43 protein-coding genes and 5 pseudogenes (1 of these 48 running past the window's edge) are annotated in these 45,814 nt (G+C 73.1%); 23 read left to right on the forward strand and 25 right to left on the reverse strand.

Annotated features, from left to right (window positions below; translation table 11 throughout):
* Positions 1-760 (forward strand): annotated as a pseudogene (locus ACFZAU_RS35050) (FadD3 family acyl-CoA ligase) (it extends 802 nt beyond the left edge of the window).
* A 64-nt stretch (positions 761-824) separates the two neighbouring features.
* Here the strand turns inward: ACFZAU_RS35050 and ACFZAU_RS35055 are convergent.
* From ACFZAU_RS35055 to afsR, 3 genes are all read right to left on the reverse strand, one after another.
* Positions 825-968 carry a hypothetical protein gene (locus ACFZAU_RS35055; RefSeq protein ID WP_500461035.1) on the reverse strand — a complete coding sequence of 48 codons (144 nt, stop codon included), beginning with the start codon at positions 966-968 and terminating at the stop codon, positions 825-827.
* 395 nt (positions 969-1,363) lie between these two features.
* Positions 1,364-1,498 carry a hypothetical protein gene (locus ACFZAU_RS35060; protein WP_265737386.1) on the reverse strand — a complete coding sequence of 45 codons (135 nt, stop codon included), beginning with the start codon at positions 1,496-1,498 and terminating at the stop codon, positions 1,364-1,366.
* A 175-nt stretch (positions 1,499-1,673) separates the two neighbouring features.
* Complete coding sequence (gene afsR, locus ACFZAU_RS35065; RefSeq protein ID WP_500555522.1) at positions 1,674-4,610, reverse strand: SARP-family global regulator AfsR; 2,937 nt, start codon at positions 4,608-4,610, stop codon at positions 1,674-1,676.
* Positions 4,611-4,913: 303 nt separating this feature from the next.
* Between afsR and ACFZAU_RS35070 the strand changes: the two genes are divergently transcribed.
* The 8 genes and pseudogenes from ACFZAU_RS35070 to ACFZAU_RS35105 all read left to right on the forward strand — a co-directional run bounded on the left by ACFZAU_RS35070 (position 4,914) and on the right by ACFZAU_RS35105 (position 14,360).
* Positions 4,914-5,627, forward strand: coding sequence for an AMP-binding protein (locus ACFZAU_RS35070; RefSeq protein ID WP_500555523.1), 714 nt, complete (start codon positions 4,914-4,916; stop codon positions 5,625-5,627).
* Between the two features lie 1,261 nt (positions 5,628-6,888).
* A pseudogene (locus tag ACFZAU_RS35075) lies at positions 6,889-8,124 on the forward strand (amidohydrolase family protein).
* A gap of 90 nt (positions 8,125-8,214) precedes the next feature.
* Positions 8,215-8,631, forward strand: coding sequence for a hypothetical protein (locus tag ACFZAU_RS35080; RefSeq protein WP_500555524.1), 417 nt, complete (start codon positions 8,215-8,217; stop codon positions 8,629-8,631).
* Between the two features lie 38 nt (positions 8,632-8,669).
* Entirely contained in the window at positions 8,670-9,542 is an 873-nt protein-coding gene (locus ACFZAU_RS35085; protein WP_500555525.1) for a TIGR03619 family F420-dependent LLM class oxidoreductase, read from the forward strand.
* Positions 9,543-9,554: 12 nt separating this feature from the next.
* Positions 9,555-10,314: pseudogene (locus ACFZAU_RS35090) on the forward strand (SDR family NAD(P)-dependent oxidoreductase).
* Positions 10,315-10,408: 94 nt separating this feature from the next.
* Positions 10,409-11,530: an LLM class flavin-dependent oxidoreductase gene (locus ACFZAU_RS35095; RefSeq protein ID WP_500555526.1), complete on the forward strand. Its 1,122-nt coding sequence runs from the start codon at positions 10,409-10,411 to the stop codon at positions 11,528-11,530.
* A 160-nt stretch (positions 11,531-11,690) separates the two neighbouring features.
* Positions 11,691-13,430 carry an N-acyl-D-amino-acid deacylase family protein gene (locus tag ACFZAU_RS35100; RefSeq protein ID WP_500555527.1) on the forward strand — a complete coding sequence of 580 codons (1,740 nt, stop codon included), beginning with the start codon at positions 11,691-11,693 and terminating at the stop codon, positions 13,428-13,430.
* Positions 13,431-13,529: 99 nt separating this feature from the next.
* Positions 13,530-14,360 (forward strand): annotated as a pseudogene (locus tag ACFZAU_RS35105) (LLM class F420-dependent oxidoreductase).
* A gap of 30 nt (positions 14,361-14,390) precedes the next feature.
* Here ACFZAU_RS35105 and ACFZAU_RS35110 read toward each other — a convergent pair.
* The 4 genes from ACFZAU_RS35110 to ACFZAU_RS35125 form a co-directional block, all read right to left on the reverse strand.
* The gene (locus ACFZAU_RS35110) at positions 14,391-15,497 is read right to left on the reverse strand and encodes an ADP-ribosylglycohydrolase family protein (protein WP_500555528.1); all 1,107 of its coding nucleotides are present in this window, start codon (positions 15,495-15,497) and stop codon (positions 14,391-14,393) included.
* Positions 15,498-15,641: 144 nt separating this feature from the next.
* Positions 15,642-16,127: a hypothetical protein gene (locus ACFZAU_RS35115; RefSeq protein ID WP_500555529.1), complete on the reverse strand. Its 486-nt coding sequence runs from the start codon at positions 16,125-16,127 to the stop codon at positions 15,642-15,644.
* A 17-nt stretch (positions 16,128-16,144) separates the two neighbouring features.
* On the reverse strand, positions 16,145-16,897 hold the full coding sequence (locus ACFZAU_RS35120) for an SCO2400 family protein (RefSeq protein ID WP_500555530.1): 753 nt from the start codon (positions 16,895-16,897) through the stop codon (positions 16,145-16,147).
* A 203-nt stretch (positions 16,898-17,100) separates the two neighbouring features.
* Positions 17,101-19,674, reverse strand: a complete 2,574-nt coding sequence (locus tag ACFZAU_RS35125; RefSeq protein WP_500555531.1) for a bifunctional FO biosynthesis protein CofGH — start codon at positions 19,672-19,674, stop codon at positions 17,101-17,103.
* Positions 19,675-19,796: 122 nt separating this feature from the next.
* Between ACFZAU_RS35125 and ACFZAU_RS35130 the strand changes: the two genes are divergently transcribed.
* Entirely contained in the window at positions 19,797-20,216 is a 420-nt protein-coding gene (locus tag ACFZAU_RS35130; RefSeq protein ID WP_500555532.1) for a MerR family transcriptional regulator, read from the forward strand.
* Positions 20,213-20,551: a thioredoxin gene (gene trxA, locus ACFZAU_RS35135; protein WP_500555533.1), complete on the forward strand. Its 339-nt coding sequence runs from the start codon at positions 20,213-20,215 to the stop codon at positions 20,549-20,551. The genes ACFZAU_RS35130 and trxA overlap by 4 nt, the downstream gene beginning before the upstream one ends.
* A 97-nt stretch (positions 20,552-20,648) precedes the next feature.
* On the opposite strand, the gene ACFZAU_RS35140 is transcribed toward trxA, so the two are convergent.
* From ACFZAU_RS35140 to ACFZAU_RS35150, 3 genes are all read right to left on the reverse strand, one after another.
* Positions 20,649-22,181, reverse strand: a complete 1,533-nt coding sequence (locus tag ACFZAU_RS35140; RefSeq protein ID WP_500555534.1) for a sodium:solute symporter family protein — start codon at positions 22,179-22,181, stop codon at positions 20,649-20,651.
* A 279-nt stretch (positions 22,182-22,460) separates the two neighbouring features.
* Positions 22,461-23,246, reverse strand: a complete 786-nt coding sequence (locus ACFZAU_RS35145) for an SDR family oxidoreductase (RefSeq protein WP_500555535.1) — start codon at positions 23,244-23,246, stop codon at positions 22,461-22,463.
* 51 nt (positions 23,247-23,297) lie between these two features.
* Positions 23,298-24,491: an aminotransferase-like domain-containing protein gene (locus tag ACFZAU_RS35150; protein ID WP_500555536.1), complete on the reverse strand. Its 1,194-nt coding sequence runs from the start codon at positions 24,489-24,491 to the stop codon at positions 23,298-23,300.
* A gap of 106 nt (positions 24,492-24,597) precedes the next feature.
* Between ACFZAU_RS35150 and ACFZAU_RS35155 the strand changes: the two genes are divergently transcribed.
* The gene (locus ACFZAU_RS35155) at positions 24,598-25,440 is read left to right on the forward strand and encodes a hypothetical protein (protein WP_500555537.1); all 843 of its coding nucleotides are present in this window, start codon (positions 24,598-24,600) and stop codon (positions 25,438-25,440) included.
* Positions 25,441-25,534: 94 nt separating this feature from the next.
* Here the strand turns inward: ACFZAU_RS35155 and ACFZAU_RS35160 are convergent, their stop codons facing one another.
* The 3 genes from ACFZAU_RS35160 to ACFZAU_RS35170 form a co-directional block, all read right to left on the reverse strand.
* Positions 25,535-25,744, reverse strand: a complete 210-nt coding sequence (locus ACFZAU_RS35160; protein ID WP_500555538.1) for a DUF397 domain-containing protein — start codon at positions 25,742-25,744, stop codon at positions 25,535-25,537.
* A gap of 160 nt (positions 25,745-25,904) precedes the next feature.
* On the reverse strand, positions 25,905-26,762 hold the full coding sequence (locus ACFZAU_RS35165; protein WP_499600006.1) for a helix-turn-helix domain-containing protein: 858 nt from the start codon (positions 26,760-26,762) through the stop codon (positions 25,905-25,907).
* A gap of 246 nt (positions 26,763-27,008) precedes the next feature.
* Entirely contained in the window at positions 27,009-27,719 is a 711-nt protein-coding gene (locus tag ACFZAU_RS35170; protein WP_500461011.1) for a GOLPH3/VPS74 family protein, read from the reverse strand.
* Between the two features lie 252 nt (positions 27,720-27,971).
* Here ACFZAU_RS35170 and ACFZAU_RS35175 point away from each other — a divergent pair, with 252 nt between their 5' ends.
* Positions 27,972-30,479: a D-alanyl-D-alanine carboxypeptidase gene (locus ACFZAU_RS35175; RefSeq protein WP_500555539.1), complete on the forward strand. Its 2,508-nt coding sequence runs from the start codon at positions 27,972-27,974 to the stop codon at positions 30,477-30,479.
* Positions 30,480-30,537: 58 nt separating this feature from the next.
* Here the strand turns inward: ACFZAU_RS35175 and ACFZAU_RS35180 are convergent, their stop codons facing one another.
* Positions 30,538-30,726, reverse strand: coding sequence for a hypothetical protein (locus tag ACFZAU_RS35180; RefSeq protein ID WP_500555540.1), 189 nt, complete (start codon positions 30,724-30,726; stop codon positions 30,538-30,540).
* Between the two features lie 74 nt (positions 30,727-30,800).
* Positions 30,801-31,991 (reverse strand): annotated as a pseudogene (locus ACFZAU_RS35185) (winged helix DNA-binding domain-containing protein).
* 157 nt (positions 31,992-32,148) lie between these two features.
* On the opposite strand from ACFZAU_RS35185, the gene ACFZAU_RS35190 reads away from it, so the two are divergent.
* Positions 32,149-32,568 carry an SsgA family sporulation/cell division regulator gene (locus tag ACFZAU_RS35190; RefSeq protein ID WP_500555541.1) on the forward strand — a complete coding sequence of 140 codons (420 nt, stop codon included), beginning with the start codon at positions 32,149-32,151 and terminating at the stop codon, positions 32,566-32,568.
* Positions 32,569-32,601: 33 nt separating this feature from the next.
* On the opposite strand, the gene ACFZAU_RS35195 is transcribed toward ACFZAU_RS35190, so the two are convergent.
* The 3 genes from ACFZAU_RS35195 to ACFZAU_RS35205 all read right to left on the reverse strand — a co-directional run bounded on the left by ACFZAU_RS35195 (position 32,602) and on the right by ACFZAU_RS35205 (position 36,276).
* The gene (locus tag ACFZAU_RS35195; protein WP_500555542.1) at positions 32,602-34,899 is read right to left on the reverse strand and encodes a heavy metal translocating P-type ATPase; all 2,298 of its coding nucleotides are present in this window, start codon (positions 34,897-34,899) and stop codon (positions 32,602-32,604) included.
* The gene (locus tag ACFZAU_RS35200) at positions 34,896-35,105 is read right to left on the reverse strand and encodes a heavy-metal-associated domain-containing protein (protein WP_018559941.1); all 210 of its coding nucleotides are present in this window, start codon (positions 35,103-35,105) and stop codon (positions 34,896-34,898) included. Before ACFZAU_RS35200 ends, ACFZAU_RS35195 begins: the two co-directional genes overlap by 4 nt.
* Before the next feature lie 775 nt (positions 35,106-35,880).
* On the reverse strand, positions 35,881-36,276 hold the full coding sequence (locus ACFZAU_RS35205) for a nuclear transport factor 2 family protein (RefSeq protein WP_499600279.1): 396 nt from the start codon (positions 36,274-36,276) through the stop codon (positions 35,881-35,883).
* A gap of 274 nt (positions 36,277-36,550) precedes the next feature.
* On the opposite strand from ACFZAU_RS35205, the gene ACFZAU_RS35210 reads away from it, so the two are divergent.
* Both ACFZAU_RS35210 and ACFZAU_RS35215 read left to right on the forward strand, forming a co-directional pair.
* Positions 36,551-37,909: a transaminase gene (locus ACFZAU_RS35210; RefSeq protein ID WP_500555543.1), complete on the forward strand. Its 1,359-nt coding sequence runs from the start codon at positions 36,551-36,553 to the stop codon at positions 37,907-37,909.
* Positions 37,910-37,913: 4 nt separating this feature from the next.
* Entirely contained in the window at positions 37,914-38,354 is a 441-nt protein-coding gene (locus ACFZAU_RS35215; RefSeq protein WP_499600018.1) for an Lrp/AsnC family transcriptional regulator, read from the forward strand.
* A 13-nt stretch (positions 38,355-38,367) separates the two neighbouring features.
* Here the strand turns inward: ACFZAU_RS35215 and ACFZAU_RS35220 are convergent, their stop codons facing one another.
* The gene (locus ACFZAU_RS35220) at positions 38,368-38,589 is read right to left on the reverse strand and encodes a cold shock domain-containing protein (RefSeq protein ID WP_500461002.1); all 222 of its coding nucleotides are present in this window, start codon (positions 38,587-38,589) and stop codon (positions 38,368-38,370) included.
* A gap of 206 nt (positions 38,590-38,795) precedes the next feature.
* On the opposite strand from ACFZAU_RS35220, the gene ACFZAU_RS35225 reads away from it, so the two are divergent.
* The 3 genes from ACFZAU_RS35225 (at position 38,796) to ACFZAU_RS35235 (ending at position 40,605) form a co-directional block, all read left to right on the forward strand.
* On the forward strand, positions 38,796-39,146 hold the full coding sequence (locus ACFZAU_RS35225; protein WP_499600021.1) for a hypothetical protein: 351 nt from the start codon (positions 38,796-38,798) through the stop codon (positions 39,144-39,146).
* A 62-nt stretch (positions 39,147-39,208) separates the two neighbouring features.
* Positions 39,209-39,793 (forward strand): RNA polymerase sigma factor, encoded by a 585-nt coding sequence (locus ACFZAU_RS35230; protein ID WP_500555544.1) that lies wholly within the window; start codon positions 39,209-39,211, stop codon positions 39,791-39,793.
* An 11-nt stretch (positions 39,794-39,804) separates the two neighbouring features.
* A complete protein-coding gene (locus ACFZAU_RS35235) occupies positions 39,805-40,605 on the forward strand; it encodes a hypothetical protein (protein WP_500555545.1) in 801 nt (266 codons plus the stop codon).
* A gap of 21 nt (positions 40,606-40,626) precedes the next feature.
* On the opposite strand, the gene ACFZAU_RS35240 is transcribed toward ACFZAU_RS35235, so the two are convergent.
* A complete protein-coding gene (locus ACFZAU_RS35240) occupies positions 40,627-40,926 on the reverse strand; it encodes a hypothetical protein (RefSeq protein WP_500555546.1) in 300 nt (99 codons plus the stop codon).
* A 6-nt stretch (positions 40,927-40,932) separates the two neighbouring features.
* On the opposite strand from ACFZAU_RS35240, the gene ACFZAU_RS35245 reads away from it, so the two are divergent.
* Both ACFZAU_RS35245 and ACFZAU_RS35250 read left to right on the forward strand, forming a co-directional pair.
* Positions 40,933-41,055 (forward strand): hypothetical protein, encoded by a 123-nt coding sequence (locus ACFZAU_RS35245; protein WP_499600024.1) that lies wholly within the window; start codon positions 40,933-40,935, stop codon positions 41,053-41,055.
* Between the two features lie 365 nt (positions 41,056-41,420).
* Positions 41,421-41,789 (forward strand): hypothetical protein, encoded by a 369-nt coding sequence (locus ACFZAU_RS35250; RefSeq protein WP_500555547.1) that lies wholly within the window; start codon positions 41,421-41,423, stop codon positions 41,787-41,789.
* A 25-nt stretch (positions 41,790-41,814) separates the two neighbouring features.
* Here the strand turns inward: ACFZAU_RS35250 and ACFZAU_RS35255 are convergent, their stop codons facing one another.
* The gene (locus ACFZAU_RS35255) at positions 41,815-42,111 is read right to left on the reverse strand and encodes a GYD domain-containing protein (protein WP_500555548.1); all 297 of its coding nucleotides are present in this window, start codon (positions 42,109-42,111) and stop codon (positions 41,815-41,817) included.
* A gap of 84 nt (positions 42,112-42,195) precedes the next feature.
* On the opposite strand from ACFZAU_RS35255, the gene ACFZAU_RS35260 reads away from it, so the two are divergent.
* Positions 42,196-42,537 (forward strand): hypothetical protein, encoded by a 342-nt coding sequence (locus ACFZAU_RS35260; RefSeq protein ID WP_500555549.1) that lies wholly within the window; start codon positions 42,196-42,198, stop codon positions 42,535-42,537.
* A gap of 426 nt (positions 42,538-42,963) precedes the next feature.
* On the opposite strand, the gene ACFZAU_RS35265 is transcribed toward ACFZAU_RS35260, so the two are convergent.
* From ACFZAU_RS35265 to ACFZAU_RS35275, 3 genes are all read right to left on the reverse strand, one after another.
* Entirely contained in the window at positions 42,964-43,242 is a 279-nt protein-coding gene (locus ACFZAU_RS35265) for a hypothetical protein (protein WP_500555550.1), read from the reverse strand.
* A gap of 164 nt (positions 43,243-43,406) precedes the next feature.
* Complete coding sequence (locus tag ACFZAU_RS35270) at positions 43,407-44,153, reverse strand: hypothetical protein (protein WP_500555551.1); 747 nt, start codon at positions 44,151-44,153, stop codon at positions 43,407-43,409.
* 336 nt (positions 44,154-44,489) lie between these two features.
* Positions 44,490-44,960 (reverse strand): hypothetical protein, encoded by a 471-nt coding sequence (locus ACFZAU_RS35275; protein ID WP_500555552.1) that lies wholly within the window; start codon positions 44,958-44,960, stop codon positions 44,490-44,492.
* Positions 44,961-45,020: 60 nt separating this feature from the next.
* On the opposite strand from ACFZAU_RS35275, the gene ACFZAU_RS35280 reads away from it, so the two are divergent.
* Entirely contained in the window at positions 45,021-45,182 is a 162-nt protein-coding gene (locus tag ACFZAU_RS35280) for a hypothetical protein (protein ID WP_500555553.1), read from the forward strand.
* A gap of 320 nt (positions 45,183-45,502) precedes the next feature.
* Here the strand turns inward: ACFZAU_RS35280 and ACFZAU_RS35285 are convergent.
* Positions 45,503-45,814, reverse strand: a 312-nt coding sequence (locus ACFZAU_RS35285) for a transposase (RefSeq protein WP_500552644.1), incomplete at its 5' end; no start/stop codon positions are given.

Genomic DNA, 45,814 nt, shown 5'->3' on the forward strand with positions numbered 1-45,814 from the left:
CACCGTGCTGCCCGGCCCGCCCACCCTCCACCAGTCGGTCCTCGACCACCCCGAACGCGGCCGGCACGACCTGAGTTCACTGCGGCTGGTCGTGACGGGCGCGTCCGTGATCCCGCTGCAGCTGGTGGAACGGCTGCGTAGCGAGCTGAAGATCGCCACGGTGCTGACCGCGTACGGGCTGACGGAGGCGAGCGGCACCGTGACGATGTGCCGGCGCGGCGACCACGCGGAGGTGGTGGCCGCGACCTCCGGGCGGCCCATCCCCGACACGGAGGTGCGGGTGCTCTCGGAGGGCCCGGGGCGGCCCGGCGAGGTCCTCGTGCGCGGCTACCACGTCATGTCCGGCTACTGGGAGGACCCCGCGGCCACGGCCGAGGCCGTCGACGCGGACGGCTGGCTGCACACGGGGGACGTGGGCGTGACGGACGCCGACGGCAACCTGCGCATCACCGACCGCATCAAGGACATGTTCATCGTCGGCGGGTTCAACGCGTACCCGGCGGAGATCGAGCAGGCGCTCACCCGCCACCCGGACGGGGTGGAGGCGGCGGTGGTGGGCGTCCCCGACCCGCGGCTCGGCGAGGTCGGCCGCGCGTACGTCGTACGCCGGGCAGGCGCCGTGGTCACCGCCGACGACCTGATCGCCTGGTCCCGGCGGGAGATGGCCAACTACAAGGTGCCCCGCGAGGTGGAGTTCCTGGCCGAACTGCCGCGCAACGCGAGCGGGAAGGTGCTCAAGACGGCCCTGCGGGCGCGGTGAGGGACGTGCCGGGTCCCTCCCGCCGAGGACGGTGAGGGACCCGGTCGAATCCGTGCTCCCGGTGTCAGGGGGTGTGGAAGTTGTCGGGCGAGACGACCGTCTGGTGCCAGTTGTCCGGGCTGTCCGCGGCGGCGGCCGGGAGCGCGGCGGAGAGGAGTCCGGCCGCGACGGCGGCGAGGACGACGGCGGCCTTGCGTACGAACTTCATGACGCCTCCGGAGGAGAGGCCGGGTGCGGGCACCCGGCGGCAGCATGCGTACAGGTCGTGCCCGTGAGGCGGCCCGGACCGCGGGTGCGCGTGCGGCCGACTCGGCTGTGGAACATACCGCGTCGGTCCCCCCGGCACGCAAGTGCCGTACGGCGCCGGTGCCCGACGGCCGGCACACGTGAAGAAGGACCGGCTGCGGCGCCCCCTCCGCGCCGCAGTCGGTCCGTGGTTCCTTCGTGCTGTTCCCCCCGGAAGCACTCCCCCCTTGGTGCGCTCCTCAGGCCGTGCCGTCCCCCGTGGTGGTGCTGTCCCCCGTCGTACGGTCCCCCGTCGTTCTCTCCCCCGTGCCCCCCCGTGCCCCCCCCGGGCCGGTCGTCCCCCGTGTCAGAAGACGGTCAGGGGGTGTGCCAGTTGTCGGGCTTGACCGTGGTGTCGTCGCCCTTGACCTTGGGCTCCTCGACCTCCTCGGTGGTGACGACCTCCGGCTCTTCCTCGACGGTGGAGCCGGACTCGGGTGCCGTCTCGCTCATGGTGCCTCCCCTGGTGGGTGGAACTGGGCCGATGGAAAGCCCGCCTGGCAACGACCCCCGTGCGCTACCAGGCGGGCAGCTCTTGCAGTGATGGAATCGTGGCAGGCGTCGATAATCAACCGATAAACGGAACTGTTGATGTCCTGTGCCGATGGTGTTGCGCAGGCGGAACGGACTACACGGCGACGGCCGGAGCGGCGGGACCGTGCAGCAGGCGCCGCACCTCGTCGGCGTCGGGGGAGCCCAGTGCGACGAAGGCCGCCAGGGCGTCCCGCCAGCAGGCGCGGGCACGGTCCACCTGGCCGGCCTGGTCGAGGGCGCGGCCGAGGACGGTGAGCACCTTCGCGCGGTAGAGCTCGCCCCCGAGGTCGCGCAGCGCGTTCAGCGACTGCTCGGCCAGCGCCGCCGATTGACGGTGGGCGCCGGAGGACAGGTGCACTTCCGCCATGCGGAAGAGGGACATGGCCTCCCAGAAGTGCTGCCGCGCCGCTCTGAAGACGGGCAACGCCTCGGAGAGCGACGCCAGGGCCTCCTCGCGGCGACCGGCCGCCGTCAGCGCGATGGCCAGCGCGTACAGACCGTTGCCCAGGCGGAACCCGGCCCGCAGCTCACGGTAGATCGACAGGGCCCGCTCCGCCGAGGCCACGGCGGCGGAGACGTCCCCGAGCTCGATCTGGGCGCGGGACAGGTTGCTCAGCGCGGCGGCGCCGCCGTGCCGGTTGCCGTCGGCCATGAAGGCTTCCAGGGCCTGGGAGTGGTGGGCGGCGCAGTCCTGGAAGCGCCGTCCCGGCAAGGCCACCATCCCGCGCAGGTTGGGGGCGTAACTGCTGGTCAGAGGGTCACCGACGGCCTGCCCCAGCACGAGGCTGCGTTCGGCCTCCCGGTCCGCTTCTTCCAGGCGTCCGGCCAGGCTGTACTGCTGGCCCAGCAGCACGCGGGCCCGGCCCTCCACGAGCGGCTCGCCGCAGGCGCCGGCCGTGGCGACGATGGCGCGCGTGGCCTGCTCGTACGGGCGCGCGTAGATCCCGGACTCCATCAGGTCCTGGCTGACCAGCAGCAGGTCGACGGCGCGCCGCATCGGCCCCTCGCAGCCGTCGCCCGCGGCCTGCCGGACGGCGGCGAGGAGGCTGGGCGCCTCGGTGAACAGCCAGTCCAGGCCGTCCTCGCGGGACCCGAAGGGCAGACCGGGACGGCCGACCGGGGCGAGGTGCGCGAGCAGTCGGTCACCGGGGTTCTCCAGCTCGTACGCGCACATCGCGGACGAAAGGTAGAAGTCCAGCAGCCGGGAGAGGCTCGCGCAGCGGGCGTCGTCGCCCTCGTGGCGCTCGGCGCAGTCGCGGGCGTACAGGCGGACCAGGTCGTGGTAGCGGTAGCGGGCGGGCGCGGCGGACTCGATGAGGCTGATGTCGACCAGCGTCTCGAGCAGTTCCTCGGCGTCGTGGACGTCCAGGTCGAGGACGGCCGCGGCCGCCTCCAGGGAGATGTCCGGGCCGTCGGCGAGGGCCAGCAGCCGGAAGGCCCGGGCCTGTTGCGGGGTGAGCTGGCCGTAGCCGAGCTCGAAGGTGGCCTTGACGGCGAGGTCGCCGGCCTTGAGCTCGTCCAGGCGGCGGCGTTCGTCGCTGAGCTTGCGGGCGAGGAAGGACACCGTCCACGTGCGGCGGGTGGCCAGGCGGGAGGCGGCGATGCGGATGGCGAGCGGGAGGAAGCCGCAGGCGGCGACGACGTCGAGGGCGGCCTGGCGTTCGGCGGCGACGCGTTCCTCCCCGACGATGCGGGTGAAGAGCAGCAGGGCCTCTTCCGGGCTCATGACGTCGAGGTCGACCAGGTGGGCCCCGGCCAGGTCGACCATGCGGGTCCGGCTGGTGATCAGCGCGGCGCAACCGGGCGTGCCCGGCAGGAGGTGGCGGACCTGGGCGGCGTCGTGGGCGTTGTCCAGCAGGGCCAGGACGCGGCGGCCCGCGAGGGTCGACCGGTAGAGCGCGGCGCGGTCGGCGAGGGACTCGGGTATCGCGGAGTCGGTGACGCCGAGGGAGCGCAGGAAGGAGGCGAGCACCGTCTCGGGTTCGGCGGGCCGGGCGGCGGTGCCCTGCAGGTCGACGTAGAGCTGCCCGTCGGGGAAGGTGCCCGCGACGGCGTGGGCGACGTGGACGGCGAGGGTCGTCTTGCCGACGCCCCCGATGCCGGCGACGGCGGAGACCGACATGACGCCGCCCTCCGCGGAGGATCCGGCCAGGCGCTCGCCGAGTTCGCGGACGAAGGCGTCGCGGCCCGTGAAGTCGGCGACGGTGGCGGGCAGCTGGGCGGGCCGCACCGGCTCGGCGACGGCCTCCGCCTGCGGGACGGGCGGCGGCAGCAGCGAGGGGTCGGCCTTCAGCACGCGCTGGTGGAGTTCGGCGAGCTCGGCGCCCGGGTCGACGCCCAGCTCGTCGTCGAGGAGGCGGCGGGTGTCGGCGTAGACCCCGAGCGCCTCGGCCTGCCGCCCGCTGCGGTAGAGGGCGAGCATCAGCAGGGCGCGGGGGCGCTCGCGCAGCGGGTGCTCGGCGGACAGCACGGTGAGCTCGGAGACCACCTCGGCGTGGCAGCCGGCCTGCAGGTCCAGGTCGAGGCAGGTCTCGGTGAGCTGCAGCCGCCACTCCTGCAGGCGGGTGCGCTGGGTCTCGGCGTACGGGCCGGGGAGGCCGGCCAGCGGCTCGCCGTCGAAGAGGGCGAGGGCACCGCGCAGTTCCTCGCGGGCCGCGGCCAGGTCGCCGGCCGCGCGGGCCTTCTCGGCCGCGGCCTGGTGCCGTTCGGCGAGGAAGAGGTCGAAGCCGTCGCCAGGGTGCAGCACGTAGCCGCCGTCGACGGTGGCCAGCGCCTCGGCGCCGAGGGCCTTGCGCAGCCGGAAGGCGTAACTGCGCAGCGCCGCCAGCGCGGTGGGCGGCGGCTCCTCGCCCCAGACGGCGTCCAGCAGTTCCTGCGCGGTGGCCGTGCGGCCGCCGCGCAGCAGCAGCGCGCCCAGCAGCGCCTTCTGCTGTGGCGACCCGGCGGAGATCGGTTCCGTGCCGCGCCAGGCCCGCACCGGGCCGAGGACCGCGAAGCGCAGCGCTCCGTCCTGGTCCTTACCGCTTGCCATGCCTGCCCCCTGGTGCCGCCGAACCCTTCACGACGAGCGCGTATATCGATCGTTCATCACGAGCCGGAACAGTCTTCACGGACGGCGGGACCATCCCGATCGGTTCCGCCGCCTGTGCCAGTTTGCCGCCTCAACCTGTATGCGGTCACCTATGGGTGGCTTTCGGGAGGGGCGTTCCAGGGAGTAGCGGGGAATGTTCGGTCCAGTTTCATGTGAAGTGCGAGCATATTCCGTCGGCCCGGCCGGTGTCCGGTCGGAGGAGGTGGAGGGCCGCCCATGTGCTCGCGTTGTGTGCCGCAGGCCGTGAGCGGACCGCGCAGCCGCAGCGGGGGAGGGCCGGCGCCGTCCGTCTACCGCCTGCCCGGTCCCGCCCTGCGCCGCCGGGCCGTACGGCATCCGGAGGGGCGCCCGTACGAGCCGTACGACTGCGACTTCGCCGCCCTGGACCGCCGGGCGCGCGCGGTGGCCGCCCGGCTGGGGCGGCTGCTGCCGCCGGGCAGCCGGGTGCTGCTCGCCTACCAGCAGGGCGCGGACCTGGCCGGGGCTTTCTACGGCTGCCTGTACGCCGGGATGGCGGCCGTGCCGCTGGTCGGCGGCGGGCCTGACAGCGCGGGGACGGTCGCGGAGGCCGTCGAGCGCTGCCGTCCCGCGGCGGTGCTCACCGGGGCCGACGCGTGGACCGCGCTCGCGGTGGACCGCTCGCGCACGCAGGTCGTGGAGGCCGACGGGCGACGGGTCGGCGGCGAGCCGGTCGAACGGCTGGCTGAGGAGTGGCGCCCGGTCGGCGTCCTGCGCACGGCGCCCGGCTACGAGCGGTACGTCGCCGACGGGCTCGGTGGGGGCCGCATGGAGCCCGCGCTGCGGCACGGGGACCTGGCGGACGCGGCCGGGGAGCTGGCGGTCGCGGTGGGACGCGGGACGCGGGCGGAGGGGCTGGGGTGGATCGCCTCCGTGCACGGGTTGGAGGACGCGGTGTGGCGCATGCTCCTGCTCGCGCCCGGCGGCGGAGCCGCCTGACCCGGGGTCGTCTGCTTGCGGCCCGTTGTCGTGTGCGGCGCCGCTGTGGTTTCTGTTGGGTCTCTCCCCCACCCTCCCGCCCGATTGCCCGGCGCGATTGGTGCGGGGCTCGCACCTCGTTGTTGGGTCGGCGCCGCGCCGGCGCACGTCCTCAACGCTCGCGGTTTACCCCCACATCATTCGGCACCACACTTAACCGCTCGTCGTTTCCGGGCGCACCCCGACACACCCCCTCCCGAGGAATGGGCGCACAACGGCCGGTGGGGGGTATGGGGGCAGCGGGGTTGCCGCACGTGCGTTGCTGAACCCCCACGGCCCCGCGGTGCAAGCCCCGCATCATTCGGCACCGGGTCTGCCGCTCGTTTCCCACCGGCCTTTGGCCAGGGGGAACACCCCGACGCACGCTCTTCGGCCTGTAGGGGCGCACGACGGTCGGTGTGGGGTGATGGCGTGAGTCCCCTCCGCCCCACCTGACGCACCCCCACATCGGCAACCAATTTCGCCCCCGATGAGCTCACCTGAACTGGGCGGAGGGCCCATCGATCCTGACGCGGGCCCTGGCTGACGCTTCTCTCGACTCCGCGATCAGGTGACCCGAGGGCGCCTTCGATGCCGACTCCACCGCGTCCGGAGTGGGGCGAGGTAAGACAACGCGGGTCACCCCTGGTCCTCCCGTCGCTCGTGCCCGTACTCCACGAACTACGGTGCGGCCAGCCGCCTTCTGCCCACCCACCGGCCGTTGTGCACCCACACCCGCCGAAGGGGGCGTGTCGGGGTGCTCCCCTCGCCGAAGGCCGGGACAGACGAGCCGGACCCGGCGCCGAACGATGCGGGGCTTGCACCGTGGGGCCGCGGGGTCAGAGCACGGTTCGGGGCGCCCCGGATTGCCTTCTGCCCACCCACCGGCCGTGTGCGCCCATACCTCGGGAGGGGGTGTGTCGGGGTGCGCCCGGAAACGACGAGCGGTTAAGTGCGGTGCCGAATGATGTGGGCGTAAACCGCGAGCGTTGAGGACGTGCGCCGGCGCGGCCCCGACCCCACAACAACGTGCGAGACCCGCACCAATCGCGCCGGGCAATCGGGAGGGAGGGTGGGAGACAGCCCGCCGCAGGCGCAATGGACCCGCACACAACAACCGGGCAGCCCGGCGCAGCCGACCGCAGGCGCAAACAACCCGCACCCAACAACCGGCCGCAACCACAGACACCCGGCCGCACACAAACTTGCTGACGGACCGTCAGATTCGCGCTACCGTGCCCCCATGGAGACCTTCCCGAGGATCATTTCGGTGGACGACCACACGGTCGAGCCCCCCGGCGTCTGGCGGGACCGCCTCCCGTCGGCGTACCGGGACAGGGCGCCGCACGTCGTGCGGGCCCCCCTGAAGTCGATGACCTTCGTCGGCGGCCGGTTCGCCCCGCGCATGGGCGAGCCCGGCGACGACGGGCCCCTCGCCGACTGGTGGGTGTACGAGGACCTGCGGCGCCCGCTGACCCGCCTGGACACCGCCGTCGGCTACAGCAGGGACGAGGTGCGGCTGGAGGCGATCACCTACGAGCAGATGCGCCCCGGCTCCCACAGCGTCCCCGAGCGGCTGGCGGACATGGACGTCAACCACGTGCAGTCCGCCCTGTGCTTCCCCACGTTCCCCCGTTTCTGCGGCCAGACCTTCACCGAGGCGAAGGACCGGGAGCTGGGGCTGCTGTGCGTGCGCGCGTACAACGACTGGATGGTCGAGGAGTGGTGCGGGCCGCAGGCCGGCGGCCGGCTGATCCCGCTCACGCTCGTACCGCTGTGGGACGCGGAACTGGCCGCCGCCGAGGTGCGCCGCAACGCCGCGCGCGGGGTGCGGGCCGTCTGCTTCTCCGAGATCCCGCCGCACCTGGGGCTGCCGTCCGTGCACACCGACGCGTAGGACCCGTTCCTGCGCGCCTGCGACGAGACCGGGACCGTCGTCGCGATGCACATCGGTTCCTCCTCGCGCATGCCGTCCACCTCCGCGGACGCGCCGCCCGCGGTCGGCTCCACGATCACCTTCGCCAACTGCTGCTTCTCGATGGTCGACTGGCTGATGTCGGGGATCTTCGACCGCTTCCCCTCCCTGCGGATCATGTACGCGGAGGGGCAGATCGGCTGGATCCCGTACGTCCTGGAGCGTGCCGACGTCGTCTGGGAGGAGAACCGCGGCTGGGGCGGTGTGGCCGACAAGGTGCTGCGGCCGCCCTCGGAGCTGTTCCGGGAGCACGTGTACGGGTGCTTCTTCGACGACGCCGTGGGCCTGCGCAACATCGACGCCATCGGCGTCGGCAACGTCCTGTACGAGACCGACTACCCGCACTCCGACTCGACCTGGCCCAAGTCCCGTGAGGTGGGCGAGGCGCAGATGGGTCACCTCGCTCCGGAGGTCGTCGAGCGGATCGTGCGGGGGAACGCCGTCGAGTTGCTGGGGCTGACCCCGGAGGGCCTGTGGCCGGGGCCGGGCGGGGCCGCCGGTTGAGACGAGTTCGCCCGCCGTTGGCGGCCGTGTCGCGTGCCGTGCGCGGCCGATTGATGGGCTTCTCCCGGCAGGACGGGAGAAGGGCGGGCGATGGGTCTGATCGCCGAGTTGTGGCTGTCGGGCCGGGTCCCGGCCCGGGACGGCCTGTACCGGGTGGACGACACGGCGCTGCACGTGCACGTCGACGGCCCCCGGTTGTCGGTGTTCGACGTCGTCGCCGGGCTCGCCGAGGACCCGGAGTGCGTCACCACGGCCGATTCCCGTCCGCGGGGCGTCGTCGAGCTCCGCGACGGCACCGGGTACGTGTGCTGCGGTGACGGCGCGCACGGCTCGGAGGGCTTCTTCGCCCGGCTGGACTCCGACGGCCGCCTCCTGTGGGTGGTGGCGCTCCAGGACTCCAACCCCTTCGAGCTCGCCGAGGTCGAGGGGCGGTACGCCACCTTCACCAACAACTTGGGCCACTCGCTGACCGTGGATCTGACCGCCCCGGAGTTCACGGTGCGCTGACCCTTGTCTGACGGTCCGTCAGGTCCGACCGTGTCGGCATGACCGAGACCGCGTACGGCATGCAGTTGCCGGTGCAATCCCTGAGCACCCTCTACGCGGAGCCGTGGGAGGCCGCGGCGCCGCCGGGCGACCTGGTGGACGTCGCACGGGCGGCGGACCGGCTGGGCTTCGCGTACATCGGGTGCTGCGACCACGTGGCCGTCCCGCCCCGGCTCGCCACCGCGATGAGCCCCACCTGGTACGACCCCGTCGCCACGCTCGCCTTCCTGGCGGCCGTGACGACGCGGGTGCGGCTGCTGAGCCACGTGGCCGTGATCGGGCTGCGGCATCCGCTGCTCACCGCCAAGCAGTACGCGACCCTGGACCACCTCTCCGGGGGCCGGCTCGTCCTCGGGGTCGGCGCCGGGCACGTACGGGAGGAGTTCGAGGCCCTCGGGCTCGACTTCGAGCGGCGCGGCGCGCTGCTGGACCGGGCGATCGACGCCGTGCGGGCGCACTTCGCGGCCGGGGAGCAGAAGCCGGGGCCCGTGCAGCGGCCGGTCCCGGTGTGGGTCGGCGGATCGTCGCCCGCGGCGGTGCGGCGCGCGGCGCTCAAGGGCGACGGCTGGCTGCCGCAGGGCGACTCCCGGGAGGCCATGCCCGGGCAGATCGCCCGGCTGCGCCGGCTGCGCGGCGGGACGCCGATCACCGTCGGCGTCATCGCGGAGCCGCTGTACGTCGGCGAGCCGGGGTGGCCGGTGGGGCGGCGCACGCTGACCGGCAAGCCGGAGGCGCTGGCCGAGTCGCTGCGGGAGTACGGCGCGATGGGGGTGGACCAGATCCAGGTGCGGTTCCGCAGTCGTGGCGCGGCGGAACTGCTCGACCAGATGGAGGCGTTCGCCGACGGCGTGGCGCCGCACCTCGACGCGTAGGGAGTGACGGACATGGGGAAGCTGGACGGCCGGGTCGTGCTGATCACCGGCGCGGCGCGCGGGCAGGGCGAGCAGGAGGCGCTGCTCTTCGCGGCGGAGGGCGCGCGGGTCGTCCTCGGGGACGTGCTCGACGAGCGGGGCGCTGCCGTGGCGGAGGGCATCGGCGCCGACCGGGCGTGCTACGTCCACCTGGACGTCACGAGCGAGGCGGACTGGCGGCCCTGGACGCGGCCACGGAGCCTTCGGCCGGCTGGACGGGCTGGTCAACAACGCCGGCATCCTGCGCTTCAACGCGCTGGTCGACACCCCGCTCGCGGAGTTCCAGGAGGTCGTCCAGGTCAACCAGGTCGGTGCCTTCCTCGGGATGCGCACCGTGGCCCCGCTGCTCGCGGCGGCCGGCGGCGGCACCATCGTGAACACCGCCTCCTATGTGGCGCTGACCGGCATGGCCGGGGTGGTCTCCTACGCCGCTACCAAGGCGGCCGTCGTCGGGATGACGCGGGTGGCCGCCATGGAGCTGGCGCCCAAGGGCATCCGGGTCAACGCGATGTGCCCGGGCGCGATCGACACTCCCATGTCCAACCCCGGCGAGTCCGTGCCCGCGGAGGCCCTGGACCGGCTGTACGGCAAGCTCGTGCCGCTCGCGAGGATCGGGCGCCCGGAGGAGGTCGCGCGGCTCGCGCTCTTCCTGACCGGTGACGACTCCTCGTACGTCACCGGGCAGCCCTTCGTCGTGGACGGCGGCTGGCTGGCCGGCGTCCAGCTCTTCTGACGAACCGTCGGGTATTGACCTCCCCCGTCGCCGGTGGAAGAGTCGGAGCCGGAAATCTGACGATCCGTCAGAAAAGCTAGGGACGGTGAACCCCTTGGAATTCGGGATCTTCGTACAGGGATATGTGCCCAAGTTCCGCTCGGAGGTCGACCCGCAGGCCGAGCACCACGCGCTGATGGAGGAGGCCGAGTACGTCGTCCAGGCGGACCGGTCCGGCTTCAAGTACGCGTGGTTCAGCGAGCACCACTTCCTCGAGGAGTACTCGCACCTGTCCGCCAACGACGTCTACATCGGCTACCTCACCCACGCCACCGAGCGGATCCACCTCGGGTCGGGCATCTTCAACCCCCTCCCGCAGGTCAACCACCCGGTCAAGGTGGCCGAGAAGGTCGCCATGCTCGACCACCTCTCCGACGGGCGCTTCGAGTTCGGCACCGGCCGCGGCGCCGGCAGCCACGAGATCCTCGGCTTCCTCCCCGGCGTCACGGACATGAACGCCACCAAGGAGATCTGGGAGGAGACCGTCGGCGAGTTCCCCAAGATGTGGCTCAACGAGGAGTACCCGGGCTTCCAGGGCAAGCACTGGTCCCTGCCGCCCCGCAAGGTGTTCCCCAAGCCGTACGGGAAGTCGCACCCCGCGATGTGGTACGCCGCCGGGTCGCCGCCCTCCTACGCCATGGCCGCCCGCAAGGGCCTGGGCGTGCTGGGCTTCAGCGTCCAGAAGGTCTCCGACATGGAGTGGGTGCTGGAGAAGTACAAGACCGCCGTGCGCGACGCCGAGCCCATCGGCGACTTCGTCAACGACAACGTCATGGTGACCACCACCGCGATCGTCGCCGAGACCCGCAAGGAGGCGATCCGCGTCGCCGCGAGCAGCAACCTCAACTACCTGCAGTCGCTGGTCTTCCGCTACCACGACACCTTCCCGCGCCCGGAGTACATCCCGCAGTGGCCCGAGCTGCTGCCGACGTACACCGAGGAGCTGATCGAGATGCTCCTCGACGAGGAACTGATGATCTGCGGCGACCCCGACGACGCGCTCAAGCAGTGCAAGCGCTGGGAGTCCGCGGGGGCCGACCAGCTGTCGTTCGGGCTGCCGGTGGGCGTCCCCTTCGAGGACACCATGCGCACGATCAAGCTGGTCGGGGAGCACGTCATCCCCAAGATCGACACGGACCCGGTGCACCGGACCACCCGCTTCCGCCGGGCGGCGTGACGCCCGCGGGCCACCGACGGGGCGGCGTCTTCCCGGACCGCCGCCCGGCCCCCGGACCGGAGCGGCACCGCGGCGGCGGCCCGCCGCGCCCGCGGCCGGCCGGGGGCCACACCGCGCGGCGGGGCGCCCGCCCGCGGCCCAGCAGGAGGAGGGACCACCCATGCTCGACCACCTGATCCGCGGGGCGACGCTCGCCGACGGCACCGGTGCCCCGGCCCGCACCGCCGACGTGGGCCTGCGGGACGGCCGCGTCGTCACGGTCGCACCGCCCGGCCGGACCGAGGAGCCCGCACGGACCACCGAGGACGCGACCGGGCTGGCCCTCGCCCCCGGCTTCGTCGACCCGCACACCCACTACGACGCCCAGCTGTTCTGGGACCCCTTCGCGGTCCCCTCCATGAACCACGGCGTCACCACCGTCGCCGGCGGCAACTGCGGCTTCACCCTGGCACCGCTGAGGCCCCAGGACGCCGACTACACCCGCCGGATGATGTCCAAGGTCGAGGGCATGTCGCTCACGGCCCTGGAGTCCGGCGTCGACTGGGGCTGGCAGGGGTTCGGCGACTACCTCGACGCCCTGGAGGGCCGGATCGCCGTCAACGCCGGCTTCATGGTGGGCCACTGCGCGCTGCGCCGCTACGTCATGGGGCCCGACGCCGTCGGCGGACAGCCCACGCCGGACCAGCTCGACGCGATGCTGCGGCTCTTCCACGAGTCCATGGACGCCGGCGGCTGGGGCCTGTCCACGACCCAGTCGTCCACCCACTCCGACGGCGACTGGCACCCGGTGGCCTCGCGGCACGCCCGGCCGGACGAACTGCTCGCGCTCTCGCGGGCCGTCGGGGAGCACGAGGGCACGCAGATCGAGGCGATCGTCGCGGGCTGCCTGGACACCTTCTCCGACGACGAGATCGACCTCCTCGTCGACATGACCGCCGCCGCCGGCCGCCCGCTCAACTGGAACGTGCTGACCGTCGACTCGGCCGTCCCGGAGCGGGTGCCCCGCCAGTTGCAGGCCTCCGAGCGGGCGCGCAAGGCGGGCGGCCGCGTCGTGGCGCTGACGATGCCGATCCTGACGCCGATGAACATGTCGCTCGGCACCTTCTGCGCCCTCAACCTCATCCCCGGCTGGGGCGAGGTCCTCTCCCTGCCCGTCCCCGAGCGCATCGCCCGGCTGCGCGACCCGGAGGTCCGCGCCGCGATGCTCCGCCGTGCCGTCAGCCCCGAGGCGGGCGTCTTCCGCCGGCTGGCCGACTTCGGACGGTACGTCATCGGGGACACGTACTGCGAGGAGAACCGGCGGGCCGGGGTCAGCGGCCGGGTGGTGCGCGACATCGCCGCGGAACGCGGGCAGGACCCCTTCCGCACCCTCGTGGAGATCTGCGCGGCCGACGACCTGCGGACGGTGCTGTGGCCCATGCCCACCGACAATGACCCGGACAGCTGGGAGCTGCGCCGTACCACCTGGGAGCACGAGGACGTGCTGCTCGGCGGCTCGGACGCGGGCGCGCACCTGGACCGCATGTGCGGTGCGCCGTACACCACCCGGTTCCTCGGCGACTGCCTGCGCGGCCGCCGGCTGGTCCCGCTGGAGAGGGCGGTGCGGATGCTCACCGACGACCCGGCGCGGCTGTTCGGGCTCCGCGGGCGCGGCCGGGTCGCCGCGGGGTACCACGCGGACCTGGTGCTCTTCGACCCCGAACGGATCGACGCGGGCACCGCGACGCTCGTGCACGACCTGCCGGGCGACAGCCCGCGCCTGGACTCCAGGGCCCGGGGCGTGGTGAGCGTGCGGGTGGGCGGCGTCGAGACGATCCGCGACGACCGGATCACCGGGGCGGTCCCCGGCCGGGTCCTGCGTTCCGGACGGGACACCCGCACGGTCGCCACGGGCGGGTGACCCCGGCCCGCCCCCGCGGCGGGACCCCGTGCCGGGGGTGTACGCGCCCGCCGGCACGGGCGTACGGTCGGCCCACACCACGGGAGGTGCGACGACACCATGCGGATCGCCACGACGATCTTCCTGACCGACCACTCCGTACCCGTCGTCCGGCTCGCCGCGGAACTGGAGGAGCGCGGTTTTGACGGCCTCTACCTCCCGGAGCACACGCACATCCCGGTCAGCCGCCGTACCCCCGCCCCGATGGGCGGTCCGCTGCCGCCGGAGTAAGGCCGTACGCTCGACCCCTTCGTGGGCCTGTCCGCGGCCGCCGCCGTCACCCGACGGCTGCGGCTCGGGACCGGCGTCACGCTGGTCGCGCAGCACGATCCGATCGTGCTGGCCAAGCAGGTCGCGAGCCTGGACTTCCTTTCCGGCGGCCGGTTCACGCTCGGCGTCGGCTTCGGCTGGAACGTGGAGGAGGCCGCCGACCACGGGGTCGACTGGCCGCGCCGCCGGGCCCTGGTGCGGGAGCGGATGGCCCTCATGGGCGCCTTGTGGGCGCCGGAACCGACCGCGTACAAGGGTGAGTCCTGCCGGGTCGAGGCCAGTCACGCCTGGCCCAAGCCCGTTGCGGGCGGGCGGCCCCGCATCCTGTGCGGCGGCGCGGGGGGCCCCGTGCTGTTCGCGCACATCGCCGCGTACGCCGACGGCTGGATGCCGATCGGCGGCGCCGGGCTGGCGGAGAGCGTCCCCCGCCTGCGCCGCGTGTGGGCGGACGCCGGACGCGACCCGGAGGCGCTGCGGGTCGTGCCGTACGCGGTGCGCCCGAACCCGGGGAAGCTGGCTCACTACCGGGACCAGGGCCTGGAGGAGGTCGTGCTCCAACTGCCGTCCGCGGGGACGGCGGACGTGCTGCGCACCCTCGACGACTACGCGCGCTACCTCTGAGGCGCCCGGCCGCCGGCCTCGCGGCGGCGGTCAGTCGCCCGGGTAACGCTCCAGCCAGGCCGCGGAGGCGCCGCCGGGCCCGTGCAGCGCCGGACCCTGCGTCATCTCCATGGCGAAGTCGTCGGCGAGCTGGAGGATGGTGCCCCGGCCCTCCAGCTCCGCGGTCCACGCCGGGGGCAGGGCCGTCTCGCCGTGCTGAACGCCCAGCAGGTTGCCGCAGATCGAGCCGGTGGAGTCGCTGTCCCCGGAGTGGTTGACCGCGAGCAGCAGCCCGTGCCGGACGTCCTCGGCGACCAGGGCGCAGTAGACGCCGACGGCGAGGGCCTCCCCGGCCGTCCGGCCCGCGCCCAGGGACTCCACCCGTTCCGCGCCGGGCATTCCCTGGCGCACGGCGCCGAGGGCCGCCTGCAGGGCCGCGGAGGTCTCCTCGTGCCCGGGGCGCGCCGCGATCAGGGCCAGCGTGTGCTGCACGGCGCCGTCCAGGGCCTCGCCGCGGGCCAGTCCGTGGACGATGACGGCGAACGCCCCGGCGGCCAGGACGCCGGTGGGATGACCGTGCGTCTGCGCGGCGCACTCGACGGCGAGCTGGAACACCAACTGCGGCTCCCAGCCGACCAGCAGGCCGAAGGGCGCGGACCGTACGACCGCGCCGCAGCCTTTGGCGTCCGGGTTCTTGGGGGTGCCGAGGGTGCCCATCCGCTCGTCGCCGAGCCCGGTCAGGCAGGCCGTGCCGGGGGTGCGGCGCGCGTACAGCCACTCCTCGCGGGCCAGCCAGCCGGTGTCCTTGCGGCGCTCGTCCGGCCCCCAGTCGTTCTGCGTGGCCGCCCAGCGCAGGTAGGCGCGGTGCACGTCGGTCGGCGGGTGCCAGGCCCCCGCGTCCCGGCGCACCTGGGCGCGTATCAGGCCCTCGGCGGTGAACAGCGTCATCTGGGTGTCGTCGGTGACGGCGCCCCGCCGCCCGTACGCCGGGACGTAGTCGGTGACCCCGGCCTCCCCGTGCGCCTGCCGTATCGCGGCCAGCGCGTCGGACTCCACGCCGGCGCCGAGTGCGTCGCCGATCGCGCCGCCGAGCAGACAACCGCGCACCCGGCTGCGGAAGTCCTGCTGCTCGGTGCGCCCCCATACGGCACCGCTCATGACCAACGCCTCCCTGCTCGACCCGACCAAGCACTGTAATCGACCCAGATCGGTCGGCTTCCGGTCACGAACGGATTGTGGCCAGTCACGCACGGAGGAAGGCCCCCGCTGCCGGAGCAGCGGGGGCCTTCGGGGCTCGGCGGGCTACCAGCCCCGGCCGCCCTGCCACGCGGGCCGGGGGGACTGGCCGGCGCGGGTCAGCGCCCAGCGGGCCGCGCTCGCGAGCAGGGAGGTGACGATCAGCCCGATGAACAGGTTCACCACGCAGGCGGCGAGCATCTCGTTCGAGCGGTGCACGGCCAGCGGGACCACCACGGCGAAGAAGGTCAGGGCGGTCATGATCCAGCCGAAGAACAGCATGGCACGCGGCGTCGCGGCGAGCAGGACGCGCAGCAGCAGCGTCGCGGCGAGCGCGACGAGCGCCGCCCCGAGGACGTAGGCGGTGGCGGCGGCGTCGCGCCACAGTCCGTAGCCCTCGGGGGCGAAGAGCGGCAGCAGCAGGAATCTCTGCGCGACCGTGATGCCGGTCTTGGCCAGCAGGCCGGCGAGCACCGCGGTCGCGGCACCGACGCCCCACAACCGCCAGGCGTGGAGGCGGCGGTGGGCGTGGTCGGCGTAGCTGCTTGACACGTGTGGTTCCTTTCCGGTCAGCCGACGCAGAGCACCAGGAGGCACAGCTGCATCGGTGACTTCGTTGCCGACGGCGTGGGGGCCGCCGTCGTCGTGGGGGGTGTGGCCGGGACGTCCGCGGGGGAGTGGGGGGCGGACGAGGGCGCGGTGGTGTGCGGGGCGGTGTCCGCGGGCGCGGGGACGGCCGTGACCGTCCGGACCCGGGAGCCGGTCCCGCCCTGCGGGGCGGTGTGCTCCGGCGAGGTGGTGCCCGCGGTGGTGCGCGCCGCGGACGGTGCGGCGCCGGGTGCGTCGCCGCGCGGCGCGGCGGTGGTGGGGTTCGCGTGCCGACCGGGGCGGTGCGTGGCGTCGCCGCCGGGCTGCGCGGGGATCGAGGAGAGCGGCAGGGTGCGGGCGGTGGCCGGCGTCAGCGGCTCCGCGGCCGCGGCCGTGTCGGCCCGGCCCCGGGAGCCGCCGTGCGGCATCGCCGCGACGGTGAGGCCGCCGCCGACGAGCGCCACGGCCGTGGCGGCCGCGGCGCGCCGCCGGTTCTTCTTCCAGCGTTCCAGTTGTCTGCGCCGGGCGGCACGGCCCTTCAGGGACGGGTCGGCGTCGTCCTGTCCGGTGCCGTCGGGGTCGTCCGGGGCGTCCGCGTCGCGGAGCCTCTCCCATTCGGCTGCCGAGTCCGGGCCCTGCCACATGGGCGGGGCGATGTCGGGTGCGTAGGCACCGCACCCCGGACACACGAGAGCCCCGTTGAGATGCCGACGGCAGGAGGAGCAGTAGTCCATGTCCGAGTCTTTCTCTGCTGACAACGCCGCCGGGGGACGTCGGCGGCACGTCCGCGCGCACGTTCCCCGTGCAGGGCGGGACGGCCAGCAACGCTAACGACACCTCCCGCAGGAGGTGCGCAGCCTGTGTGACGCTTTTGGAGAGTTGCTCGGACTCTTTTGCACAGGTCGCCGGAGGGCGCGGCCCGGGGCCGCGCCCCGGCTCAGTCCTCCAGCACCGGCAGCAGCTCCGGCAGGTGCCCGTCGGAGGCCAGACCTGCGGCGATGCGTTCCGCGGGCACCTGGCCGTAGGTGGTGGTGCGCTGACGGGCGGGCCGGCCGGCGGCGTCGGCGATGGCGACCAGGTCGCGGATGGAGCGGTAGGAGCCGTAACCGGAGCCGGCCATCCGGGAGATGGTCTCCTCCATCAGGGTGCCGCCGAGGTCGTTGGCGCCGGAGCGCAGCATCTCGGCGGCGCCCTCGGTCCCCAGCTTGACCCAGCTGGTCTGGATGTTGCGGATGTGCGGGTGGAGGAGGAGACGGGCCATCGCGGTGACCGCGCGGTTGTCGCGCATGGTCGGGCCGGGGCGGGCGATGCCGGCGAGGTAGACGGGCGCGTTGGTGTGGATGAAGGGCAGGGTCACGAACTCGGTGAAGCCGCCCGTGCGCTGCTGGATCCCGGCGAGCAGGCGCAGGTGGGCCAGCCAGTGGTGGGGCTGGTCGACGTGGCCGTACATCATCGTGGAGGAGGAGGGCAGGCCCAGTTCGTGGGCGGTGGTGACGACCTCCACCCAGGTGGCCGCGGGCAGTTTGCCCTTCGTGAGGACCCAGCGCACCTCGTCGTCGAGGATCTCGGCGGCGGTGCCCGGCACGGAGTCCAGGCCGGCCTCCTTGGCGGCGGTGAGCCATTCGCGCAGGGACAGGCCCGTGCGGGTGGCCCCGTTGACGACCTCCATGGGGGAGAAGGCGTGCACGTGCATGCCGGGTACGCGCTCCTTCACCGCCCGCGCGATGTCGAAGTAGGCGGTGCCGGGCAGGTCCGGGTGGATGCCGCCCTGCATGCACACCTCGGTCGCGCCGACCTGCCAGGCCTGCTCGGCCCGGTCGGCGACCTGGGACAGCGACAGGGTGTAGGCGTCGGCGTCGGTGCGGCGCTGGGCGAAGGCGCAGAACCGGCAGCCGGTGTAGCAGACGTTGGTGAAGTTGATGTTCCGGGTGACGACGTAGGTGACCTCGTCGCCGACCGCGTCACGCCGGACGTCGTCGGCGATCCGGCACAGCGCGTCCAGCGCCGCGCCGTCGGCGTGCAGCAGCGCGAGCGCCTCGGCGTCGGTCAGCTTCGTGGGGTCGTCGGCGGCCACGGACAGCGCGGTGCGCACGTCGGCCTCGATGCGGTCCGGGACGAGGCCGGGCGCGGCCTGTTCGCGCAGCGCCTCCCAGTCCCCGTACACCTCGTCGAAGTCCTCCCGGCGGTCACCGCTGCGGCCGTCGGTGTCGATGGTGCGGTGCAGGTCGGTGCGGCCCGCGGCGGTGAAGACCTCCTCGGGCTCCTGCCACGGACGGCCGGTCACCTCGGCGTCCTCACGCGCGAGCCCCGTGGCGGGGTCCGCCAGCGCGGTCACGTGCGGCAGCAGCCGCGGGTCCAGCCACGGCTCGCCGCGCAGGACGAACTCCGGGTAGACGCACAGCCGTTCGCGCAGGGAGAAGCCGGCCTCCGCCGAGCGCTCGGCCAGCTCCTCGATCTGCGGCCAGGGCCGCTCGGGGTTGACGTGGTCCGGGGTCAGCGGGGAGACGCCGCCCCAGTCGTCGATGCCGGCCCCGATCAGCCTGGCGTACTCCGCGTCCACCAGGTTCGGCGGTGCCTGCAGGCAGGCCGACGGCCCCATGATGTGCCGGGCGACGGCCACCGTCGCCACCAGGTCGTCCAGTTCCGCGTCCGGCATGCCGCGCATAGCGGTGTCCGGCTTGGCGCGGAAGTTCTGGATGATCAGTTCCTGGATGCCGTGGTACGACCGGGCCACGCGGCGCAGCGCGAACAGCGAGTCGGCGCGCTCCTCGTACGTCTCCCCGATGCCGATGAGCAGCCCGCTGGTGAACGGCACGGAACTGCGCCCCGCGTCCTCCAGCACCCGCAGCCGCACGGCGGGTTCCTTGTCGGGGGAGCCGTAGTGGGGGCCGCCGGGCTCGCTCCACAGCCGGGTCGCCGTCGTCTCCAGCATCATGCCCATCGAGGGCGCGACCGGCTTCAGCCGCTGGAAGTCCGTCCAGCTCATCACCCCGGGGTTGAGGTGCGGCAGCAGCCCCGTTTCCTCCAGGATGCGGACGGACATCGCCCGGACGTAGGCGATGGTGTCGTCGTAGCCGTGGGCGTCCAGCCACTCGCGCGCCTCGGGCCAGCGGTCCTCCGGCTTGTCCCCGAGCGTGATCAGGGCTTCCTTGCAGCCGAGTTCGGCACCGCGCCGGGCGATCTCCAGCACCTCGTCCGGGGACATGAACATCCCGTACCCGGCCCGCCGCAGCTTGCCGGGGACGGTCACGAAGGTGCAGTAGTGGCACTTGTCCCGGCACAGGCGGGTGAGCGGGATGAAGACGCTCTTGGAGTACGTGATGACCCCCGGCCGTCCCGCCGCCTCGAGACCGGCGTCGCGCACCCGGGCCGCGCTCTCCGTCAGGGCGGCGAGGTCCTCCCCCCGCGCCTGGAGCAGCACCGCGGCCTCCGCGGTGTCGAGCGCGACGCCGTCACGGGCACGCCTGAGGGCACGGCGCATGCTGTTGGCGGTGGGCGGAGTCTGGGTCATCCTCCGAGGATAGGTGCGGTGTACGTCAGTCGGCTGTGTCGGGAGGATCACCGGGCCGCGATGCCCCGGCCGGGAATATCCGCGCTGGCCTTGACGCCCACGTCAAGGTCTACCGTCGGGGCATGCGGATCGGAGAACTCGCCGAACGGGCCGGGACCACCACCCGCGCCCTGCGCCACTACGAATCGATCGGCCTGCTGCACGCCCGGCGCGCGGGCAACGGCTACCGGGCCTACGACGAGCAGGACCTGCGGCTGCTCCGGCAGATCCAGGCGCTGCGCGCCTTCGGCTTCGAACTGGAGGACACCCGCCCGTTCGTGGACTGCCTGCGGGCGGGCCACCCGGAGGGGGACTCCTGCGACGCCTCGCTCGAGGTCTACCGGCGCAAGCTGGCCGAGCTGGACGAGTGCATCGCCCGCCTGAGCGAGGTCCGCGAGCGGCTCGGCTCGCAGCTCGCCCACGCGGAGCTGGCCTCGGCCGGGGGCGGGTCCGCTCCGCGCTGCGAGTTCGGTTGCGAGGCGAGTGAGGGGAGTACGCGATGACGACGCACGTCGAGGGGCTGACCGAGGTGACCGACGCGACGTTCGCCGAGGAGGTGCTGGGGGCGCGGGGGCCGGTGCTGGTGGAGTTCACCGCCGATTGGTGCCCGCCCTGCCGTCAGATCGCCCCGGTCCTGGCGGAGGTCGCCCGCGAGGAGGCGGGCCGGCTGAAGGTCGTCTGCATCGACGTGGACCACAACCCGCGGACCACGGCGGCCTACGGGGTCCTGTCGATGCCGACCCTCATGGTCTTCCGGTCGGGGGAGCCGGTGAAGTCCCTCGTGGGCGCCCGGCCCAAGCGGCGGCTGCTGCAGGAGCTCGCCGACGTCCTGCCGTGAGCGCCGTGAGCGCCGTGAGCGCCGTGGGGGCCGGCCGGGCCGACGTCGGCGCGGTCTCCCCGGGGCGGGTGACGGCCCGCCCCGGGGACACCGGGCGTCAGGCCTTCGCGGGCTCCTCGGGCAGGGTCGCCGCGACGGCCGCGTCGTCCCCGTCCCCGTCGGAGTTGATCTGCGCCAGGACCGCGTCGCGCTCCGGGGTGTCCTCGGGCTTGACGAAGCCGATGAGCACGTACAGCACGAGGCTGACCGCCAGCGGCGTCACGATCTGGATCTGCAGCTGGACCCCGTCCAGGCCGTAGTTGGTGAGCCAGAAGGCGAACAGGCCCGCCGCCCACGAGACCAGCGCCGCCGTGGGGCCGGACTTCCGGAACGTCCGCAGCAGCCCGAGCATGAACGGGATCGCGATCGGGCCCATCAGGCCGGCCACCCACTTGATGACGACCGTGATGATGTCCTTGAAGGTCGGCGAGTTGACCTGGGTGGCCACCGCCATCGACAGGGCGAGGAAGGCCACGGTGGTGAGCCGCGCCGCGAGCAGTCCGGCCCGCGCGTTCCAGCCGCGCGCCGCCTTGGACAGCACCGGGGCGATGTCCCGGGTGAAGACGGCGGCGATGGCGTTGGCGTCGGAGGAGCACATGGCCATGGTGTGCGAGAAGAAGCCGACGACCACCAGGCCCAGCAGGCCGTGCGGCAGCAGCTGCTCGGTCAGCAAGGCGTACGAGTCGGAGGCGTCCGGCTTCTGCGCCTTCACCAGCAGCGGGGCGACCCACATCGGGAAGAAGAGGATCAGCGGCCAGACGAACCACAGCACGGAGGACAGCCGCGCCGAGCGCGTGGCCTCGCGGGCGTTGCTCGTGGCCATGTAGCGCTGGGCCTGGTTCCACATGCCGCCGTTGTACTCGAAGGTCTTGATGAACAGGTACGCCAGCAGGAAGGTCAGGGTGTACGGGCCGGCCGTCGGCGCGGTGTGGTTGTCGGGCAGCTTGTCCCAGACCGTCCACAGCCCGCTGACGCCGCCGATCTCGCCGAGCACGGCGACCAGCATCGCCAGGCCCGCGAGCAGCTGGATGACGAACTGCCCGAGCTCGGTGAGCGCGTCCGCCCAGAGCCCGCCGACGGTGCAGTAGACGGCGGTGACCGCGCCGGTGATGAGGATGCCCTGGTTGAGGGAGACCCCGGTGAAGACCGACAGCAGGGTGGCGATGGCCGCCCACTTGGCGCCCACGTCCACGATCTTGAGCAGCACGCCGGAGACGGCGAGGGCCTGCTGGGTCGGGACGTTGTAGCGGTTCTTCAGGTACTCCAGCGGCGAGGCCACGTGCAGCCGGGAGCGCAGCCGGTTGAGCCGGGGCGCGAAGAGGTTGGCGCCGATGGCGATGCCGATGGCGATGGGGAAGGACCAGGTGACGTACGAGGTGACGCCGTAGGTGTACGCGATGCCGGCGTAACCGGTGAACATCACCGCGCTGTAGCCGGACATGTGGTGCGAGATGCCGGACAGCCACCAGGGCATGCGACCGCCCGCGGTGAAGAAGTCGCTGACGTCGTCGACGCGTTTGTGGGACCACAGGCCGATGGCGACCATCACGCCGAAGTAGCCGACGAGTACGGCCCAGTCGAGACCATTCATGTGCTGTTGCCCCTTCCAGGGGTCCGCCTTGTGAACGGGAGCGCACTTCGCCGGTACGTCCGTCGCGGGGCGGCGCCCCAGATTGAACCGCCTGGAAAGGGGCTGGTCAAGACCATCGGCGTTCAAGGACATGAACGTCGATCAGCGAGTAGAACGATTTTACTTGTTCTTGACCTTACTTCACGTTGTTGTGAACCTGCCCGGCGCCCCACGATGAGCGGGTACTTCGCCGGAACGACCGCACACAGAACGGGGCCCCTCCGGCCCCGGCCGTCCCTGTCAGCGCATCAGTTCGCCCGCGTTCACCAGCAACGACTGCCCGGTGATCGCGCGCGCCCGGTCGGAGGCCAGGAAGACCACGGCCTCCGCCACGTCGCCGTCCGTGGCCAGTTCGGGCAGCGCCATCCGCTCGGCGAGCCGGTGCAGCACCTCGTCCTCGGGCACGCCCTCGGTGTGCGCGGTGAAGCCGACCCAGGCCTGGACCGGAGGGCCCCACATCCAGCCGGGGAGCACCGTGTTGACCCGGATCCGCTCCGGGCCCAGCTCGCGGGCGAGCGAGTACATCGCCGAGGTCAGCGCGCCCTTGGAGGACGCGTACGCCGCCTGGGGCACCTGGGACGGGGCGGCCACGGCGGACTGGGTGCCGATGAGGACCACCGAGCCGCCGCCGCGCCGGCGCAGCCCGCCCAGGCAGGCCCAGGTCATCCGCAGCGTGCCGAGTAGGTTGACGTCGAGCACCGTCTTCCAGGTCTCGAAGTCGGCGTCCGCGAGACCGCCGAAGTGGCCGTCCATGGCGGCCACGTGGACGACCGCGTCGATCCCGCCGAACCGCTCCTCGGCGAGGGCGGCCAGTGCCTCGCACTGTGCGGCGTCCTTGATGTCGGTGGAACGCCAGGCGACGCGGCCGCCCCCGGGGTCGATCTCGCCGGCCGCCTTGGCGAGGTGCGCCTCGGTGCGGGCCCCGAGCACGGCGTTCCCGCCGTCACGGACGACGGCCTCGGCGACGCGCTGCCCGAGGCCGGCCCCCACCCCGGACACCACCACGGTCTTGTCGCGCAGCAGCACGGCCCACCACCCCCACCCGGACGGATGAACTGACGGGCCGTCAGAATAGGCTCAGCCGCCGGTGATGGCCAGGGCCTTGGCGAGCCGGCGCAGCCCCTCCCCGATCTCGTCCGGGGTGTGCGTCACGAACGACAGCCGCAGCGCCGCACGGTCGGGCTCGCCCGCGTAGAAGGGCGCCCCCGGCACGTAGGCCACGTCGTGCGCCACCACCCGGGGCAGCACCTCCGTCGCGTCGTAGCCGGCGGGCATCCGCGCCCAGACGAACATGCCGCCCTCCGGCCGGTTCCAGGTGCTGCCCCCGGGCAGCGCCGCGGGCAGCCCGGCCAGCAGCGCGTCCCGCCGTTCCCGGTAGGCGGCGCGGACCCGGGCCAGGTGGGCGTCGAGGTCGGAGTCGGCGAGGTAGCGGGCGGCGGCGGCCTGGTCCACGGTCGAGGTGTGCAGGTCGGCGGCCTGCTTGGCCACCACGCACGCGCGGCGCAGCGCGGCGGGGGCACGCAGCCAGCCGAGCCGCATCCCGGGCGCCATGATCTTGGACAGGCTGCCGAGCAGGACCGTCCGGTCGGCCGCCGCCTCGTGGGAGGCGATCCACGGCTCGGCCTCGCCGTCGTAGCGCAGTTCCCCGTACGGGTCGTCCTCCGCGATCCACAGCCCGTGCCGTTCGGCGATCCGGGCGACCGCCTCCCGGCGTTCGGCGGTCGTCGTGCGGCCCGTGGGGTTCTGGAAGGTCGGCACCAGGTAGAGCAGTTTGGCCTTCTCCCGGACGACGGCCAGTTCCAGGGACACCGGGTCGATGCCGTCCGCGTCGGAGGGCACGGGCACCACGCGCGCGCCGGCGAAGGCGAAGCACTGCAGCGCCGCCAGGTAGCCCGGGTCCTCCACGAGGACGACGTCCCCGGGCTCCAGCAGGGCCGTGGAGAGCAGGGTGAGGGCCTGCTGGGAGCCGCCGGTGACGAGCAGGTCGTCGGAGCCGGTGGGCAGTCCCGCCCGGGTGAGCCGGCCGGCGACCGCCCCGCGCAGCGCCGGGTCCCCCTCGGTGGTGGAGTACTGCAGCACCCGCTCGGGCGCCTCCGCCAGGACGCGGTCGTACGCGGCCCGTATCGCCGCGGCGTCGAAGAGCTCGGGGGCGGGCAGGCCGCCGGCGAAGGAGATCACCTCCGGGCGGGCGGTCAGCGCGAGGATCTCCCGTACCGGCGAGCCGCCGACGGCGGTGGCACGGGTGGCGAGTCCGGGGACGGCGGCGCGCATGGCGGGCTCCTTCGCGGTGGCGGGCGATTTCCGGGGACCGTACACAGATGTCCCGGTACCCGCCACGGGCTTCCATACCTGACGTCTCGTCAGCTAAACCGGAGGCATGACCGAAGAAGACACCCGCAGCGAGCTCTACGCAGAACTGGCCTCCGTCGGCCCCTACGGCCCGGGACTCGGCCACGCGCTCATCACCATGGTCGAGCCGCACCCGGGCCACGAGCGCGCCTACAACCGCTGGTACGAGGACGACCACTTCATCGCCGGCGCCATGGCGATGCCCTGGATGTTCGCCGGGCGCCGCTGGGTGGCGACCCGGGACCTGAGGTCACTGCGCTACCCGGAGAAGTCCGCGGTCGCCCAGCCGGTCACCGACGGCTGCTACATCACCGTGTACTGGATCACGGCCGGGCGTCACGCGGACCACATGAAGTGGACCGTCGCCATCAATCGGCGCCTCAACCGCGACGCCCGCGTCCACCACGACCGCACCCACGTCTTCACCGCCTTCCAGGACCACGCCGTCACCGTCTACCGCGACGGCCCGAACGGCCCCCGGGACTTCCACGCGCTCGACCACCCATACGGGGGACTGGTCGTCGAGGTGGTCGACACCGACACGCCGCAGCAGTGCGACGAACTGCTCGGCGTGCTGCGCGACCGACAGCTGCCGCGGCGGCTGGCCGGCTCGCCCTCGGCGATGGTGACGGTCTTCCGTCCCACACCGCTGCCGCTGGAGCGGATGTCCTACGTGAAGCAGGTCGAGGGCGTCGGCACCCGGCTCACCCTGCTCTGGTTCCTGCAGCGGGACCCGCGCGAGGTGTGGGAGGAGCACTTCACGGGGCTGGACGCCGAGGTGGCCGCCACGGGGCTCGGCAGGGTCGAACTCGTCGCGCCCTTCGTGCCCACGGTGCCGGGGACCGACACCTACGTCGACGAACTGCGGTGACGGCCGCGGGGAGAGGGCATCAGGGTGGCAGTGAGCCCCCTCGGCCAGGACGGCGTGCCGGTCGAGAGGGCCCGTACGGGTACTGCGCCGGTGCTCAGTCGAGGTCGTAGGTCCCGTGGCCGACGTCCGCGACGAACGCCGTCCAGGCATCGGGGGAGAAGGCGAGCGTCGGGCCGTCGGGGTCCTTGGAGTCGCGGACGTCGACGGCGGACGACGTACGGGAGGCCACCTCCACGCAGGCGCCATTTCCCTGGGAACGGGTGGACTTGGTCCACGCATTGGTGTTACCGAGCTGAATAGCCATGATCGCTCCGAGCTTTCTTTTTGTGCAGCTCTGACGTGATCGAAGCTACTCGCCAACATCACTGCCCACAGCGGCTGTTACCTCCAACGAGTGGCATATTCCAGGAGGTCTTCCACCCCACGGGGCACAGGTGTACTCTGCGGCATTCCCTGTCGCAGAATCAGCGTGCGTACTCCTTGGCGGCGTCCGCGATGAACTGCCGGCTCTGCTCCGCGCTGAGCGCCTGCGCCCGCAGGTGCTCGTACATCACGCTGTAGCCGTGCACGTCCGTCGGCTTCTCCAGGTAGAGGTCGCTCGTGACGCCCTCGATGTACACGACGCTGGAGTCGGTCGCGTCGGCGAACTCCAGGATCGCGAAGTTGCCGGACATGCCCGGGTGCGCCCCGGCGTCGTAGGGCAGGACCTGGACGGTGACGTGCGCCTGGGTGCTCATTTGGGTCAGGTACTCCAGCTGTTCGCGCATCACGTCCTTGCTGCCGACGATACGGCGCAGCGCGGACTCGTCCATCACCACCCAGAAGCGCAGCGGCGAGTCCGGGTCGGTGACGCGCTCCTGGCGGCGCAGCCGGATCTCGATGCGCTTCTCGATCTGCTCGGGCGTGGCCTCGGGCAGCGTCCCCTCGATGACGGCCGAGGCGTAGTTGCGGGTCTGCAGCAGGCCCGGCACCACCAGGGAGTCGTAGACGCGCAGGGACTCGGCCTCCGTCTCCAGGCCGATGTAGACGCTGTACGGGACGTCGCCGAAGGCGTGCCACCAGCCCTGCTGCCGGGACTCGCGCGCCATGTTCATCAGGGAGTCGACGAGGCGGCTGTCGTCGACCCCGTACACGCTGCACAGGTCGCGCACGTCGCGCTGGCTGATGCTGCGACGCCCGTTCTCCAGCCTGCTGATCTTCGACTGGGAGACCAGCAGCCGGGCGGCGACCTCCTCCGCGGTCATTCCCTTCTGCTCGCGCAGCTTGCGCAGTTCCGAGCCGAGTCGGCGTCGCCTGACGGTGGGATTGACGTTGGCGGCCACGGGATGTGCACCTCCGGGTTCCGGACTGGTCCGTGTTCTCTGCAGATATGTACTGCTGGTCAGCAGAGTGCCACTATCGGTCATCCCGCCGCTGGGAATTGGTCATATGCTGCGCTCTTCAAAAGAGCGGACAAACGGCAGCGCGCGGGGCGTCGGCCGGCCGGTGCCGGTCGCCGCCCCGCGCGCGGCGGTTGCGGTGGGGTCGTGGTCTCACGGTGTCCGGGCCCTGCCCCCGGACACCCCGGTTCAGCGCACGCCGGCGCGGACCATGCCGTGGCCCGTCGCCCTGGCAGCCGCCGGACGCCCCTGGGCGGGGGCGCGCTTCGGCTGCGCGGCGGCGCCGTTCTGCACGTCCATCACGGCGTGCGCGACGAGGCCGCCCATGGGGTCGTACCTGATCAGGTCACGGAGCCGCGATCGGGACGACCGGCCCTCGTTGCCCGGGTACAGGTGCTTGCCGAGCCCCACGGCATGGGCGATCGCGGCGAGGGCCGCGGTCCGCGGGTCCGGTGGCACCCCGGTGCGGATCGCGCTGTCCAGCCGGGCCCTGATCTCCCGGCTGACCTCGCTGTCGGTCGCCTGATAGCGCGTGGTCGGCAGCACCCCGCACATCTGCCCCGGCACGGCGTGCACCATGCCGCACCGTTCCAGATGCGCGAGATACGTCTGGCGCAGCCCCAGGCGGGGCCCGCCGATCCAGTGGACGGCGCGCACGGGGCTGCCACGACGGCGCAGCAGTTCGAGCGCGGAGTCCAGGGTCGGATCTCCTGTCGGCCGTGGGTGCACCACGGCGATACGATCCCCGTCAGGGGCTATTCGTCCGGCCAGGCACAGCTCCACTAGCTGTGCCCCGGCAAGACCGAGGTCGAGAGACTGCGGCTGCGCCGTGGTACCCGTGGCCGGGTCCAGGGCGAGCAGCAACAGCTCCTCCGGAAGTGTTCTGCGGCTCCTGCCCATCCATGCCTCCCCGCGTGGATGAATGACAGGGTGACGCCTCTCACACCGGCCTGTCGAGAGCGCCTTGCCCGTTCGTGCGGGAACCGACTCATATGTCGTTCTCGTCTAGCACCGAGGGCGGCGGTGGCTCGCGAAGGGCCGGAGCGTCGCCCGGCGGGTCCCACGGGGGCTTCACGGCAGGGGCCTGGAAACTGGTGTAAGGGTGAGCGGGGCGCCGCGGCGGCGCACCGCGCGAAGTGTGGAGGAGGTCCGGTGGCGGGCGAGTCCCCCGGCAGGGCGGAGCAGCAGGAGTTGTCGGGGGAGGCGACCGGAGGCGGGGCGGTGGATCCGCGGCTGACGGTCTTCCGCGGGTCCGTGGGAGCGCCTCGGGGCGCATCGGAACCGGCCACCGGTGACCCGGAGTTCGCGCCGGAGCCGCCCGAAGCGGAGGGCGTTTCGGAGCCGGGGGCGAGTGCCCCGGGTACGCCGGACGCCGGAGCGGACGTGGACGGCGCGGCGCAGGACGCTACGCCGGACGCGGAAGCCGCCCCTCCGGCCGGTGACGCGGCGGACGGTGCGGAATCCCGTACCGGCGACGCAGTCACCGAGGAGGCGGGCGCGGAGGATTCCGCCACGGACGGAGACGCGGACGCGGAGGCGGACGCCGGCGAGGACGGTGACGCGGACGAGGAGCACGCCGCCGACGCGACGCCCGCACGGGAGTCCGCGCCCGACGAGCCGGTGGGACCGGCGGAGTCCGCGGAGTCCGGCGGCGAGCCGGAGGAGTCCTCCTCCGCCGCGGAACCCGGCAGCGGCGAGGAGCCGGCCGCCGCGGCGGACGCCGAAGCGGAGCCCGCGGACACCCCCGCCGGCGACGCGGGCGGGCGCGGCCCCGACGGAGAGCCGGACGGGACCCGGGACGGAACGCCGGGCGAAGTCCCGGCGGAGACGCACGCGGAGACCCCGGACGAGGATCCGGAGGAGGCCCCGCACGAGGGCCCTGAGGACACCGCCGGGGAGTCCCGGGACGGGACCCCGTCGGACGGGTCCGGGGACGAGGGCCCCGAACGCCCCTCACAGGGCCCCGGAGGCGTCAAGGGCGGACCCGGGGCGCGCGAGGCGTCCGGGGGCGGACACGACGCCCCCAGGGCCGTGGAGGGCACGCTCACGCTGCGCGCGCCCCGCACCGAAGGCGGCGGCACGCCCGTCCGCGAGCGCACCATGACCCTGCGCGCGCCCTCCGCACCCGCACCCACGTCCTCCGCCTCCGCCTCCGCACCCTCGGTACCTGCACCCGCACCCGCACCGGCGCCCGCGCCCTCCGCCTTCGCGCCCGTGGCGACGCCTCCGCGCGGTAGCGGAACGTTTGTCCCGCTGAGGACGGACGACCGGCCGGCCGCGATCCCGCGGGCCCCGCTGCCCGCGGAGACCACGCGGACCCCGGAGAGCACGGAGCCCGGCGGCGCTTCGCGTACGAAGCAGATGCCGCTGCCGCCCGACCCCGACGAGCCGCTGCGGCTGCTGGCGGAGCTCACCAACACCCCGCCGCCGCCGCAGACGCCGCTGCGCACGACCGTGCGGCGGGTCAAGATCTGGACCCCGCTGGTCCTGCTGCTGATCGTGGTCGTCTGCGTGGCGCAGGCGCTGCGTCCGCTGCCCGAGCCCGAGCTGGTGGCGACCGCCGAGACCTCGTACACCTTCGAGGGCGACGAGCTGTCGCTCCCGTGGCCCAGCGAGGGCCAGGCCGTCGTCGAGGCCGAGGGCCTCGGCCGCATGGGCGAGTTCGGCGAGCAGGAGCCGACGCCGATCGCGAGCGTCGCCAAGGTGATGACGACCTACGTCATCCTGCGCGACCACCCGATCCGCAAGGGCGGCAAGGGCAAGACCGTCGAGGTCGACCAGAAGGCCCAGGACCAGTACCACAGCGGTGTGCAGGAGTCGGAGTCCGTCGTCCCCGTGACCGCCGGGCAGAAGCTCACCGAGTACGAGGCGCTGGAAGCCGTGATGCTTCCCTCGGCCAACAACATCGCCCGTCTGCTCGCCCGTTGGGACGCGGGTTCGGAGGCGGCGTTCGTGAAGAAGATGAACGCCACCGCCAAGGAACTCGGCATGGACGACACGACGTACACCGACCCGAGCGGCCTGCAGGCGACCACCGTCAGCACCGCGAGCGACCAGGTCAAACTGGGGCACGCGGCGATGAAGGACCCGGTCTTCGCGGAGATCGCCGGCAAGATCCAGTACACGGACATCAACGGCAACATCCAGAAGAACTACAACCAGTTGTCCGGCTACAACGACATCGTCGGCATCAAGACCGGCACCAGCACCAAGGCCGGCGGCAACCTGCTCTTCGCCGCCTACCGCAAGATCGGCGGCACCCGGCAGCTGATCGTCGGCGCGATGCTCGACCAGCAGAAGGCCCCGATCATCGACACGGTCCTCGGCCGCAGCCACACCCTGATCGACGGCACGCGCGACGCGCTCGCCTCGGCCACGATCATCAAGAAGGGCGACGTCGTCGGCTACGTGGACGACGGCCTCGGCGGCCACACGCCGGTGGTGGCCGGGGAGGACGTCACCGCGATCGGCTGGGCGGGCCTGAAGGTCGACATCGCGGTGGAGGCCGGCAAGGCGGGCCTCCCGCACCAGGCGAACGCCGGCGACCAGGTCGGCGAACTCGTCGTCGGCAACGGCGACAGCACGATCCGGGTCCCGGTGCTGCTGGAGTCGGCCCTCGTCCAGCCCTCCTTCGGCGCGAAGCTGACCCGGGTCTCCTGACCCGGGTCGGCCCCGCCCGCGGCGCGCGGGCGATCGGGCGTACGGGCCGGCCGGACCGCTACAGGTGGTCCAGCCGGCCCGCCTTCGCCTCCTCGACCAGCGAGCGGAACTGCTCGGCGCTCATCCGCACCCGCTGCCCGAAGTCGTCGGTCAGCACGACCCGCTGGTCGGCCGGCGCCGCCTCGTCCACGTACAGCGTGGGACAGCCGCAGTCGCAGTTGCCGCAGAACACCGCAACCTGTTCCATCGGTCCACCTCCGCACGGTCCGCGCCCGGCCGGTCACCGGGCGTCATGGGCGGCATACCCGCGGTGACGGCGTTTCAGGCCGGTGCGGCCGCCGGTGCGGACAACTCCCGCTCCAGCGGCGTCCGGAAGCGGGGCGTGACGCGGACGCCGTCCAGCCACCCCCGCAGCCGGGCGGCCTCGGCCGCGATCGCGGCGACCGCCTCGCCGCCGGGGTCGCCGAAGAGGCGGTGGACGACCTCGCCGTCGGCGCGCTGCGCCCAGCCGCCGACCACCCGGCCGTTCCACCACACGGTGGGGCCGATGTTGCCCGACCGGTCGAAGAGGGCCGCCCGCTCCTGCGCGTCCGGCGGCAGGTACCAGTCGCGGCGCTGCCAGCCCATCGGCGTCGGGTCCAGTGCGGGCAGCAGCGCCGCCCATGGCTGCGTCTCCGGGACCGGGCCGGCGTCCTCGGGCAGCACATGGCCGGTCTCCCCGTCGAGCAGCACCTGTTCGGTGCCGAGGGCCGCCAGGGCCTTGCGGACCTCGGTCAGCGTCCAGCCCGTCCACCACTTCAGGTCGGCCTCCGTGCCCGGCCCGTACGCTGCCAGCCAGCGGCGTACCAGTGCGGTGCGCGCCTCCGCGGCCGGGGGCGCCTCGGCCACCGTGCCCGGAGCTCAGCGGTACTGACTGCTCGTCCAGCCGCCCAGCGGCCTTCTGCGGACGATGCGGCCCTCCGCGGCCAGCACCCGCAGGACGCGTGTCGACACCGCCTGGGTCGCCTCGTACGGCTTGCCGCGGGCCACCACGACCTGCTCGCGCAGCCCGGGCACGTCGGAGGCGAGTTGCGCGGCCGTCGCCTCGCCGCGTCCGGCCAGCGCGGCGAGCACGGAGCGCTCCAGCTCCGCCAGCCACCCCTCGTCCCAGCCGCCGCCGTCGGCCAGGAACCCGAGCAGTTTGCGCCGTTCCCGCGCGGCGATCGGCCGGGCCGCGGCCGAGAGCACCACCGGTGCCGAGGCGGTGGCGACCACGAACATCGTCCGGCGCATCGCGAGCAGCCGCGTCAGGCTCCCGTCCTCGTACAGCGCCCGGTCCAGGGCCGCGGCGCCGGGCTCGCGCATCCTGGCCGCGGCCGACAGGTAGACCGTCGCCGGGTCCGTGCCGTGCAGCGCCACCAGCGACTCGGCCACCTCCTCGGGGCCCGCCGCCCGCCGCTGCGCCGTCAGCCGGTGCCGCACCGCCATGCGCCGGCGCCGCTCCTCCGCCCCCACCGCCCGTCCCGCGTCCATGGCTCATCGTGGCACGCACCACCGACAACGCCCCCGGCAGCCTGTGACGTACATCACACTATCGGGGCGCCAAGTCGCGTAAGGACGGCGGCCGTCCGCGCTCTCCAGATGCGCCGGAACGCATCCGGAGCGCACCGCCCGCCTGCCGAGGAAGGCCATGCTGACCGACATCGACCACATCGTCAGGGCCCGTCTGCGCGGACCGCGCTCGGGGCCCGCGGGCCGCGAGACCACCGCGACCCTGCGCTACCGCCGCGACGACCCGCTCGCCGCCCGGATCACCTTCCCCGCGGAGGTCTCCCTCGACGGCGCCGAGGTGACCTGGGTGTTCGCCCGGGGGCTGATCACCACCGGCCTGTACGAGCCCGCCGGGGAGGGCGACGTCCACATTCGGCCGAGCGGGCCGGAGCACACCGCGATCGAGTTCCGCACCGAGGAGGGCACCGCGCTGGTCGAGGTGCGCACCTCCGCCCTGCGCAGCTTCCTCGCCTGGGTGTACGAGGCCGTGCCGCCCGGGCAGGAGCTGCGCCACGTCGACATGGACGCCGTCGTCGCCGCCCTCCTGGAAGGGGAGTGACCGCCCCCACGGCCATGGGGGCGGCCGTGGGGGTCAGCGCGCGAGCGGCCGGAAACCGCGCAGCCGGAGGGAGTTGCCGACCACGAAGACCGAGGAGAAGGCCATCGCGGCACCCGCGATCATCGGGTTGAGCAGCCCGGCGGCGGCCAGCGGCAGGGCCGCCACGTTGTAGCCGAAGGCCCAGAACAGGTTGCCCTTGATGGTGCCGAGGGTGCGCCGGGACAGCCGGATGGCGTCGGCGGCGACCCGCAGGTCGCCCCGGACCAGGGTCAGGTCGCTCGCCTCGATGGCGGCGTCCGTACCGGTGCCCATGGCGAGCCCGAGGTCGGCGCGGGCCAGCGCGGCGGCGTCGTTGATGCCGTCGCCGACCATGGCGACGGACCTGCCCTCCCGCTGGAGCCGCGCCACCACGGCGACCTTGTCCTCCGGCATGACGTCCGCGATCACGTCGGCGGGGTCGATGCCGACCTCGGCGGCGACCGCCCGGGCCACCGCCTGGTGGTCCCCGGTGAGCAGCACCGGGGTGAGGCCCAGCCCGCGCAGCATCCGGACGGCGTCGGCGCTGGTCGGCTTCACGGCGTCGGCGACGACGAGCACGGCCCGGGCCCGGCCGTCCCAGGCCGCCGTGACCACCGTGCTGCCGCGCGCCTCGGCCTCCGCCTTGGCGCGGGCGAGTTCCGCCGGCAGCGGTTCGGGCAGTTCCTGGCGCCCGACGGTGACCTCGTGGCCGTCGACGGTCCCCCGGACGCCGAGTCCGGGCAGCGCGCGGAAGCCCGTGACGCCGGGCAGGTCGCCGGTGCGTTCCTCCGCCGCCCGGGCGACGGCACGGGCGATGGGGTGCTCGGAGGCGTGCTCCAGGGCGCCGGCCAGGCGCAGCACCTCGTCCTCCTTCTCGCCCTCGGCCGCGTGGACGGCGGTCAGCGTCATGGCGCCGGTGGTGACCGTCCCGGTTTTGTCCAGCACGATCGTGTCGACCCGCCGGGTGGTCTCCAGCACCTCGGGCCCCTTGATGAGGATGCCGAGCTGCGCGCCCCTTCCGGTGCCGACCATCAGCGCCGTGGGGGTGGCCAGGCCGAGCGCGCACGGGCAGGCGATGATCAGCACGGCGACGGCCGCGGTGAAGGCGGCTGCCGGGCCCGAGCCGTTGCCGAGCCAGAAGCCGAGGGTCGCCAGCGCGAGTCCGATCACGACAGGGACGAACACCGCCGAGATCCGGTCGGCGAGGCGCTGCGCCGCCGCCTTGCCGTTCTGGGCGTCCTCCACCAGACGGGCCATGCGGGCCAGTTGGGTGTCGGCGCCGACCCGGGTGGCCTCCACGACCAGCCGTCCGCCGGCGTTCACCGTGGCCCCGGTGACGGCCTCGCCCGGCCCCACCTCGACGGGGACGGACTCGCCGGTGAGCATCGAGGCGTCGACCGCCGAGGTGCCCTCCCGTACGACGCCGTCGGTGGCGACCTTCTCGCCCGGCCGCACCACGAACAGGTCGCCGACGGCCAGTTCGCTCGTGGGGACGCGTACCTCACGCCCGCCGCGCAGCACGCCGACGTCCCTGGCGCCCAACTCCATCAGGGCCCGCAGCGCGGCGCCCGCCCGGCGCTTGGAGCGGGTCTCGAACCAGCGCCCGGCCAGGATGAAGGCGGTGACGCCGGAGGCGACCTCCAGGTACAGGTCGGCGGAGCCGTGGCCGGGGGCGACGGTCAGCTCGAACGGGTGCTTCAGCCCGGGCACGCCCGCGTCGCCGAGGAACAGGGCCCACACGGACCAGCCGAAGGCGGCCAGCGTGCCCATGGAGATGAGCGTGTCCATGGTGGTGGCGCCGTGCCGCAGGTTGGTCCACGCCGCGCGGTGGAAGGGCCACGCCGCGTACGCCACGACCGGTGCGGCCAGGGTCAGCGACAGCCACTGCCAGTTGCGGAATTGCAGGGCCGGGACCATGGCCATCGCGATGACGGGCACGGCGAGCACGACGGCGGTCAGCAGCCGCTGCCGCAGCGCCGTGAGCTCGCGCGGCTCGGACTCCGCGGCCTCCTCCCCGTCGCCGGGTGCGGCGGTGAGCGGCGGGGCGGGGAGCGCGGCGCTGTAACCGGTGGCCTCGACGGTGGCGATCAGGTCGCCGACGTCGATCCCGCCGCCGAACGCCACCTTCGCCTTCTCGGTGGCGTAGTTGACGGTGGCCGTGACGCCGTCCATCCGGTTGAGCTTCTTCTCGATCCTGGCCGCGCACGAGGCGCAGGTCATCCCGCCGATCGCGAGTTCGAGCTCGGTGACGCCCGCCGGGGCGGCCTGCGCGGCGATCCGCGGGGTGACCTGCTGCTGATCCGGGAGGGTCATGCCGGGCCGACCAGTTCGTAGCCCGCCTCGTCGACGGCGGCGCGGACCGCTGCCTCCTCCAGGGGCGCGTCGGAGTCGATGGTGAGCAGGCCGGTCTTGGCGTCCACCGTGATGCCGGTCACACCGGGGAGGGCCGCGACCTCCTTGCTGACCGCGGACTCGCAGTGACCGCAGCTCATCCCGGAGACGCTGTAGCTGACAGACATGGGTTCTCCTCGTGCGTTCTGTGCGTGTTCCGGTGTACGGCGTCGGGAACCGTGCCGTCCACCCACCACCAAACTATACCCCCTAGGGGTATCGCGAAAGGGGAGGGTGAGGGAGCGGGGGGCGATGTGGCGCGGGGTTCAGCGCGCCCCGGCCGCACGCCGCGCCCCCGACCCCGGCAACTCGGCACCCCGCGCCGCGCCTTGGTCGGCCGGCTGTGCCCGGCGCGGGGAGGGCTGTGGTCCGCGTACCCGGGCCGGTGTCGTGCGCGTCGCGCCGGGGCGGGGCCTTGCGGGCCTCCTCGCCGGGAGCGGGGTCCTCCAGGCCGTGTCGTCGCATGACCTCCCCCCTGCCTTCGGCCGGGGGTGCCCCCACCCAGCGCACGCCGGGGGAACCGCGGGGCCCGCCTTCCACGCGCCCCCGGCCGCACGCCGCCCGGCGCGGGGAGGGCTTTGGTCCCCGGACCCGGCTGGTGTCGTGCGCGTCGCGCCGGGGCGGGGCCTTGCGGGCCTCCTCGCCGGGAGCGGGGTCCCCTCGGGGGGCTACGGCTGATCACCGCGGCCGGGCATCGTCACCACCGCCGTCGTCGGCGGCGGCGGGTCGCGTCCACTGCCCGTCGCGGGTGCCGACTGCGCCTGAGGACGCCCCCGCGGCCGGTACGCCGTACGGGATCACGGCCGGAACCGGCGTCAGGCGCTCCGCCCGTGACGCGCGAGGACCGGGCGGGCGGCGGCCCGGCGCGTCAGAGGGGGGCGTGCCCTGGAGGCGCCCCGCCCCTCAGGCCCAGAAGCGGTTGGTGGCCTCGAGGTCGCAGACGCACTCGTCCAGGTCGGTGACCCGGTCGCCGACGATGCGGAACACGATGCCGCCCGGCTGGTCGAGGTATCCGCTCCCGCGCTCGGCGGTGACGTGGTGGAGGGACATCGCGTGCCCGCGGCCGTCGACGAGCACCTGCCGCAACTGGACGCGCATGCTGCCGTCGGTCTCCTCGGCGAGCCTGCGGTAGTAGCCGATGACCTCGTCCCGGCCCTTGTAGTGCCCGGCGAGCGGATGGTCGCCGGGGGAGTGGTGGGCCGCGTCCCCGGCCAGCAGGCCGGCCAGCGCGTCCATGTCGCCCCTGGTCAACGCCGCGTAGACCTTCTCGACCAGCATCGCGTGCGGGTGTCCCGCCATGGCCATCGCCGCCTTTCCCTGCCGTCCGTCCCCGGTGTCCGCCCGCCTCCGGGCGCTTCGACCCACCGCGGCGGCGCGCCACTCGGCCCGCCCGGGACCGACACAAGCCACCCTGGCACCGGTCCCCGGCGGGCGCACCCGCTGCGGCCCCGGAGCCGCCGGCCGTCCATCGGAAGGGGATTCGATCGTGCGCACGATCGAATCACGCGCCCAGAGCTGGTTCGTCAGCGGAATCACGCGTATGGTCGGAGCCCCCCATGGCCGAGGAGGCCCGATGTCCGTCGACCGCACCCGCCTGAAGGAACTGCTCGCGCGGGAGACCGCCGAGGCCGCCGCGAGCAATCCGAGGTCGCGCGCCGCCTACGAGGCGGCCGACCACCTCTTCGGCCGGGTGCCCATGACCTGGATGAACAAGAACGCCGGCGCCTTCCCCCGCTACCTCGCCGGCGCGCGCGGCGCGCGCGTGACCGACATAGACGGCCACGAGTACGTGGACTTCTGCCTCGGCGACACCGGCGCCATGGCCGGCCACTCCCCCGAGCCCGTGGCCGAGGCGATCGAGCGGCGCTACCGCGAACTCGGCGGCGCCACCGCGATGCTCCCCACTGAGGACGCCGAGTGGGTCGGCGCCGAACTGGCCCGCCGCTTCGGGCTGCCCCGCTGGTCGTACTCGCTGACCGCGACCGACGCCAACCGGTGGGCGATCCGCCTCGCCCGCGCCGTCACCGGACGGCGGAAGATCCTCTTCAACAGCCACTGCTACCACGGCAGCGTCGACGAGTCCCTGATCGTCACCCGCCCCGGCGGACGCGGCGGGATGAGCCGCCCCGGCAACGTGGGGGCGCCCTGCGACGTGACGCTGACCAGCCGCGTCGCGGAGTTCAACGATCTGGAGGGCCTGGAGCGGGAACTCGCCCACGGGGACGTGGCGGCCGTCCTGATGGAGCCCGCCCTCACCAACATCGGGATCGTCCTCCCGGAGCCCGGTTACCTGGAGGGCGTCCGCGAGCTCACCCGCCGGCACGGCGTGCTGCTGATCAACGACGAGACCCACACCTTCTCCGCGGGGCCCGGCGGCGCCACCGCCGCATGGTCCCTGGAGCCCGACGTCCTCACCATCGGCAAGGCCATCGCGGGCGGCGTGCCGGCCGGCGCCTACGGCCTGTCCGCCGACCTCGCCGACCGCCTGCTGTCCCGCGGCGACCTGGACCTGGTCGACATGGGCGGCGTCGGCGGCACCCTGGCCGGCAACGCGCTGTCCGTTGCCGCCATGCGCGCCACCCTCGAACACGTCCTCACCGACGACGCGTTCACCGCCATGTCCGCCCTCGCCGCCCGCTTCGAGCGGGGCGTCGCCGACGCCGTCGCCGCCCACGGGCTGCCCTGGTCGGTCAGCCGCCTCGGCGCCCGCACCGAGTACCGCTTCGCCGCGCCCGCGCCGCGCGACGGGAGCGAGTCGGCGGCCGTCTCCGACCCTGAGCTGGAGGACTTCCTGCACCTGTGGCTGGCCAACCGCGGCGTCCTCATGACGCCGTTCCACAACATGGCCCTGATGTGCCCGGCCACCACGGAGGCCGACGTCGACACCCACACCGCCCTCTTCGCCACGGCCCTGGCCGAACTGGCAGGCTGAGCCCGTGGACGACATCGACCGCGCCATCCTCCGCGAGCTCCAGAGCGACGGCCGCATCCCGTACGCGGACCTCGGCCCCAAGGTCGGGCTCTCCCCGTCCGCCGCCCGGCAGCGCCTGCAGCGGCTGATCGACGGGAAGGTCGTGCAGGTGGTGGGCGTCACCGACCCCATGGCCATGGGCGGTCAGTCGATGGCACTGCTCGGGGTCCGCGTGGACGGCGACCCGCGGGCCGTCGCGGACGCGCTGGCGGCCCGGGACGAGGTCGTCTACGCGGTCCTCACGGCCGGGCCCTATGCCCTCTTCGCCGAGGTCGTCTGCCCGGGTCCGGCCGACCTGCTGGACTTCGTCAACGACGTCGTCAGGACCGCGGAGGGCGTCGCGGGCGTGGACACCTTCCCGTACTTCGGCATCCACACCCACCGCTTCCTGTGGGACGTGGGCTGAGCGGCGGGCCCGGTCAGCCCTTCGGCACGACGCGCAGGGCGCGGTACTCGTACCCGTCCTGCGCGAAGCCCGGCGCCTCCCACTCCAGGGCCACCGACTGGCCGGTGGACAGGGTGCGGAAGCCGTTCATCTCGATGTCGCTGTAGTGGGCGAAGCAGCCTCCGGGCGTCTCCGGGCAGTCCAGCACGCCCCAGCCCTCTTCCTCGTACCACTCGCGTACGGTCGCATGCGCCATGACCGCAGCCTAAGCGGGTCCGCGCCGCGCGGCCCCGCTGCCTCCGCCGCCCGGTGTAACGCTTTCGCGGCCCGCTGCGCCCCACTCAGTAGCCACACGCGTCACACGCGGACGGGGACGACGAACGAAGGGGCACGATGAAGCAGGGCGTGAGCAGTCCACCGGCGACGGTTCTGGGTCCTCGTCTCGCCGCGGATGTCGTGTCCATGGCCAGGGAGGGTTCCCGGGTCAGGCTCGACTACTCGCTGGCCAGCCTCGGCCTGGTCGACCGTGTCATCGAGGCCATCCGCGGCGAGCAGCCGCCCCTGGAAGCCGTCGCGCCCACGCTCCGCGGCTTCGGCGCCTACACGGGAGAGGTGCTGGTCCGCACCGCCGGAGCGGCCTGGGTGGACTTCGACGACGAGCAGAGCGGTACATTCGGGCAGCCGTTCGGCATCCGGACGCCCGACGGGCGGGTGTGGAACCCGCTGGGCAGGGCGGTCAAGCGGTACGAGAACGGGCCGGTGGACAGCCTGCGCCTCTTCTGCCTGTCGGTGGTGGGCCGGGCCGAGGTGTGACGCCCGCCGCGCCGCGGCGCGGCGACCGGCGGCACGGGGCCATCGAGCACGAAGAGGACGCAGTGGGGAAGGCGCAGGTCCGCCGGCGCGACCGGCTGGGCGAGGAGGAACTGGGCGACGCGGTCCAGCGGGCCCGCGCCGGCGACGAGACCGCGTTCGGGGTCCTCTACCGGGAGGTCCACCCGATGCTCCTGGGCTACCTGCACGGCCTGGTCGGCGACGACGCCGAGGACGTGGCCTCCGAGACCTGGCACGACGTCGTACGGGACCTCCCCGGCTTCCGCGGCGGCGGCCAGGCCTTCCGGGGCTGGGCCGCCACCATCGCCCGGCACCGCGCCCTGGACCACCTGCGCCGCATTAAGGCCCGGCCGCGCACCGCGCCCCTGGAGGAGCGCACCGCCGAACCCACGGCACCCGAGGACGCCGGGGGCGCCGCCCTGGAGAACCTGTCCACGCGGCGCGCGCTCGACCTGATAGCGGGCCTGCCGCAGGACCAGGCCGAGGCCGTGCTGCTGCGGGTGGTGGTCGGGCTCAACGCCCCCGCCGCTGCCAAGGTCCTCGGCAAGCGCCCGGGCGCGGTGCGGACCGCCGCCCACCGGGGGCTGAAACGCCTCGCGGAGCGCCTCGACGGCGCCATGGAGAAGTGACGGACTGACGGATGAAGGACAGCCGAGCTCACGACGACCGGACCGACGGCCGCATGGACGACCGGACCGACGAGCGGACCGACGAGCGCATGGACGACCGGTTGGACGCGGCCCTGGCCGAGCGGCTCCTCGACGGGGACCCCGCCGCGGCAGGCGACGGCCGCGCGGACGCCCTCGCACGACTCCTCACCGCCGCCGCGGCACCCCTGCCGGGCGACCCCGAGCGCGAGCGCGCCGCACTGACCGCCTTCCGGGAGGCCCGGGCCGTCACGAGCGGCGGTCACGGCCGCGGACGGGCCCGCGGCGTCCGTTCCGGCCGGCGCACCCGGGCGGCGGTCGGCGGACTCGTCGCGGTCTTCGCCCTCGGCGGCGTGGCCGTCGCGGCGCAGTCCGGCTCGCTCCCCGGCCCCTTCCACTCGGGCACGGCCGGACCCCGGCCGGTGTCGCCCGCCCCGTCGCCCTCCAATCCGGCGGGGTCGGGCGGCGGTACGCGCACCGCGTCCCCGCGCGGTCCGCAGGGCGGCGGCGCCGGCGCCACGCCCACGACCCCGGACGCCGCGTCACACGGCCCGCACGCCTCCGTACCCCCGCTCGCCGCGCCGACGGACGCCGGGCTGAAGGGGCTGTGCCAGGCCTACGTCAAGGCCGCCGAGCACCACAAGAGCGTCAACGCGTCCACGCTGGCCCGGCTGGAGCGCGCCGCCGGGAGTGCCGCCGCCGTACCCGCCCACTGCGCCCGGCTCACCGGTGCCCCCGAGGTCACGCCGCCGCCGGTCCGCCCGGAGAACCAGGGGGACGGCCGGCACCCGTGACCGCCCGCGGCCGGGGGGACCTCAGCCCCACACCGAACGGAAGCCGTTGACCAGGTTGACGACCGTCCCCAGCACAAGGAACCAGCCGAAGCAGAGGTAGACCCGCCCCACCGTCCGGTTGCCCGGTGCCCGCGACGGCGCCGGGACGGGCGCCGGCGCGGACTCCCTCGGCACCGGCTCGTCGGGGGCGAGCAGGCCCCGGGCCGCGCGGCGCCACACGCGGCCCGCCCGTATGAGCACGACCGCCACCAGGCAGCAGAACGCCGCCGTCTGGAAGTAGGTGAGAGGGGATGCCAATTGCGCCGAGGCGTAGCTCTGCATGAACGCGTGACCTTCCAGGATTCCGGACGCGCCGGACCGCACACCGGCCTGCCCGTGCCGGCGGGCTGGGCGGTCGACGACGGCCCGGCCGGCGGTCTCGGCAGAGTGCCGTACGCGGTCATCTTGTGATGATCCGCAACGCAGGTCAACACCCGGAGCCCGGCGGGAAGCCGGAGTGCCGCACGGCGTAGGAGTACATGTCGAATTGCCCCATTCCCCTGAGGGGACCTCGGGGGGTTCTCCGGGCGCTCCTCGGAGGCAGCCGACGCAGTACGGCGCGGTGCCCGCCGCGCGCGCCCGCCCGGCCGACGAACACCCGCGCGCACCCGCCGGCCACCGCCGCGAGCGTGTCCCGTCGGGACACCGGTATCCCCTCGGGCAGCCCCGCGGACAGGGACTCGGGCGCCCACGGAAAAGTTCCCCGCCCGTCCAGGACGTCCCCTTGGCATGCGGATTCCGCTGGTCGCGGGACCGCCGACACCGAAGGGGACGCCGTGGACGTCGAACAGGTCATGGACTTCCTCGTCGAGCACCGGGCCCCGAACGTCGTGCCCGGCTACGTCTCCGAGCAACTCCTGTCCATGTCCTGGATCATCGACGCCGGGGACGTCGCCCGCGTCGTCCAGGTGGCCAAGCGGTGGCTGCGCTCCGACGACGCGTTCCGCGCGGCGGTGGCCATCGGCCTGGAGAACGAGACGTATCTCGCCGACTCCTGGGAGGAGATCGCCGCACTGGCCGCACCGCTCAAGGAGCGGTTCCCGTCCATGGCCGCCGACGTGGACGCGTGGATGGCACGGGCTCAGCCCGCGCACGAGCGGCTGCGCCGCGGTTCCTTCTTCGACCCGGCCCCGGAGGCCGGTTGACCGCGCGAACGGACGGTGCGCCGCCTCAGGTGGAGGCCTTGGCGATGACGCCCTCCACCTCGTCCCGCCCGAACGCCCGCATGGTCGTGCTGCGGACGTTGCCGACCGCGCCCAGCCGCAGCAGCGCCGCGGCGGCGGTCTCGTCGTCCTGCGCTTCGACGAGGGCGACGAGGTCGTAGGGCCCGACCGTCCAGAAGATGTCGACCAGCCTGCCCCCGGCCTCCCCCAGCGCGGCACCGAACGCGTCGGCCCGCCGCGCCGTGTCGGCATAGGCGCGGATCCCCTGGTCGGTCCAGCTCAGCAGCGTGATGTAGAGCGGCACGATCTCTCACCTCGACAAGGAGAAGGAGCGCCCCCTCACAGCGTAGGTGCGCCCCTGACGGGTCGCATCCGGCGCATGCGGGCCGTGGTCACCATCACCTGGGCCGGCCCGGCCCCCAGCCCCGGACTGGTCAGGGGCGGTCGCGTCGCAGAAGTCGCCGAAGAGCACGTGGACCACGAAATCGAGGTTCCCGAACTCCTCGGGCGCGAGCCACACTTCGCGCCGCCACGACGGGGTCGCGAGCGCCAGGATCGCCGGCACGACATGACGGGGCTGGTCCGCGGCGTCATCGAATGTCGCGCCGCCTGGCGTCACGGTACGGCCCGCGGGAACCCACTGACCGGGCTGGCACTCTCGACTCTGGGGACAACGGCCGCCATCGCGTACTTCCTGATCACTCACCCGGACCTGCCGATCCAGGGTTAGGCCGATGATTCGGCCGGCCCCGGCAACGACGGTTCTGTCCTCGTGCCCTCCGGGCGCACCGGACGAGGTCGCGGACTGACGCACGGGTCGAGCGGTGGCGCGGGGCCCCAAGGCGAGTGCAACCTTCGCCGGCGTAGGCGTGGACCAGGCGGACGGCGCCGACCGTCAGCCCGAGCGCTCCGACAACCGCGCTCGTGACCCTCAACACCAGGGGCGTGACCGAGGCGTTGACTTTCGGATGGATCGCCACACGGCCGTGAAGTCGCTCAGCGGTGTTGCCCACGTTGAGCGCCACCGACATCAGGACTATTCCGTACCCCAGGTCAACCAGTGCCTTGCTCCAGGCAATCATGAGTTCCCCTTCTTGCCGGGCCCGTCCTGCACGGCTGCTCGATCGGTTCCTTCCTGTGGGGCCTCGGCCGCCGCTCACTCACGCCAGACGGAGATGAGGCGCGCCACCACGGCCAGTACCAGGCCGGCCACGAGGAGGTACAGGCCAAGGCGGGCTTCGGGTACGTCCGGAGACCACACCCGCCAGGCCGACGGGGTGTAGCTGTCGGTAGCCAGGAGGGCCCCGTACGGCGTGGAGGTGAGACTGAGGGGCGAGCCGCCCTGGCTGCGTACCCACAGCAGTGCCCCTATGGTGGCGCAGGTCGCAGCTGTCGCGTACAAGGCCGTGGCGCTGCGGGGGGCCGGTCTGCTCATGGGTTCTCCCTCGTCTTCATCGGTTGTGGCGTGAGGAATCCTGCTGCCCGTGCCGGTCCGCGTTCGCAGCGGGGTCGCCATGTGCCCGCCCGGACCGGACAGCGCGCCGGTGGCCTGGACAACGCCTGCTCCGGAACATTCCACGCCGTGTCGACGGACCACGGTCAGAAGGGAGGTTCGAGATCACCGCGGCCATCGCTGTGCGGCCCCCAGTCCCAGGTCTCCTCCCGGACAGGTTCAAGATCGGAGACGTCGTGCCCCCATGCTTCGAGTGCCTTCCGGGCAACGCGCCGGTTGGGGTCGTCGCTGCTGGTGTCCAGGATGCGGCGCGCGTGCACGGCGAGCTGATCGCGGTGTTCGGTGAGCGCTGGGTGTTCGGCGAGGATGAGCGCGGCGATGACGGCGGCTTCGCGCACGTCTTCATGGCTGTCCTGCAGGAAGGGCGAGACGGCCCGATCGAGCATCGGGCGCAGGTCCCGGAAGGCCGCCACGATGGTGCCGGGGGCGAGGAAGCCAGGGAAGTACTGCTTGTTGCGCTCGACGATCTCGTCGGAGGCGTCGTAGGTCGTGGAAACCAGCCAGTTCAACAGCGTCGCGCGGATGGGGACGCTGCGGTAGGGCCGGAGGGTCATAGCCGCCGGGTGGGTGAGGATGCCGGCGATGTACATGGCGACGGGGGCGGTGGCTTCGTAGATGCTGTTCTGGTGGCCGACGAGCTCACCCAGCTCCGACAAAGCGGTGACCTGAATCTTGGCATCGGGTTCCAACAGCCGCGCGAGGATCTCGGGAAGGTCCTCACCCTTCCCGAAGGGCGTCTCGAGCGAACCCCAATCAGTCTCCGCCAGGACTACCTGGTACGGCGGCAGGTCAGGCCCGCGGGGCGCCCCGGCGTTGGAACGGTCGTGGTTCACAGGCCGAACCTAGACCAGACCTCGGACACGACCCCCTACCGAGCCGGTCACCCCGGTCTGCGTCCCTGCCGTAGCCGACTGCTGTACGGCTGAGGCTGCGGACAGCACCCCATGGGCACGACGGTCGCAGAGGCCCTGTCGGCACGTCAGCCGACTGGGACCGGTGGTGGTCGGTCACGGGCGGTGGAATGGCTGTACGGCCGTCCGGCAGCAGACGCAGCGCCCTGGGGGCGTTGTACGACGACCACTCCAAGAGCCGCCGCAGCCGCGTCGTCCCGATGCCGGCGCTGTGCATCGCACCGCTGCGGGATGCCATCAGTCACATGGACGGCCTGATCATCGGGACGTCACTGGGCTGCCAGGCCCCGCGGGCCGACCTGCCCTTACGAAGTCGCGGTACTCGTCCTGCACCAGGCCTTGGTTCACCCATCGCGTCCGGAGTGCTCCCGTGCCCTGTTCGGCCATCACCAGCGCGGCCTCTGGGTCCTCGGCGATGGCGAGGAGGTGGCCGAAAAACTCTTCCTCGGCTTCCAAGTCGAACGGCGGAAACTCGTCCACGTCACAGAAGTTCTCGTGTCCGACGTCCTCTACGGCATGGACGTAGACCTCGTAGGCCACCTTCGTCGGCCGGACCTCGACGTAGGTGACGCCGAGACGCTCGGGCGAACCGATTGGCCCAAGGAACTGTTCAACTGAACGGCCCCTTCTCAAGGCGCCGACAATGAAGGACTCCGCCAAGTAACGCACGAGCGAACACCACGGGCCCCGAATCCGGGCGACCAGTTCGCTGATCCATGAGAGCTGCACGGGCCCGCACGCCAGGGCAGGAGCGAGGGACCTCCAGCTAGGATCTCGCGGGGAGGACTTGTGACTGACGAAAACCCAACTGTAAACGAATTACTCGGCGTTCGAGGAACTGCAGGCGTGATCCTGCTGATACTTGCGCTCGTTGCCGGGGTGGTTCTCGTCCTTCTGCTGCCCTACTTGCCGGCACTCGTGGAATGGGCACTCGTGGGCGAGGAAGTTTGACGCCTACCCCGCTCCACCCGCGACCGTCCCGGGCCACGCCGACCGGAGTCCGATAGCCACGGATGCCTACCGACTGGAATGGCGAGAGCCACGACCATCCCAGCAAGACACCCCCACGCGGTCAGTCCGGAGCTCAATCTCGCGTAGTCGTCGCTCCTGGTCACACCTCATTCAACCGTCACTCGGTTCTGCTGCACGATTGACATCCGCTCTGTTCACGGTGACGAACATGGTCAGCCTTTGTGATTGCGTGAACGGCTACTGGTTGGCCGTGTGCGGGCACGGCAGTCTCGAACTCGAACCGCATGCCTAGTGGCTTGTCACGCAGCCTTGGCCGGGTAATTGGTCCAGGTGCGGATCGGTGAGTCGGGGGCGAAATTGGTTTTCGGGTCGGCGCGGGCGTTGCGCCAGCGGATGTAGGCGCCGATGGCGGCGTTCTGTTCGCCGTGGCTGCGGTGGTCGGTGCCGTTGAGGGCGAAGTAGCGCAGGGCCGCGAACTCCGATTCGATCCAGTTGAGCCACGATCCGTAGGTGGGGAGGAAGACCAGCTCGACCTGGTGGGCGGCCGCCCATGCGCGGACGTTGGGGTGCTTGTGTGGGGAGAAGTTGTCGAGCACGACGTGCAGCTTCTC

The organism is Streptomyces sp. NPDC008238, assembly GCF_042956445.1.
Classification (GTDB): domain Bacteria; phylum Actinomycetota; class Actinomycetes; order Streptomycetales; family Streptomycetaceae; genus Actinacidiphila.

What these genes read in the sequence shown, in the direction of transcription:
- ACFZAU_RS35160 (WP_500555538.1), bottom strand. Translation starts at nt 25,744, where the DNA reads ATGGCTATTCAGCTCGGTAACACCAATGCGTGGACCAAGTCCACCCGT.
- ACFZAU_RS35080 (WP_500555524.1), top strand. Translation starts at nt 8,215, where the DNA reads ATGGGTCTGATCGCCGAGTTGTGGCTGTCGGGCCGGGTCCCGGCCCGG.
- ACFZAU_RS35220 (WP_500461002.1), bottom strand. Translation starts at nt 38,589, where the DNA reads ATGGCGCATGCGACCGTACGCGAGTGGTACGAGGAAGAGGGCTGGGGC.
- ACFZAU_RS35200 (WP_018559941.1), bottom strand. Translation starts at nt 35,105, where the DNA reads ATGTCTGTCAGCTACAGCGTCTCCGGGATGAGCTGCGGTCACTGCGAG.
- ACFZAU_RS35125 (WP_500555531.1), bottom strand. Translation starts at nt 19,674, where the DNA reads ATGACCCAGACTCCGCCCACCGCCAACAGCATGCGCCGTGCCCTCAGG.
- ACFZAU_RS35130 (WP_500555532.1), top strand. Translation starts at nt 19,797, where the DNA reads ATGCGGATCGGAGAACTCGCCGAACGGGCCGGGACCACCACCCGCGCC.
- ACFZAU_RS35150 (WP_500555536.1), bottom strand. Translation starts at nt 24,491, where the DNA reads ATGCGCGCCGCCGTCCCCGGACTCGCCACCCGTGCCACCGCCGTCGGC.
- afsR (WP_500555522.1), bottom strand. Translation starts at nt 4,610, where the DNA reads ATGGCAAGCGGTAAGGACCAGGACGGAGCGCTGCGCTTCGCGGTCCTC.
- ACFZAU_RS35180 (WP_500555540.1), bottom strand. Translation starts at nt 30,726, where the DNA reads ATGGAACAGGTTGCGGTGTTCTGCGGCAACTGCGACTGCGGCTGTCCC.
- ACFZAU_RS35085 (WP_500555525.1), top strand. Translation starts at nt 8,670, where the DNA reads ATGACCGAGACCGCGTACGGCATGCAGTTGCCGGTGCAATCCCTGAGC.
- ACFZAU_RS35190 (WP_500555541.1), top strand. Translation starts at nt 32,149, where the DNA reads ATGCTGACCGACATCGACCACATCGTCAGGGCCCGTCTGCGCGGACCG.
- ACFZAU_RS35210 (WP_500555543.1), top strand. Translation starts at nt 36,551, where the DNA reads ATGTCCGTCGACCGCACCCGCCTGAAGGAACTGCTCGCGCGGGAGACC.
- ACFZAU_RS35225 (WP_499600021.1), top strand. Translation starts at nt 38,796, where the DNA reads ATGGCCAGGGAGGGTTCCCGGGTCAGGCTCGACTACTCGCTGGCCAGC.
- ACFZAU_RS35055 (WP_500461035.1), bottom strand. Translation starts at nt 968, where the DNA reads ATGAAGTTCGTACGCAAGGCCGCCGTCGTCCTCGCCGCCGTCGCGGCC.
- ACFZAU_RS35120 (WP_500555530.1), bottom strand. Translation starts at nt 16,897, where the DNA reads ATGGACTACTGCTCCTCCTGCCGTCGGCATCTCAACGGGGCTCTCGTG.
- ACFZAU_RS35235 (WP_500555545.1), top strand. Translation starts at nt 39,805, where the DNA reads ATGAAGGACAGCCGAGCTCACGACGACCGGACCGACGGCCGCATGGAC.
- ACFZAU_RS35155 (WP_500555537.1), top strand. Translation starts at nt 24,598, where the DNA reads ATGACCGAAGAAGACACCCGCAGCGAGCTCTACGCAGAACTGGCCTCC.
- ACFZAU_RS35195 (WP_500555542.1), bottom strand. Translation starts at nt 34,899, where the DNA reads ATGACCCTCCCGGATCAGCAGCAGGTCACCCCGCGGATCGCCGCGCAG.
- ACFZAU_RS35205 (WP_499600279.1), bottom strand. Translation starts at nt 36,276, where the DNA reads ATGGCGGGACACCCGCACGCGATGCTGGTCGAGAAGGTCTACGCGGCG.
- ACFZAU_RS35240 (WP_500555546.1), bottom strand. Translation starts at nt 40,926, where the DNA reads ATGCAGAGCTACGCCTCGGCGCAATTGGCATCCCCTCTCACCTACTTC.
- ACFZAU_RS35110 (WP_500555528.1), bottom strand. Translation starts at nt 15,497, where the DNA reads ATGAGCGGTGCCGTATGGGGGCGCACCGAGCAGCAGGACTTCCGCAGC.
- ACFZAU_RS35170 (WP_500461011.1), bottom strand. Translation starts at nt 27,719, where the DNA reads ATGGGCAGGAGCCGCAGAACACTTCCGGAGGAGCTGTTGCTGCTCGCC.
- ACFZAU_RS35265 (WP_500555550.1), bottom strand. Translation starts at nt 43,242, where the DNA reads ATGAGCAGACCGGCCCCCCGCAGCGCCACGGCCTTGTACGCGACAGCT.
- trxA (WP_500555533.1), top strand. Translation starts at nt 20,213, where the DNA reads ATGACGACGCACGTCGAGGGGCTGACCGAGGTGACCGACGCGACGTTC.
- ACFZAU_RS35100 (WP_500555527.1), top strand. Translation starts at nt 11,691, where the DNA reads ATGCTCGACCACCTGATCCGCGGGGCGACGCTCGCCGACGGCACCGGT.
- ACFZAU_RS35140 (WP_500555534.1), bottom strand. Translation starts at nt 22,181, where the DNA reads ATGAATGGTCTCGACTGGGCCGTACTCGTCGGCTACTTCGGCGTGATG.
- ACFZAU_RS35060 (WP_265737386.1), bottom strand. Translation starts at nt 1,498, where the DNA reads ATGAGCGAGACGGCACCCGAGTCCGGCTCCACCGTCGAGGAAGAGCCG.